Below are 57,671 nucleotides of genomic sequence, written 5' to 3'. Positions count from 1 at the left end.
ACCGTCGACGGCCATGCCCGGTATGCCGATGAGTCGGCGTGAACGCGTTGGCTGCGCAGTGCTCCCTGGCGAAACCTAAGTATGGCGGCGCGATACCCATGGACGATGGTGAGCCACCCTGCCCGACGAATAGGGTTTGCCTACCGGCAATCCGGCCTTCCTGGCGATCAGAAAGGTCGCTTCGAACCCGGATCGGACCGGTCCCCATTCGCCGCGCAAGCGGTCCCCTGACGAGAGCTTTCACCATGACCGACGAGACCCAAGGAACCACCCGCCGCGCCCTGATGAGCGCAGGCGTAGCCGCCGCCACCCTGGCGGTGGCCGTCCCCCTGCTGGCGGGCCAGGCGAGCGCTGCCCAGGCCCTGGCCGCCACGGGTTCGCGGCGCAAGGAGCAAGGGTCGGGCTACCTCACCCTGCGCGACGGCACCGAGCTGTTCTACAAGGACTGGGGCAGCGGGCAGCCCATCGTGTTCCACCACGGCTGGCCGCTCTCGGGGGATGACTGGGACAACCAGATGCTGTTCTTCCTCGCCAAAGGCTACCGCGTGATCGCCCATGACCGCCGTGGTCACGGTCGCTCCACGCAGACCGACAAAGGCAACGACATGGACACCTACGCCGCGGACCTGGCGGAACTGGCGGCGCACCTGGACCTGAAGAACGCCGTGCACATCGGCCACTCCACCGGCGGTGGCGAGGTTGCCCGCTACGTCGCGCGGCATGGCTCCGGCCGTGTCGCCAAGGCGGTGCTGATCGGCGCCGTACCGCCGCTCATGCTGCAAACCGCGAAGAACCCCGGCGGCCTGCCGCTGAAGGTGTTCGACGGCTTCCGCGACGCGCTCGCCGCCAGCCGTGCGAACTTCTACCGCGATGTCGCGGCGGGCCCCTTCTACGGCTTCAACCGGCCGGGCGCGAAGGTCTCCGCCGCGGTGATCGACAACTGGTGGCGCCAGGGCATGAACGGCGGCGCCAAGGCCCACTACGACTGCATTGCGGCCTTCTCGGAAACCGATTTCAGCGAAGACCTGAAGCAGATCGCCGTGCCGACCCTGGTGCTGCATGGGGAGGACGACCAGATTGTCCCCATCGACGACTCCGCGCGCCTGTCGATCAAGCTGCTACGCCACGGCACCCTGAAGACCTATCCCGGCCTGCCCCACGGCATGTGCACCACCCACGCCGAGACCATCAACGCGGACCTGCTGGCCTTTATCAAGGGCTGAAATCGCTGGAATGCAAAGGCCCGGAGCGACTCGCTCCGGGCCTTTTTCCGTTCAGAGCTGCGACAGCCCGCCGTCAACGCACAGGTCGACACCGGTGATGAAGCTGCTGTCGTCCGACGCGAGGAACAGCGCGGCGTTCGCCAACTCTTCCGGGCGACCGAGGCGGCCCAGCGGAATCAGCCCCGCCAGCTGCTTCTCGAACGCGCCGAACTGCGCCTCGCCGATGCCCATCTTGCCAATGATCGGCGTCAGCACCGGGCCGGGGCTCAGGCAGTTGACGCGAATGTTGCGGCCCTTGAGTTCTGCCGCCCAGCTGCGGGCGAAGGAGCGCACCGCGGCCTTGGTCGCCGCATAGACCACGTGGGCCTCCAGCGCCTTCAGGTGGGCGATGGACGACACCAGCACGATGGAGCCGCCATCACGCAGCAGCGGCAGCGCTTTCTGGATGGTGTAGAAGACGCCCTTGACGTTGATATCGAACTGCTCGTCGAACTGCTGTTCATCGACCTGATCGCCCGCAGCCGGGCGGATGACGCCGGCGTTGGCGACCAGCACGTCGAGCCGGGCGAAGCGTTCGCCGATCTGCCGGTACATCGCATCCAGGTCCTCCAGCCGGCTGGCATCGGCGCAGATGCCCACGGCGTTTTCACCGATGAGCCCGACCGCCTCGTCCAGCACGTCCCGACGGCGCCCGGTGATGACCACCTCGGCACCTTCCAGGGCGAATCGTTGCGCGGTGGCCAGGCCGATACCGCTGTTGCCGCCCGTGACCAGGGCGACCTTGTTGCTTAGCTTTCCCATCATCTCTCCAACGTGGCTTGTGCATGAGCTCGTTCGGGAGGTCGCAAATCGGGAACACGCAGCAGGCCCTCGTGCAGCGGCAGGTAGCGCTCGATCTTTTCCGCCAGGCGTTCGCGACGTTCGGCCAGCTGGGCCTGCAGTGCATCCAGGGCCACCAGCTTTTCCAGGTGTTGCTGCAGGCAGGCGAGGAAGCCTTCGCTGTCCTCTTCTTCCTCCAGGTACTGCAGCAGGCCGTGGATCTGCCGGGTGCTGAAGCCGCATTCGAGCAGCTCGCGCACCCAGAGCACGCGCTGCACCATGGCCGCGGCGTAGTCGCGGTAGCCGTTGTCCAGCCGCGCCGACTCGATCAGCTGCTTCGACTCGTAATGGCGAAGCGCACGTGTACTGACGCCGGCGCGCAGGGCCAGCTCTCCGATTTGCATATCGACCTCCGATGGGGAGCACTCTGGGGGCTTGACGCTAGTGTCAAGGTCAAGCCCCTTTCGCTTCTTCAGGTGTCCGTCGCTGGATGCGCCGGCAAAGTGAACTGCACCACCGCGCCACGGGGCTGGTTGGCGCTGGCCCAGAGACGGCCGCCATGGCTGTCGATGATCGAGCGGCAGATCGACAGCCCCATGCCCATGCCGGTGGCCTTGGTGGTGTAGAACGGCGCGAAGAGCAGGTCGGCATTGCCCTCGGCGAAGCCCGGCCCGTTGTCGCACACCCTCACCCATACGCCGCCCTCGTCGTACTCGGAGCTGACCAGCAGGTGACGCTCACCGGCAGGCACGCCGCCCATGGCTTCCAGGGCGTTGACGATCAGGTTGAGCATCACCTGCTGCAGTTCGACGCGATCGCCCTCCACTTCCGGCAAGCCGTCGGCCAGTTCGACGCGTACCACGGCGCCGGACTTGGCCGCCTCACCACGAGTGAACTCGACCATCTCGCGCAGCGCTGCACTGACGTCCACCGGCTGCCGCTGTGGCGGGGTCTTTCGGATCAGCTGGCGGATGCGCCCCAGCACCTCGGCGGCACGGTTGGCGTCCTTGATGATGCGCCCCAGCACCTGGCTGACTTCGCCCAGCTCCGGCGGCTGCGCACCCAGCCAGCGCAGGGCGGCGTTGGCATTGGTCACGGTGGCGGCAATCGGCTGGTTTACCTCGTGGGCGATGGACGCCGCCAGCTGCCCCATGGTCGCCACGCGGTTGGCGTGGGCCAGTTCCGTCTGCACCTCGCGATAGCGCCGCTCGCCCTCGCGCACCCGCTCCTCGGCCTGCTTGCGCTCGGTAAGGTCGAGCACGAAGGCCACCCCTTCCTGCAGGCTGGCCTCGAAGGCCGCCAGGCCGACGATCACCGGCACGCGGCTGCCGTCCTTGCGGATGTATTCCTTCTCGAAGGGCTGCGCATGCCCGGTCCGAATGGCCGTCGCAAGATGCGCCTGACTCATGGCCAGGGATTCCGGCGGCGTCATGTCGTGCCAGCGCACGCGGCCGGAAAGCAGGTCGTCGCGCTCGTAGCCGACCATGCGCAGGAAGGCGTCGTTGGCTTCGGCTATTTCGCCGCCCGCACTCCAGACGATGATGCCGATGATGTTGGCGTCCACCAGCCGGCGAATCTTCGCCTCGCGCTCGGCGGCATCGCGGTACAGTCGCGCGTTCTCCAGCGAGATCGCCGCCTGCGAGGCCAGCAGCCGCAGCACGGCAATCCGCGCCGGGCTGAACACGCCGGCCGAGAGGTTGTTCTCCAGGTACAGCGCGCCGGTGAGCTTGGCCTGGTTCAGCAGCGGCAGGCAGAGAATCGAACGCGCGCCGTGCTGGCGGACATAGGGATCGGTGGTGAAGGCCGGATCGACCATGGCGTCGTCCAGGCACAGGTTTTCGCCGGTGCGCAGCACCTGGTAGAGCACCGTTTCGGCCAGCGCGGCCGCGCTGATCGGCTCGTTGCACAACAGCATCGTGCCGTCGCCGACAGTCGCCTGCGCCGCTATACGCGGCTCGCCCGCATCGGCAAGGACCAGCACGCCGCGCTCCGCACCGGCCTGTTCGATGGCGGTGCGCATCACCATGTCAATCAGCTTCTCCAGGACGATCTCCCCCGAGGCGGCCTGGGACACCTTGAGCACCGTGGCCAGGTCCAGGTGTTCCACCGGGGTGGCGATGGTCGCGGTAGGGCCCGGCGCGGGCTCCTCGTTGCGCAGGTAGCGATGCCGCCCCTCAAGCTGCCGCACCTTGCCGTCGGCGCCCCAACGCAGGTAGCCGTAACGCGCGTCCTGCAGGTAGACGCGGGCGATTTTGGCCAGGCCGCGCGCGCCATAGAAACGCCCCGCCAGCTCGTTGGCCAGCGCCTCGACCTGCACGAAGCCGTTGTCCTGCGCCTGGCGGATGGCCTCTTCGTAAAGCAGTTCCGCGTCGACCAGCCGCCCTTCGATCCGGGCGATTTCCGCCCCCACCAGAGCCACCCGGCAGGCGAAGGATTCCGCGCACTGCTGCGCCCACTCCTGCAGCTGCGCGTGATGCACGGCCAGCTCCCGCAGGCGCTCAGGCTGTTCATCGGCCGCCACGGAATCGACAGTGGCGGCCAGGGTCAGCGCAGCGTGGAAGTGATATTCGGACTCTTCGGTAAAGGTCTCCACCACCCACAGCAGCGCCTTCGCCCGCGCCACGCAGCGCAGGGCCGCAGCGTAATCGCCGACCATGCAGCGCGCCTGCAGCTTGCGTATCCAGTACTTGGCCGCCGCCAGTGCCAGGCCCGGCGTGCTGTCCAGGTGCGCTTCGAAGCGCGCCTCGTCGAACAGCTCATCGTCGAAACAGCCGAAGGTCGGGGTCTGCCCGCGCAGCGTGCGGATCAGCGCCAGCTGCGTGCTGATGAAATCCACCACCAGGCCGAAGCGCACCTTCTGCGCATAGGCCAGGCCCTGCTCGGCCTCCTCGTGCACCTGCGCCAGCGGCTCGCCGAGGAACAGCACATCGGCGATGTGGCCGTTGCCGGCATAGGCGGCATAGGCCAGGTCGCCGACGCGGTTGGCCGCGACGAAGGCCCGGCGCAGCAATTCCCGGCACTCGCGCACCGGGCGCATCCAGCGCGCGACGAACATCGAGAAGCACAGGTAGGTGCGCGCTTCATGGCGATTCAGCCCGCGCCGGTCGACCAGGTCGCAGCCCAGGCGGCCGAAGCGATAGCCGGCTTCGTAGTCACCAAAGCGGCGACCGGCGATCCTTCCCACGTTCGCATAGAGCATGCACGAGGCGTCACAGTTGCCCCACTCCAGGCTCAGGCTGACCGCCTTGCAGATGGTCAGGCTGGCGAGGTTGGCGTCGCTCTGCAGGGCCGGGGCGAACAGCTTACCGAGAGCATCGAGGGTCGCCAGGGAAGCGGCATCCTCCATCAGCGGCAGGTCGATCAGCTGCTCGATGCTGCGCTCGCCCAGCTGCGCCCAGATCTGCTGGTATTCCTCGCGCACCTGCTCATCTCCGGGGTGCGCCGACCACTGGATACCGACCGCCTGCAGGTACGCCAGGCACACGGCGACGGCCCGGTCGCTGCGGTCCTGCAACAGGCACACGTCCATCTGCAGGCAGGCCACCGCCGCCTGCTCGACCGTAGTGGCCGCGCGCGGCGTCAGCGCGGTCAGGCGCGCGTCGGCCTGCACCAGCTGGCCGGTGAGGAATTCGCACTCGGCGCGGTCGAGTTCCAGGGCGAAGCACAGGTCGTGGCGACGCTCCCAGCAATCGCCGTCGAGCAGCTCCATCCCGGCGCGCAGATAGGCCAGCGCCGAGCTGTAGGCACTGGACGCCTTGGCGCGCTGACCGGCCAGCAGGTTGTACTCGGCCAGCTGTTCCCGCTCGGCGCGGGTCTCGATCAGCCGGGCGCCGCGGTTGAGCTGGCCGACGATCTCGAAGATCGCCTCTTCGCGCCGCTCTGCCGGCGTCTGCTCGGCCAGCAGGCGACCGATGCGCAGGTGCGCCTCGGCACGAGCGGTTTCGGCGATCAGCGAATAGGCCGCCTCGTGGATACGGTCGTGGGCGAAAGCGCAGGCGCCCTCCAGGCGCTCCACCAGTTCCTGGCGCACCGCCGGCCAGAGAATCGAGTGGACCCTCGCCGGCGGCAGGTCGAGCACGGTCGCCAGGGTATCGATCTGCGCCACGTTGCCCAGGCAGGCGAGCTGCTGCAGGGCCTGGCGGGTTTCCAGCGGCAGGCGCGCGAGCTTGCCGAGCATGAGGTCGACGACGTTGTCGGTATAGCCCTTGGCGTGGATGCGCTCCGGTTCCCAGCGCCAGCGCCGGGCCTCGTGGTCGTAGGTCAGCAGTTCCTCCTCGGCCAGCGCCTGGAGGAACTGGATGACGAAGAACGGGTTGCCGGCGGTCTTGTCCTGCACCAGCCGGGCCAGCGCGACGATGCTCGGCGGCGGGCAGCGCAGGGCCTCGGCGATCAACTGTTCGATATGCGCGCGGGCCAGCGGCGCCAGGCGGATCTCGTCGATGCGCACGCCGGCCTGGCGGATGGCCTGCAGCTTGCGCGTCAGCGCATGGCTGGCATCCACCTCGTTGTCGCGGTAGGCGCCCACCAGCATCAGGTGGCGCAGCTCCGAATGGGTGAGCAGGTCTTCCAGCAGGTCGAGGGTCGCCGCATCCAGCCATTGCAGGTCGTCGAGGAACAGCGCCAGCGGGTGATCGGCACTGGCGAACACGCCGATGAAGCGGCGGAACACCAGCAGGAAGCGGCGCTGCGCCTGCTGCGGCTCCAGCTCCGGCACCGGCGGCTGCTCGCCGATGATCAGGCGCAGCTCGGGAATCAGGTCGGTGATCAGCCGGGCATTGGGCTGCAGCGCCTCCAGCAGTGCGCTGCGCCAGCCCTCCAGTACTTCGCCGCTCTTGCCCAGCAGCGTGCGCACCAGCCCCTGGAACGCTTGCACCAGCGTCGAGTAGGGAATGTCGCGCTTGTACTGGTCGAACTTGCCGGAAGCGAACAACCCACGCGGTGGCACCAGCACCTTGTGCAGCTCGTTGACCACCGAGGACTTGCCGATCCCCGAATAGCCCGACACCAGCACCAGCTCGGGCTTGCTGCTGGCGACGATGCGCGCGAAGGCCTCGACCAGCACCTCCACCTCACGCTCGCGGCCGTAGAGTTTCTCGGGGACCAGCAGGCGGTCGGGCGTGCCCTGCTCGTCCAGGCTGAAAGGTTCGATGTGCCCTGCCCTCTGCCAGTCGTCCAGGCAGCGGCGCAGGTCGTGCTCGACGCCGGCGGCGCTCTGGTAGCGCTCCTCGGCGGTCTTGGCGAGCAGCTTGAGGACGATCTGCGAGAGCATCGGCGGCACGCCGGCGACCCGTTCGCCGGGCGGCAGCGGCTTGCGCGCGATGTGGCAGTGCACCCATTCCATCGGGTCGCTGGCGGTGAATGGCAGCGTGCCGGTGAGCATCTGGTAGAGCACCACGCCGAACGCATAGAGGTCGCTGCGCGAGTCGATGGAGCGGTTCATCCGCCCGGTCTGTTCCGGCGCCATGTAGGCCAGGGTGCCGGCGATGGTCTCCGGCGGTTCGGGCGCCTGGCGTTCGCGCGGCAACCGCGAGGCCAGGCCGAAGCCGGTCAGGCGCGCCTGGCCGTCGCTGCAGTTGACCTGGATGTGGTTGGGCTTGAGGTCCTTGTGTACCAGGCCGCGCTGGTGCAGGTGGCGCAGCGCCACGGCGATGTCCACGCCCAGGCGCAGGCAGGTTGCGGTTTCCAGCGGCTGGCGCAGCAGGCGGGACAACGGCTCGCCGCCGGGGTCATCGAGCAGCAGGCGGGTCTTGCCGCCCTCGCGGTGCAGCGCCTGCGGGCGCAGCGCCCAGGCGCTGTGCAGTTCGTCGCGCAGACTGAATTCGTGGGCCAGCCGCTCCAGCGTGGCGGGCAACGGATGCTCGGCGGCCGGGCGCACCAGCAACACGCTGGCGCCGTCGTCACCGCCGCCGGATGGGCGGGAGCGGCAGAACACCCGCTCGCCGTCGTCCCACAGGATCTTCTGTTTGCTGGCCATCGGCTCGGCAACCTCTGAAGGGGTTTCTGCTGCCCCCGAGTGGTGGCCAGCGACTGTCTTGCAAACGGCCCTCAGGTCGTCCGCTGCAACGGCTCGACGCCCAGGGCCTCGGCCATGCGCACCAGATCGGCGACCGAGCGCGCAGCCAGCTTCTTCATCACCTGGCCACGGTGCACCTTCACGGTCACTTCGCTGAGGTTGAGCTCGGCGGCAATCTGCTTGTTCATCAAGCCCGCCACGACGAAGCGCAGCACTTCGCGTTCACGTGCGGTCAGCGCCTCGAAGGCCTGGCGCAGCGCCGCGCCGGAATGCTCGGCCTGCAACCGTTCACCATCGCGGGCCAGGGCGCTGGCCACTGCGTCGAGCATGTCCTGGTCGCGGAAGGGCTTGGCGAGGAAGTCCACGGCGCCGGCCTTCATGGCCTTGACCGTCATGGCGATATCGCCGTGGCCGGTCATGAACACGATGGGCATGCGCACCCCGCTCTTCTCCATCTGCTCCTGGAAGGCCAGACCGCTCTCGCCGCGCAGGCGCACGTCGAGCACCAGGCAGCTAGGCACCTCTCGTCGGGCAAAGGACAGAAAAGCCTGGGTGGAATCGAAGGTCTGCACCTGCAGGCCGATGGAGCGCAACAGGCCGTCGAGGGCGAGGCGCATGGACTCGTCGTCATCGACCACATAGACCACCGGTTCCTTCGGGCCTTGCGGCTGATTGCTATGCGCCGACGAGCTCATCTTGCCTCCTGGGGGGACCGCCACACTCGCGGTGTGCAGGTCAAAAAATCTAGTCCATGATGGGGCCCGCGGCAAAGCGCCAGCCCAGTAGTCATGGGGGGCCGGGATCATGGGGGCCGGACCAGTGCCTTCGGGATTTTGGCCATAATGCGCGCCATGACACTGCTGCGAGCAAGGCTAGCCTGGCGCAGCGAAGCGCCGCCAGGCCAGAAACCCCTGAATATCGGCCACACCTGCGGCCCACTTTCGACCGGCCACCCGAACAGGCAGAACCCCGATGGCAAGCGCCTTGGCTCCCCCTTACCCACTCCCCGCGACGACACCGATCAGCGTCGTCTTCGTCGCCTACCCGCAGATGGGCCTGCTCGACCTGAGCGGCGCCCAGACCGTGTTCTGGGCCGCCAGCAAGGCCCTGGCCCAGCGCGGCCTGCCCGGCTACCGGCTGCTGACGGCGAGCCTGCGCGGCGGGCTGGTGAGCACCGTGGAGGGACTGTCGGTGGACACCAGCGTGCTGGATGAACTGGACCTCGTCGCAGTCGACACCCTGGTCGTGCCCGGCGCCCCGGACATCGGCGAAACCCTCGACAGCCACGGCGAGCTGGCGACCTGGCTGAACCATGCGGCGCCCAAGGTGCGCCGGGTGGCCTCGGTGTGCAGCGGCGCCTTCCTGCTGGCCAAGGCCGGGCTGCTCGACGGTTGCCGTGCCGCGACCCACTGGGCCCTGTGCGACACCCTGCAACAGCGCTTCCCGGCCCTGGAGGTGGACGCCGACGCGATCTTCATCCAGCAGGGTGCGGTGTGGACTTCGGCGGGGGTCACCGCCGGCATCGATCTCGCGCTAGCGCTGGTGGAAGCCGACTGCGGCCGCGAGGTCAGCATGCAGGCGGCGCGCGAACTGGTGGTCTACCTCAAGCGCCCCGGCGGGCAGGCGCAGTACAGCACCCTGCTGCAGCTGCAGACCCAGGACAGCCCGGCCTTCGACGAGCTGCACCTGTGGCTGGCGGAGAACCTGGGCGACGCGGACCTGACCGTGGAGCGCCTGGCCGAACAGGCCAGGATGAGCCTGCGCAACTTCTCCCGCGTGTACAAGGAACGCACCGGACGCACGCCGGCCAAGGCCATCGAACTGTTCCGCCTGGAAGCGGCGAAACGCCTGCTGGAAAACTCCTCGCGCAACATCGAGCAGATCGCCCGCGCCTGCGGCTTCGCCGACGAGGAAAGGCTGCGCAGCACCTTCCAGCGCCACCTGTCGATCTCCCCGCGCGACTACCGCAGCCGCTTCAGCCGCTGAGTCTGCTCCGCTCAGGCCACGGCCAGCGCCAGCGTACGCTCCGGCTGCTGCTCCAGGTGGCGGGCAAAGAACGTGCGCAGCCAGCGCTCGCGCGGGTCGGCATGGCTGGTGCCGCGCCAGGCCAGGGACAGGTCCGGGCTGGACAGCGGCAGCGGTGCGTATTCGGCACGCAGGCCTTCCACCCGCGCCATCGCCTGGGCCACGTAGTCGGGCACGATGGCGAGCATGTCGCTGCCGGCCAGCAGCGCCGGCAAGGCGCTGAACTGCGGCACCGCCAGCACCACCCGGCGCTGCCGGTCATGGCGCGCCAGGGCGCGGTCGACGTCGTCGGTCACCTTGCCCAGGGCGGACACCGCCACATGGGGCCGCCGGCAGAATTCGTCGAGGCTCACCGGCGCCGCCGCCGAATCGGCGCGCAGCAGCATCGGCTGCACCGGGCGCAGGCTGCGGCAGTGGGCGCTGGCCGGCAGCTCCTGCGCGTGGCCGATGCCCAGGGAGATATCCCCGGCAACCAGCAGCTGCGGCAGTTGCAGCGCATCGATCCGCCGTACGACGAGCGTGATGTTCGGCGCCTCGGCACGCAGCTGCTGCATCAACCGAGGCAGCAGCGCGTACTCGACTTCGTCGCACAGCCCAACGTGGAAGGTCTCCTCGCTGGTGCGCGGGTCGAACTCCCTTGCGCAGCTCAGCGCCAGGGCGATGCCTTCCAGGGCTGGCCCCAGGCGCACGTGGATTTCCTCGGCCCGCGCGGTGGGCTCCATCGCCCGCCCGCTGCGGATGAACAGCGGGTCGTCGAACATCGTCCGCAAACGGTTAAGCGCGCTGCTGACGGTGGTCTGGCAGAGGAACAGGCGTTCGCCTGCCCGGGTCACGTTGCGCTCGCGCATCATGGTTTCGAAAACAACAAGCAAGTTGATGTCGGCATGTCGCAGGTCATTTCTGTTCATGGTTTCGCCCGCCTGGTGAAAGTTGCATCCGAACTGCCTTTCGCTAGGCCCGTTCACGTCTCCAGGCTTGCGATGTAGTTTCAGATTATTCAGGCGTAATCACTGCGTCAGTTGTACATGGGTGCAATATCGCCACCCGTTGGTTATCCGAACTAATACCTGGGTATTGTTCCGCTCAACTTCCTGCCGCGAATATCACTCACCTCAGACTGCCAGCCGGAATATCCATACCCAGGTGTTGCCCGACTATACCTAGGTATACTTCTCCGACTGGTTCGACGGCGTATCTTGCAAGTACGGCAGGCGCCGCCACGAGCGCCGCAGAGGATGCAAAAGACGCAAATGCGCAACAAGGCTGTCATTGCAGTAGTCGACGACGACGAGTCCCTGCGCACCGCGCTGGAAGGCCTGCTGCGCGCCACCGGCTACCTGGCGCGCACCTACGACGGGGCCCGCGCGTTCCTCGACTCGGATGGCCCGGAACTGGCCAGCTGCCTGATCTCCGATATCCAGATGCCGGGCATGTGCGGCGTGGAGCTCTATGAAGCGCTGCGCAGCCGTGGCCTGGACCTTCCGGTGATTTTCATGACCGCCTACCCCGGCGAAAAACCGCGTATCAACACAGCCATGCCCGGTGTCATCGCCTGCCTGCCCAAGCCGTTCGAGGCCGAACAACTGCTCGACTGCATCGAGACCGCCCTGCTTCCGAAAGCCTGAACACCAAATCCCCGCCAGGTTATTCCCCACTTCAGCTTGCGCACGGAAAAGCACGGCGCACGGTTCCCCTTCGATACCTTCGTATAGTTCTCCTCGACACATGCGTAATTCCCGCACACCGATGTAGAAGTGCGCTCGGAAGTTCTCCTCCCTAGCATGGATTCACAGCGGACGACTGCAGACAGAACAACGCGAACCGCGGTTTGCAACTACCCGTCAGCGTCACGCCGAACTTGAAGCAATTACTTCAAGGCAATTCATCCATTCGAGTCAGGAGCACATGATGAAACAGCAACTTCTGGTTATTGGCGCGGGCTTCGGTGGACTGTGGAGCGCACTGAGCGCCGCCCGCCTGCTGGACATGCACGGCAACAACGATGTGGAGATCACCCTGCTGGCGCCGCAGGCCGAACTGCGCATCCGCCCGCGCTTCTATGAACCCGATGTGCACAGCATGTTTGCTCCGCTGACCGAGCTGTTCGAGGCCGTGGGCGTGCGCTTCGTCAAGGGCACCGCCGAGAGCATCGACGAGCAGGCCCGCAAGGTCGGCTACCGCGACGAAACCGGCCGCACCGGCGAGCTGAGCTACGACCGCCTGGTCCTGGCCAGCGGCAGCCAGCTGTCCCGTCCGCCGGTGCCGGGCCTGAAGGAACATGCCTTCGACGTCGACCAGATCGAATCGGCGGCGCACCTGGAAAGCCACCTGATGTCGCTGCGCAACCAGCCCGCCAGCCGTGCACGCAACACCGTGGTGATCGCCGGCGGCGGCTTCACCGGCATCGAGACCGGCACCGAAATGCCGGCCCGACTGCGCGCCGTGCTGGGCGAGGACCAGGACGTACGGGTGGTCATCGTCGACCGCGGCGAGCGCATCGGCGCGGTGATGGGCGATGGCATCCGCCCGTCGATCATCGAGGCCTCCGACAGCCTGGGCATCGAATGGATCACCGGCGCCACGGTCGCCGCCGTGGACGCCAACGGTGTGACCCTCGCCGATGGCCGCCACATCGAGAGCCAGACGGTGATCTGGACCGTGGGCTTCCGCGCCAGCGCGCTGACCGAGCAGCTCACCGCCCAGCGCGATGGCCAGGGCCGCCTGCACGTGGACGGCAACCTCAAGGTGCAAGGCCTGCAGAACGTCTTCGCCGCCGGCGACGTGGCCTACGCCGCCACTGACGACATCGGCAACTTCGCGGTGATGTCCTGCCAGCACGCCATCAGCCTCGGCCGCCATGCCGGCAACAACGCCGCCGCCGACCTGCTGGGCGTCGCCCCGACCCAGTACCGCCAGCCCAAGTACGTCACCTGCCTCGACCTGGGCGCCTGGGGCGCCGTGTACACCGAAGGCTGGGACCGCCAGCTGAAGCTGGTGAAGGCCGAGGCCAAGGAGCTCAAGACGCAGATCAACACCGTGTGGATCTACCCGCCGGCCGCCGACCGTCGTGCCGCCCTGGCCGCCGCCGACCCGCTGATCCCGGTGGCCTGACCGCCCTATCCACTTTATCCGTACCGCCCGCACTCCCTCGTCCCGAGGGAGTGCCACTCGCCTGATGGACTCGACCCAACAAGCAACAGGAGAACCACCATGACCATGCACCTGAATACCTTCGCCCAGCCCGATGCCAGCACCCCGGCCCAGGAACTGGTGCCGTCGCGCTATGCCCTGCGCGTGGGCGAGATCAATGTGCTGGTGGTCAGCGACGGCGTGCTGCCGCTGCCGACCGAAACCATGTCGACCAACGCCACCCCGGAAGAACGCACGGCCTGGTTCAAGGAGATGTACCTGGGCCCGGACATGTTCGACTGGGCGCTGAACGTACTGGTGGTGCGCAGCGGCGAGCAGACCATCCTGGTCGACGCCGGCCTGGGCAACCAGTTCCCCGGCTTCCCCCGCGCCGGGCAGTTCCCCAAGCGTCTGAAGGATGCCGGCATCGAGCTGTCGTCGATCACCGATATCGTGATCACCCACATGCACATGGACCACATCGGCGGCCTGCTCACCGACACCGTGAAGAACGGTCTGAGCCCCGAGGTGCGCATCCACGTCACGGCCACCGAAGTCGACTTCTGGAAGATCCCCGACTTCAGCCTGACCGAGATGCCGCAGCCGGTGCCGGACGTCCTGCGGCGCACCGCCAACGAGTTCATGGCCCACTATGAGAGCCGCCTGCACATCTTCGAGGACGAGCTCCAGGTAGCGCCGGGCGTGGTAGCGAAACTCACCGGCGGCCACACCCCCGGTCACTGCATCGTCTACGTCGATTCCGCCGGCGAGCGCCTGACCTTTGCCGGCGACGCGCTGTTCCCGGTGGCCTTCGACCATCCGGAATGGCACAACGGCTTCGAGCACGACCCGGAAGAATCGGTCCACGTGCGGGTGCGCCTGCTGCGCGAGGCGGCGGCCAGCGGTGAGTTGTTCGTCGCCACCCACCTGCCCTTCCCCTCGGTCGGCCGCGTGGCCATCGACGGCGATGCCTTCCGCTGGATCGCCGGCTTCTGGGATTACTGATACGCCAAGTGCTGCCCGCCCCTGTGCCGTCGGCTGCGCCTTGCGCGCACCTGCCGGGACAGGGGCTTTTCATTTCCAGCGCGGCGCGGGCAGTCGCTGCGCCCGGTTTGCCAGGCCTTGCAGACAAACACCCGAGCGCCTGAGCACCTCGACACCTGACTAGCCCGATGCCGGCCCGGCCTGTACCAGCTTGGCCAGCAGGCTGTCCTGCGGTGGCCGCTGCCGGAAGTAGCCATGCAGGCCGCCGAAGATGGCTTCGGCCAGTTGCTTCTGGTGGCGGCTGTCATGCAGGCGACGGCAGTCGGCATCGTTGGAGATGAAGCCGGTCTCCACCAGGATCGACGGGATGTCCGGCGACTTCAGCACCGCAAAGCCGGCCTGGTCGACGCGCTGCTGGTGCAGTTGGGTGATGCCGCCCAGGCTGCGCAGCACGCTGTGGCCCAGGTCGAGGCTGGAGGCGATGGTGGCGTTGATCGACATGTCGAGGATCACCCCGGCCAGCGCCGGGTCCTTGCCCTTGAGCGGCAGGTTGCTGGAGGCGCCGATCAGGTCGGCGCCGTTCTCGCGCTCGGCCATGAAGCGCGCCAGGGTCGAACTGGCGCCATGCTCGGACAGCGTATAGACCGAAGCCCCGGAAGCCGAGCGCCGCGGCGCCGCATCCGCGTGTACCGAGACGAACATGTCGGCATTGCAGCGCCGCGCCACTTCCACGCGCTGGCGCAGCGGAATGAACACATCGACGTTGCGCACCAGCCGCGACCTGAAGCCCGGCTGGCGGTCGATGCGCCGCGCCAGGTTCTGCGCGATCAGCAGCGCGACGTCCTTCTCCCGCTCGCCCTTCGAACCGAGGGCGCCGGGGTCCTTGCCGCCGTGGCCGGCATCGACCACCACGACAATGTCGCGCCCGCCGTGCGCGGCTTTCTGCGCAGGAGTGCCCGCTGCCAGCGGCGTCGCCTTCGCGCGCAGATCGAGCACCAGCCGGTGCCCCTTGCCGCCTTCCGGGGCCAGGGCGAAGGCATTGACGTCCACTGGCTCGGCGACGTCGAGCACCAGGCGCAGCCCGGTGCCCTGGTTGCCGCTGCGCAGGTCCTTGAGCAAGCCGCTCGGCAGCTTCAGGTGACTGAGGTCGGCGCCGGGATGCGCACCTTCCAGGTCGACCACCAGGCGTTCCGGCGCCGACAGCGCGAAGGTGCGGAAGTGGAACGGACCGTCCAGGTCGAGCACCAGGCGCATACCGCCGCTGGATTGGAAAACCCGTGCATCCAACACGCGGGTACCGGCAAAGGCCGCCAGGGAAGGAAACCAGGCAGCGCTGGCGAGCAGGCTCTGAAGCAATCGACGTCTGTTCATCTGGGAGTGCTTGCAACGTAAGGCAGGAAATTTTATGTTACTTTATAACATCTCAAATCTTCAATGAGATCGTACTGTCAGCGCAGCCGAGCCTGCCTGCCTCTCTACCCCCTCCCATACGCTGGAAATCCACATGATCCATTGCCAATCCCTGCAGTGGGGCCCTCCCCGGCTGCCACTGACGCCGCCGTTGCAGCTGAAGCTGGCCACCGGCAGCCTGACCGCGCTGATCGGCGCCAACGGCTGCGGCAAGAGCAGCCTGCTGAAGGTGCTCGCCGGCCTGCAGAAGCCCCTGGCAGGCAAGCTCAAGCTCGACGTGCGCCCGCGGGAGATTGGCTACCTGGTACAGCAGCAGGCACTCGACCGGCAGTTCCCGATCAGCCTCAGCGAACTGGTCGGCGCCGGCTTCTGGAACAGCTCGCTGGACGCCGCCGGGCGCCGGGAAAAGTTGCGTGCCGTGCTGGCCCTCTGGCGCCTGGAGGGGCTGGAGCAGCACCCCCTGGCCGCCCTCTCCGGCGGCCAGTTGCAACGCGCGCTGCTGGCTCGCCTGAGCCTGCTGGAAGCGCCCTTGTTGTTGCTCGACGAACCCGACGCCTGCCTCGATGAGACCAGCCAGGAACTGCTCTGGCAGCAGGTACACCACTGGCATCGCGAGGGCCGCACCCTGGTGCTGGTCTGCCATGACCTGGCGACGGTGCGCGAGAGAGTGCCGGATTGCCTGCGCATCGCCGCCGAGGGTTGTCGCTACGGCACCAGCAGCGAATTGATCGTCCCGCGCCAACGGCTGCAGGAGGCATGATGTTCCTGCACGCCCTGTGGCAACCCTTCATCGAATTCGCCTTCATGCGCCGCGCCCTGCTGGGCGGCATCGCGCTGGCCCTGAGCGCCGCGCCGCTGGGCGTGTTCCTGATCCTGCGGCGCATGAGCCTGATCGGCGACGCCATCGCCCACGGCATTCTTCCCGGCGCCGCCATCGGTTTCTGGCTGGCCGGGCTGTCGCTGCCGGCGCTCACCTTCGGTGGCCTTGGCGCCGGGCTCGCCGTCGCTGGCCTGGCTGCCTGGGTGACACGCCATACCGGGTTGCGGGAAGACGCCAGCCTCGCCGCGGTCTACCCCATCTCGCTGGCCAGCGGCGTGCTGCTGCTCGGCCTCGCCGGCAAGCGCCTGAACCTGCTGGAGTTGCTGTTCGGCTCGGCGCTGGCGGTGGATCGCACCACCCTGCTGGGCATGCTCGGCGTCGCCGCGCTGAGCCTGGGCGTGCTCGCGCTGATCTACCGCAGCCTGCTGCTGGACAGCCTCGATCCGCTGTTCCTGCGCAGCGTCAGCCGGCTCGGCCCCTTCGCCCACGGCATCTTCCTCGGCGTGGTGGTGCTCAACCTGGTGATCGGCTTCCAGGCCATCGGCGCGCTGATGATGGTCGGCCTGATGATGCTGCCGGCCGCTGCCGCACGCTTCTGGAGCCGCCGCCTGCCGGTCCTGCTGCCGCTGGCTGCCGGCATTGGAGCGCTGGCGGTGTGGCTGGGGCTGGCGGCGTCCTACGCCTGGTCGTTGCCCAGCGGCCCGGCCATCGTCGTGCTCGCCGGGCTGTTCTATCTGCTCTCCGTCCTGTTCGGCCCGGTGCACGGCCTGCTGCGCCGGGGGCTGCTGCCGGTCCCGCAATGAACCATTCCACCCCGCAATCCCCCATCCCCCACCCAAGGAACGAAGTCCCATGCGCATCCTGATCCTGCTGTGTGCGTTCTGTTTCTCCCTGCCGCTGGCCGCCGCTGAAAAGCTCAAGGTGGTCACCAGCTTCAGCATCCTCGCCGACATCACCCGCCAGATCGGCGGCGAGCACATCCAGCTGACCAACATGGTCGGCCCGGACAGCGATGCGCACACCTACGAGACCACCCCGGACGACGCCCGCGCGGTGCGCTCCGCGCAGCTGATAGTCGAGAACGGCCTGGGCTTCGAGCCCTGGCTCGACCGCCTGGTGAAGAGCACCGAGAGCCGCGCGCTGGTGGTGCAGGCGAGCACCGGGGTAATCCCGCGCAGCCTCGAAGAGGACGGCCAGACCATTCCCGACCCGCACGCCTGGAACAACCTGGCGAACGCCGACCTCTACGTGCGCAACATCACCACCGCGCTGAAGAAGCTCGACCCGGCCAACGCCGCCGAGTACCAGCAGAACGCCGCGGCCTACCTCGCCCAGGCCCATGAGCTGCTGGATTACGCCAAGGCAAAGCTCGGCAAGCTGCCCGCCGACCGCCGCAGCCTGGTGACCTCCCACGATGCCTTCGGCTATCTCGGCCAGGCCTATGGCCTTGAGCTGCTGGCACCGCAGGGGCTGTCCACCGAGCGTGAGCCATCGGCCACCGAGGTCGCCGCGCTGATCCGGCAGATTCGCCAGCAACACATCCGCGCGGTGTTCGTGGAGAACATCAAGGACCCGCGCCTGATGAAGCAGATCGCCGAGGAAAGCGGCGCGCAGATTGGCGGCACCCTGCATTCAGACGCGCTGGCCAGCGAAGGCCCGGCCAGCACCTACCTGGGGCTGTACCGCGACAACGTCGACACCCTTTACAAAGCCCTGACCGGCACGCCGTGAGCCATCGTTGCAACCGTTGAAACAAGGCCCCTTTGAAGGGGCCTTGTTTCAGGCGTCCAGCCCCCGCATCACTTCGACGAAGCGTCGCGCCATCTCCCCACATCCACGTGCGCACGCCAGCGCCACGCTGGTGCTGCAGCCCTCGTCCGCCAGCGGCACGAACACCACCGACTCATGGGCCAGGGCACGCATGCTCTCGGGCAACAGCGCCACCCCGAAACCAGCCTGGATCAGCTGCAGCTGGGTGGTCTTGCGCGATACCACCTGGGCCGCGCGGGGAAAGAAACCGGCCTGCATGCACAGCGCCGCAGACTGATAGCTGAGCCCGCCGCGATGGCCATGGGGGATCGAGATGAAACGCTCCTCGCTCAGCTCGGCCAGCTCCACGCTGGCCGCCCTGGCACGCGGGTGCTGCGCGGCAACGGCGAGGTACAGCGGCTCGTCGAACAGCGGGTGGATTTCCACCTCGTCGTGCTGGCGCAGCACCGGCAGGCGCAGCAGGCCGATATCCAGATTGCCTTCGGCGATGTCCTGCAGCTGGGCCTCGGAGGATTGCTGGGCGATTTCCAGCGAGACCTCGGCGTTATCGCGCAGGTAGGCCCCCATGCGCTCCAGCAGCAGGCCGGTAATGGGCACGGTGCTGGAGTGATTCAGGCGCAGGCTGCCGCGTAGGCCCTGGCCGATTTCACGCGTCAGGCGCTCGGCCTTGTCCAGTTCGACCAGCAGCCGGCGTGCGCGCTCGTAGAAGGCCTGGCCAGCAGGAGTCAGCCGTGGCTGGCGCGCGGTGCGCTCGAACAATGGCGTGCCGAGGTGCTGCTCCAACTCCTTGATCTGCCGGCTGAGGGCGGACTGGGCAATGAACAGGTTCTCAGCGGCGCCGGTGAAACTCCCGCACTCGGCAATGTCGACGAAGTAGCGCAACTGGCGAATGGAGGTCATATCTGCGATCTCTTTTTGCGATGGCTCCTGGCGGTTTTCCATATTAGTCAGCATGGCTCGCTCTTGGCTAACCTCTGCCTCATCCCCTTCGCCACGGATTTCCCATGCTGGATTCGGCTCTCGCCCTGCTGCCCTTCTCCGCCCTCGACTGGTTGCTGGTGGTGGCGGGCATTGCGGCGGCCTATGTGGTGTTCGGCATCGCCGGCTTCGGCACGGCGCTGGTGGCCGGGCCGGTGCTGATCCACTTCATGCCGCTATCGCGGATCATCCCGCTGCTGGTGCTGCTGGATTTCGTCGCCGCCTTCGGCAACTGGCTGCCGGCGCGCAAGGCTGTTGCGCGCCATGAGCTGCTGCGGCTGCTGCCTTGCATGGCCGTTGGTTGCACCATGGGAGTGGTGTTCCTGTTGCAGCTCAAGTCCGCTGTACTGCTGTTGCTGATGGGGCTCTTCGTCAGCGGTTACGCGCTCTACAGCCTGGCCGTAAAGGCGCGCCCGCAACGGCTGAATGCCTGGTGGGGGCTGCCGGCAGGCACGGTGGGCGGGTTGTTCGGCGCCCTGTTCGGCAGCGGCGGCTTCCTCTATGCGCTGTACCTGAATGCCCGGTTGACCTCCACCGAACAGGCCCGCGCCACCCAGAGCGCACTGATCAGTTGCAGCACCGTGGTGCGGCTGGGGCTGTTCCTGCTGGCGGGAGTCTATGCCGACCGCGCGCTGCTGATGCTTGCGCTGCTGCTGTTGCCGGTGATGGCTGCGGGCCTTTGGGTCGGGCGCAAGTTGACCCGGCGACTGTCCCGCGAGGCCTTCATCCGCCTGGTGACCTGGCTGGTGCTGGCCAGCGGGCTGGCGTTGCTGGGGCGCTATTTCAGCTCGTAGAACAAGCCCGCACGCAACATGCAGTGACCGGGCTAGGTTGGCACGACGCCGGTCAGCAGCTGGGCCGTCTGCAGGCAGCACTTCTCCGCCTTGCGGGCGCTGAATGCCTTGTGGTCCAGCGCCCATTCCAGCCAGAAGCCGTCGATCAGCGCGGTGATGATCAGTGCACTGCCCTTGGCGTCCAGCGCCAGTTCGCGTTCGGCAGCGATGGCCTTGAACACCGCCTCCAGCTCCTTGCGATAGTCGGCGTAGAGCTTGCGATTGAGCTCGCGCAGCTGCTCGGAAGACACCGCAGCACCCCAGAAGCCGAGCCAGGTGGTGAGGATGAATTCGTTGAAGATGCTGCCGCGGAACGAGGAGCGGATGATTGCGGTGAGGCGCTCCAGCGGCGTGCTGCCCTTGGTCTCCAGATAGCGACGGGTCTCCTCGCGCAACTGGATGGTCAGCTCCATGTAGGTGGCGAGCATCAGCTCGTCCTTGCTGGAGAAGTGGTGGCCGATCAGCCCGACCGAAACCTCGGCCTCGTCGCAGATGCGCTCGATGGTGGTGCCGGCATGGCCGAAGCGGGTGATGCAACGCATGGTGGCTTCGACGATGGCCTTGCGCCGGGTTTCCGCGTCTACCCGGGTCCTGCGCTTGCGGGGCTTGTCGCCCGGACTGTCCACACTCATAGCTGAATCCGCTTCCCTCACTGGAATGGCAAGCCCGCCCGGTGCGGGAGCACCGGGCGGGGACGCCAATCTAGCAAGATTTGCCGGAGTACGCAGGTGCCATGGCGCGGTCTCAGGCCATGGCGCCGCTTTCCAGGCCCTGGTCGAGGCGACGGATCTGGCCGACCTCCTGCTGGATATCCTGCGAACGGCACAACCACCAGTAGGCCAGCGCCGACACCGCCAGGCCGATCGGCATGCTGACGTCGGCGCCGTCGAGCTGGCGTGCCACGTAGCCGGTGTACAGTCCGGTCGCGGAGAACGGCAGCATGACCACGAAGCCAACCAGGTAGGCACCGATGCCACGCCAGTTCCAGCGCCCGTAGAGACCGTCCGGCTTGAAGATCTCGCGGATCGAGAACTGGCCGTGGCGCACCACGTAGAAGTCCACCAGGTTGATCGCCGTCCAGGGCGTGAACAGGTACAGCAGGATGGCCAGGAAGTCGCCGAAATCCCTGACGAAGTTGTCCGAGGCAGTCATCGCGATGAAGATCGCCGCGCCGCCCACCGCCAGCATCGACAACACGCGCTTGAGCAGGGTCGAGGTCTGGCTCTTCACCGTGTCGACGATGCTCAGCAGGGTGATCGAGGCGCCGTAGAAGTTCTGCGCAGCACTGGTCACCAGGCTGATCACCGCGAGGATCAGGATGAATTCGCCGAATCCGTGGAAGACCATGTCGCCCAGCAGCACCAGGCCCTTGGCAAGGTTCTGCCCCGGGCTCAGGGCGGCGGCCAGGGCACCTATCAGCATCATCCACACACCACCGATCATGGCGCCCAGGTAGGTCCACCAGAACGACGAGCGCACGCTGATATTCGGCGGCAGGTAGCGCGAGTAGTCGGACACGTAGATCGCCCAGCTCAGCTGGTACGCGGCGGCAACGAAGAACTGCGCGAGGAACGGCGTGGCCTTGAAGCCATCGAGGCTCAGTTGCTCCTGCGGCAGTTTTACGTAGACGCACAGGCCGACGGTGAATACCGCCATCACCCCGATCAGCAGGAACGCCAGCCAGCGCTGCACCTTGTGGAAGGTGTTGTAGCCGGCAATCGCCATGGCGATTGCCAGCAGCGTGAAGAGGATCGCCGACGGCTCCTGCGGGGCGTCGAACAGCTCGTGCAGGGTCTGCCCCACCAGCAGCTGATTGAAGGCGTTGTAGCCGACGTAGGTGACGATGGCCACCACATACACCAGCAGCGCCCCAAGATAGCCGAACTGCGGCCGCGACTGGATCAGCTGCGGCAGCCCCATCTGCGGCCCCTGGGTGGAGTGCCCGGCCATGAACAGGGTGCCGAAGGCGCACCCGAGGAAGATGGCGATGGCCGACCACATCAGGTTGGCACCCATGCCAATGCCGATGATGCCCACCGCCAGGGTGGTCAGGTGCGCCTCGCCGCAGAACCAGATGGGCCAGAGGTGCCAAGCCTTGCCATGGCGCTCGGCGAGGGGCACGTAGTCGATGGAACGGGTTTCCAGATTCAGCCGTCCGTTGGCGGAGGCAGTCTTGGGAGCTGACATGGGATTCGTACCTTTATTGATATTGTTGTGAGCACAGCAAGGTCGTCGCTTCCCGCGACTAGGCCCGTTCCTCTTCCAGGGCCTGGTGCAGCAGGGATTCCAGGTCTTCGAGACTGCTCGGGCGCGGGTTGCTCTGCCGCGCCGGGTCGCCCATGGCCTTGCGCGCGATGGCGGCAATGTCTTCACGGCGCAGGCCCAGCGAGGCCAGGGAAACCGGAATGGCCAGGCTGTCCAGGCGCGCGCAGATCGCCTGCTGGAAGCTCTCGAAGTCTTCGCCCGCCAGGCCCATGGCACGACACACCGGGCCCAGGCGCGGTTCGATGGCCGCGCGGTTGAAGCGCAGCACCCTGGGCAGGATCATCGCGTTGGTCAGGCCATGGTGGCTGTTGTAGGTGGCGCCGACCATGTGGCTGAGCGCGTGGACCAGGCCAAGCCCCTTGAGGAAGGCCACTCCCGCCAGGCACGAACCGATCAGCATGCGGCCGCGCGCTTCGAGGTCGTCGCCCTGCTCCACCGCTCGCTCCAGCGAGCCCCAGAGCAGCTCCAGCGCCTGCAGCGCGGCGCCGTCGCAGAGCGGATTGAAGGTCGGCACGAAGTAGGCTTCCAGGGCATGGATGACCGCATCCAGGCCGGTCCAGGCCGTCAGGTGCGCCGGCAGGCTGAGGGTCAGCTCGGGGTCGAGGATCACCGCTTGCGGGCGCGCCAGCGGGTGCCAGACACAACCTTTGATGGCGCGTTCACTGTCGGTGAGCATGGCCGTGCTCTCGGTCTCGGCACCGGTGCCGGCGGTGGTCGGGATGCAGATCACCGGCGGGAAGTCGCTGGCGACCAGGCCTTCGGGCACCGGCTTGTCGAAATCGAACGCCCACAGCGGCAGGCGCGTCTGCCGGGCCACCAGGGCCACGGCCTTGCCGCCGTCCAGGCCGCTGCCGCCACCCAGGGCGATGATGCCGTCGGCACGCAACTCACGGAACGCCGCGGCACCTTCGAGCACGGCGCGGTCACTGGGGTTGGGCTCGATCTCGCCGAACAGCCCGCAGGCCAGGCCGGCATCGTTCAGCAGGTCCTGCAGCTCGGCCACGAAGGGCAGGCGCAGCGAGCCCTGGTCGGTCACGATCAATGGCCGGGAAATGCCGTACCGACGGCACAGCTCGACCAGCGCGGAGCGCGCGCCGGGGCCGTACTCGATGGGCAGTGGCAGGCTCCAGCTCTGCCGCGACAGGGGGGAAAGGTTGTCAATCACGGTAATGCACCTTCAGCAGCGGATGATGGTCGACTTGAGTTCGCTGTACTTGTCCAGCGCATGCACGGAGTTGTCGCGGCCATTGCCGGACTCCTTGAAGCCGCCGAACGGGAAGTTCATGTCGAGCAGCTCGTCGTAGCAGTTCACCCACACGGTGCCGGCGCGCAGGCGCCGCGAGGCACGGCGGATGGCGCCGAGGTCGGCCGACCAGAAGGCCGCCGCCAGGCCGTATTCGCTGGCATTGGCGAGAGCGATGGCATCGTCCAGTTCTTCGAATTCGATGACGCTCAGCACCGGCCCGAAGATCTCTTCGCGGGCGATGCGCGAGGTGGCGTCGGTGGCGAAGACGGTCGGTTGCACATAGTGGCCGCCGGGGATCGTCGCGCAGTCCTCGCCGCCCAGCAGCAGGCGGGCTTCACGCTTGCCCAGCTCGATGTACTGGCGCACCCGCTGGTACTGGGCGGCATCGATCAGGCTGCCGGTGACGCTGGCCGGGTCCAGCGGGTCGCCGGGCATATAGGCACGGGCGGCCTCCAGCAACTCGGCGATGAAGGGCTCGGCGATGGCGCGCTGCACCAGCAGGCGCGAACCTGCGCTGCAGACCTGGCCCATGTTGCTGAACACCGCAGCCGCCGCAGCCTGGGCCGCCCGGCGCAGGTCCGGGCAGTCGGCCATGACGATGTTCGCCGACTTGCCACCCAGCTCCAGCCAGACGCGCTTGAGATTGCTGTCCGCCGCGTTGCGGCTGATCTGCCGGCCGACAGCGCCGGAGCCGGTGAAGGCCAGGCAGTCGATCTGCGGGTGCAGGCTGAGCAGGCGACCGGTTTCGCCATCGCCCGGCACCACGTTGAACACGCCCTCGGGAATCCCCGCCTCGCGGGCCAGGCCGGCAATGCGCAGGACGCTCAGCGGGCTCTTCTCCGACGGCTTGAGGATCAGGCTGTTGTCGGCGGCAAGGGCCGGGGCGAACTTCCAGGTCGCCATCAGCAGCGGGTAGTTCCACGGCACTATCGCCGCCACCACGCCGACCGGCTCGCGCGTCACGGTGCCGAGGAACTGCGGATCGCAGGCGGGCACCTCGCCGGTGACCTTGTCGACCAGCTCGGCGAACCATTCCAGGCAGTAGATGGAACTGGGAATGTCCACCGCCGTGGTATCGGCGATGGGCTTGCCGGTGTCCAGGGTCTCCAGCAGCGCCAGTTCCTCGGCGTGTTCCTTCATCAATGCGGCCCAGCGCAACAGAGCGGCCTTGCGCTCGCGCGGCACCCGGTCGGCCCAGCCACCGCCCTCGAATGCCCCACGGGCGGCAGCCACCGCGCGCTCCACGTCAGCCTCACGGCACAACGCGACCTGCGCCAGTTCGCGGCCATCGATCGGGCTGCGCACGGCAAATGTCTCGCCATCGCTAGCCCCCACATAGGCGCCGGCGATGAACGCACGCGCCTCCACCACCAGGTCGGTGCTTCGTCCACGCCAATAGACGGCATCTCTGAGTTGCGGCATGCGCATCCCCTCATGTTGTTCTTGTTCAGGCTGGGCGATCCTAGGCAATACTGAAAATTCATTCAATAGCGAATCGCTCACCTACTGAATATTTTTTCAATAGAGAATCGACCGAGAGGAGCCTGCGGCAAGGCAGGATGCGCTATGGAGCCCATCGCCCAGGCGGCGAGAAGGCGACTGATGGCGGGGCCGGAAGGTTCTTCGGCAACAGCAGAACGGCCCTGCCGGGCGCGGGAGTTCTGGTGGGGAGTCAGCCTACGAAAGTCAGAGGATGGCGGCGGCAGGCCAGGGGAAATCCGCCGGCGCCGCAGGCAGCGGCATGGGCAGACTGCTGCAAGGGATACACAAACGAGTGAACAAGTCGGCTAACCGGGTATCTGACACTCGGTAGACTCCACGCCATGCCACCCGCGCAACCACCACTGACGAAGGACCGTTCATGTCTGCAAAATCGCTTCTGCTCACCGGTACGCTCAGCCTTGGCCTCACCCTGCTCTCGGGCTGCTCCCATTACTTCCAGGGCATCCCTGACCTGATGGACGCGAAGGACTGGGAAGGTCGCCCCCTGCAGGAAGCCGTCGACCAGTTCGGCGAGCCCAGCGACGTGGTCAGGGACGAGCAGAACAACTCGGTCGCCCGCTGGATCTACACCACGCAGTACACCCGCACCCAGGGCTACAACGAACTGTCGGCCGGGCCTGGCGGCAGCACCATGGTGACCCCGCGCTCCTACGAGGAAAGCTACGGCAAGGAGTGCCGCCTGGAGCTGACCTTCAACGCGCAGAACGTCATTACCGACTTCAAGACCTGGAAAAGCGTGGGGGATGCGTGCAACTCGTACTCCTTCTCCTATCCGAAGAAGTAGCCAGCGCGAAGGCTCGCCGAGGCCCCGAAGCCGATTCAGGACGCGACTGTCGCCACCATGAAAAAGCCCAGGTGCAAACCTGGGCTTTTTTTCGTTCCGGTGTTGGCAATCAGCTGTCCAGCCGCTGCACCGCGCCCGGGTCGATATCGGCATTGCCGTTACGGGCGCGCTCCTCGGCCAAGCGTGCGCCCTCGGCGGCGGTGAGGGTGAACAGCCGCTCGGGATCGGCACTGCGCAGATGCAGGGCGATCTTCTCAGTGCCCTCCACCACTTCGATGCTGCGCTGCCCGGCCACCAGGCCCTCGACGATGATTCGTGCGGCTTCATCGGCGGGCATGCCGTTGTCGATGTTCACATCGGAGCGGCCGCGGCGCACGCCGTCACCGCCCAGCGCGTTCACCGCCACGCCGGTGCGCACCGAGCCGGGCAGGATCACGCTGACGCGGATGCCATGGGCCTGTTCGACCTCCGCGCGCAAGGCTTCGAAGTAGCCGACCACGGCGTGCTTGGCGCCGCAGTAGCCGGTGCGCAACGGGACGCCGACCTTGCCGGCCACCGAGCTGACCACCGCCAACTGGCCACTGCCCTGGGCGACCAGGCGCGGCAGCAACAGCTGGGTCAGGGCCACCGGTGCCAGGTAGTCGACCTCCATCAGCTCGCGGTAGACCTCGAAGCGGGTATCCACGGCCAGGCTGCGCTGGCTGATGCCGGCATTGTTGATCAGGCAGTCGACACGACCCTGCCAGGCCCAGGCCTGCTCGACCACCTGCGGCAGCGCGGCGTAGTCGGTGGTTTCGAACGGCAGCACCAGGGCGTTCTGTGGCGCCTGCTCGGCAACCGCCTGCAGCGCGGCTTCACGCCGGCCTGAAAGAATGACCCGCGCCCCCTGTTGCAGCAGCAGGCGAGCCAGGGCCTCGCCAATACCGGAGGATGCCCCGGTGATCCAGACCACTTGGTTGTCGAAAGCCATGTGCTGCTCCTTCTGTCAGGTGTTAGGTGTTGAGTAGCCGCAGTCTAGTAGCCAGCGCTTCGCTCACCCGATGGCCGTGGCGGCCAAAGCACTGGCCCTGCGGCCATGACAGCGCCCGCGAGGTGGTGGCGGATTTCCGCGACAGCGGCAACTGAACTGTCGGCCAATGGCGCACGCTGATCTATGCTCGATGCCAGGCCCACCGCTCAAGGATGAACAAGGATGCCTGCCGCACACTCGTTCGCGCCCCGTCTCCTGACTGCTGCTACCACTCTCGCGGTGGCGGCTCGCCGGATTCCTCTGCTCCTGCTCGCCACGCTGCCGCTTTACTCGACAGCGGAGCCGGCAATGGTTGAGTACGCCAATACAAGCTACCCAGCCTGGAAAAAAGCCAATGAGGATATGGAGAAGAGATACGGGCAACTCCTGAAAGAAGCCGAACAGGAGCCCAGGAAAGACTCCGCCAGCCGACTTGCATCGGCGAAAGACCATTGGGAGAAGTTCCGCGCCGATTTCTGCAGCTCCATGAGCGACACCTACGGCGGGGCGTGGTCCAGTGTCCACGAGTCGGAATGTCGAGTGAAGCTGGCAAATCAGTTCAAGCACATCATGGAAGACTATGGCTGGTAGCCGCCGCAGACTCTGCCAGGTTCACGGCGGCAGGACCAACCAGCCGATTGGATTGCGGCTGCTTACGGCCAAGAGCGGACAGTCATGCTGCGGCTCAATGGACATCTATTTGAGCTTTGAAAGTGACTAGGACGGCCGGGGCGATTCACTTCGTGCTTATCGGCGTAGCGCTGCCGCCGGCGCGCTGATCGCCTGCCAAAGATTCGGCAGTCGTTTCAGGCCGCGACCAGTTGCAAGACGAAATCGAGAAAAGCCCGCACCTTGGCCGGCGGGTTATGCCTCGACGGATACAGGGCGTATAGCGGGAAACGCTCGTCCGGCCAGTCCGCGAACAATTCCACCAGCCTCCCATCCGTCAGCAGCAAGTCACTGCCCAGCGCCATGATCTGGGCAATGCCGTATCCCGCCAGGCAGGTGCTGTGCAGACTGCCGACATCGTTGACCAGTAACTGTCCACGGGTATCCACCACCTGGCGCTCACTGCCACGATGGAACTCCCAGTCGAACGGCCGCCCGGTTTCAGGATCGCGAAACTGGATGCAGCGATGTCCGTTCAAGTCCTGCGGCTGCAGTGGGCGACCATGACGTTTCAGATAGGAAGGCGCCGCGACTGTAAGGATGCGCGTGTCCAGCAACTTGCGCGCGACCAGGCTGGAAGTACGCGGCTCACCGAAACGAAGCGCCAGGTCGAAGCCATCGGCGACCATGTCACCCAGTCGGTCGCGAGTGATCAGTTCCAGTTCCAACTGCGAATGGGCATCGAGAAACGCCCCCAATCGCGGGCCAAGGATCAGGCGGGCGAAGAAAGGATCGACATTGACCCTCAAGCGCCCACGCACCACCCGAGCACCAGCAGTGACCGAGCTGGCCGCCTCCTCCAATGCAGTCAGCAAAGGCAGTACCTGCTCATGCAGGCGCCGACCGTCGTCGGTCAGGGTTACCGAGCGCGTAGTGCGATCAAACAGGCGAATGCCGAGGCGTTTCTCCAACCGCGCCAACGCCCGGCTGACGCCAGGTTGGGACATGTCCAGCACCTCACCTGCACCCGCGAAGCTGCCGGTGTCGACGATGGCGGCGAACACACTCATGCCATTCAGGGTGCGCTCATCGAAGCTCATATTTAATGCCGTTATGTCATCAATAAAATGCCTTCCATGTTATCGATTGATCAATCGACTGAGGAGAGACTGCTTGCGAACCCGGCAACCGCCGGTCGCAATAGGGATTATCCCCATGTATGTGATCACTGGAATCACCGGCCAGGTAGGCGGCACCGTGGCCCGCAACCTCCTCGCTGCCGGCAAGAACGTACGCGCGGTAGTGCGCGATGCCTCCAAGGGCGGCGAATGGCTGCGCCAAGGCTGTGAGCTGGCCCTGGCGGATATGCGTGACGCTGCCGCGTTGACCCGCGCTTTCAAAGGTGCCGAGGCGGTGTTCGTGCTGCTGCCACCGAACTTCGACCCGAGCCCAGACTTCCTCGAATCACGCTATATCGTCTCGACCCTTCGCTCGGCGCTGGAGACAGCTCAGCCGGCCAAAGTCGTATGCCTGTCGACCATCGGCGCCCAGGCCAGCCAGTCCAACCTGCTCAGCCAACTCAGTGACATGGAACAACAACTCGGCCAGTTGCCGATGCCGGTCGCTTTCCTACGCGCCGCATGGTTCATGGAAAACAGCCTGTGGGACATCGCTCCGGCGCGCGACGAGGGCGTGCTGCACAGCTTCCTGCAGCCACTGGACAAAGCCGTGCCAATGGTCGCCACTGCCGATGTCGGCTGCACTGCCTCCATGCTTTTGCAAGAGTCCTGGCAGGGCGTACGCATCGTCGAGCTGGAAGGGCCGCGGCGCATCTCGCCACAACGTCTGGCCGCCACGCTCGGGCGACTGCTGGGTCGTGACGTGCAGGCACGCAGCGTACCGCGTGACACCTGGGAGCAGCTTTTCCACAGCCAGGGCATGCACAACCCATTGCCGCGCATGCAGATGCTCGATGGATTCAATCAAGGCTGGATCAACTTCGCAGGCACGGCGATATGCGGCACCACCGAATTGGAAACGGTACTCGCCGACCTGATCCAACGGCAGGCCTGAGGGAGTTCGCATGAGAACTGGCAGCATTGCGCTGACCGGTAGCGGCCGTTCATCGACGGCACTGCTGGCAGTGGCCTGTGGCACATTTGCCGCGGGCAGCTATCTGGCCCAACCAATACTTTCGGTGATCGCCACTGATCTGGGGATCGTCTCCTGGCAGGCGGGGCTAGCCGTAAGCGCCAGCCAGCTGGGTTTCTGCCTGGGCCTGTTGCTGGTGGTGCCGCTGGGCGATCTGCTGGAGAACCGTCGTTTAGTCCTGGCCCTGGCGTTCGTGCAAGTGTTGGCACTGCTGGTGATGGCCAGCGCCAGCAATGTCGGCGTTCTGCTGCTGGCGGCACTCGTTGTCGGCCTGGGCTCCTGCGCCGTGCAATTGCTGGTACCCCTGGCAGCGCACATGAGTAGCGACAGCACCCGGGGGCGCACCGTCGGTAGCGTCACCGCCGGCTTGCTGTTGGGCATTCTGCTGGCCCGCCCCCTGGCCAGCCTGATCACCGATGCATTTGGCTGGCGCGCCCTGTTTGCGACAGACGCGCTGCTGGTCAGTCTGCTCGGTGCATTACTGGCCTGGCGCCTGACACATCATCGAGCCAACTCGACGCTTAGCTATCCAGCCCTGCTCGCGTCCCTGGCACAACTGCTGGGCAGGCACGCCGAACTACGCCGACGCAGCGCGGCACAGGCCTGCTTGTTCGCCGCATTCAGTCTGTTCTGGGTTGGTGCACCTGTGCTGCTGGCCGAACGCTTCGGCCTGCATGCACAGGATATAGCACTGTTCGCCCTGGCCGGCGCCGCCGGAGCCTTGGTCGCACCGCTGGCCGGCCGCCTCGCCGACAGCGGCCATTCCAGCGCATTGCGAGGCTGGGGTGCAGTGCTGGTAGCGAGCGGCTTTCTGCTGAGCATTGCCCTGCCCACGTTGCCCTGTTGGTTACTGGCGGCCCTGCTGATCGATGCCGGCGTGCAGATTAGTCACGTGGCCGCACAACGCCAGGTGCTGGCGCTTGATGTCAGGGCCCGTAGCCGACTGAACGGCCTGTATATCGCCGTTTTTTTCCTTGGCGGTGCCCTCGGCTCGGCACTGGCGATGCCCTTGTTGCAACTCGGCTGGCACTGGCTTGCCGGTATAGCCGCCCTTCTGGCGCTCATTGCCTTGGCTCTCGGCCAGATACGCAGCAACTAACCGCGGAGATACAAACATGTCTACCCAGCTTCCCGCATTGCGTGACAAGCACATCGTCATCCTTGGCGGCTCATCCGGCATCGGCCTAGAAGTGGCCCGGCAGGCTCTGACCGAGGGTGCCAGCGTGACCATCGCTTCAAGCAACCCATTGCGCCTTGAAAGTGCCCTGGCCCAACTTGGCAAAGGTGCCTGTGGCCGCTTGCTTGATCTCGCCGATCATCAAGCCATTGCGGCTTTCTTCACGGAAGTCGGGGCAATCGACCATCTGGTCTACAGTGCCGGCGACCGCTTGCTGTTGAGCCCGCTGGCCGAACTGGATTCAGTGAATGCCCGGCACGCCTTCGAACTGCGTTTCTGGTCGGCGCTCGTGGCAATACGTCATGCCGTGAGGTGGATTCGTCCTAATGGGTCAATCGTGCTTTCGGGCGGTATCGCCGGCATCCGACCCAGTTCAGGTTGGAGCCTGGCCGCCAGCGTTTGCGGCGCCATCGACTCGCTCGTGAGGGCCCTGGCCTTAGAGCTGGCACCGTTACGCATCAACGCCGTGGCGCCCGGTCTGGTGCGTACCGAGTTGTGGCGCGACATGGGAGAGAGCGAACGGCAGGCGCTTTACCAAAGCGTTGCCGCTCGCCTGCCGGTCGGGCGAATAGGCGAAGTGGAGGACGTCGCCGCTGCCTACCTGTTCCTCATGCGCAGTGGCTTCGCCAATGGCCAATCGCTGGTGGTGGATGGCGGCAATGTACTGGTGTGATGGCTCAGGCTTGTAGCGCCTCACCAATCGCGTGGTAATGCCCGCCCGCCACGTGATGCAGGCTGCGCAGGTTCGGGTCGAGCTGCGGTTGAGCAGACAGTGTTCCTTGAACTCCCAGCCAGCGCCGTCGAAACCAAGTAGGGCGGAAGTGTCTGCTTTTGGGGATGGGCAGTCGTTGTCGGTGGCTTGATTCTGTTCGCCCCGTTCGTAGCATTCATTACCTGGCTGATTCATCGCAGCGCCCATTGAGCGAGCGTCCGCTATGGGTCGGTAGCGGCCACCCCCGCCTGCCAACTCCATACCTCGAAGTCATGCAAAGGCAGCCCCCGGCGGTCTGCCTTCTCAACTGCCCGCCCATGCAGGTTGGAGCATGCGCTGAGCGTCTGCTCCGCCGGCCGATGCTCGCTGGCCAAACTGGCCGTGGCGACGGCTCTGCTCGGCAGCCAGCTTCGTCGTAACGGCACCGGCGGACTGAGGGCCCTGGAGAGAGGCCCCTGGGCCTTGCTAGGACGTTCTGCTGGCTTGCGCCCCCCGGAAGACAGCTTGTCAGCGTGAGAGCGTTGCCCCCAGAAATCCGAAAAGGAAGGTCACTGCAAACACGTAGATCGCCCCGAGGATTATCAGCGCAGGAATCGAAGCGATACCCCACTTGATCATGAAGATAACCATTGAGCCAAAGCTCATGTTCACATCCATGACCACTACAGGATGCGCCCCTGGATACTTGCTGGTGACTGCCTGCACATTGCGTTGCTGCTGCGCAGCTGTCGGAGTGGCAACTCGGACGGAGCTGCTCGCCGCCTGGAGTTTTTCCTGCTCCAGCTGCTGCACTCTCGCCTGGAGAGCCTTGTGGTAGTAGATCCCGCACTCAGGGCAACGAGTAGGATCGGTTTGTTCGCCTGCAGCTGGTGTATGTCCGCATTCAGGGCATTGCATAGAGGATTCCCTCCCTTCGATGAAGGGGGGAAATGTATCCAGATTGGCATTTCGCGTCACGCTACGGCCAATTCCTTCCTGATTGTCTGGGCAGCCGGAACTCTCCAAGCGCCCTGCTCAAGGTGACGCCTGGCCATCACCTGAGCAAGACCGGGTCGACGCTTCAGCAGAACAAGCCGCGGGACGTCGAGCAGCGCATGCAGCCGAATATCGACGACAGCTACCGATCGGGGCAGGTATTGGTGAAATTCGCAGCAATCCATCCAGATTCAGATGCTCTCCGGCGCCATATGAAATAACCTTGCACCACGCAATCAACCGGAAGCTGTGAATCGAACAATGGGTTTTGAACAACTAGCCGAGCTACGTGACCGCCTGCGGGCTGACAAAGAGCAGGCAAACAGCGAGCGCGCGGCGCGCCCCAAGCGCAAGCCTTCTGCACAGAACAAGCCTTCTTCACAGAGCAAGCCGCGTGAGCAGGATCCCGCGGTGGAAGCGATCTGGCGTTTGCAGAAGCACTTCCCGTTGGCCTTCCCGGTCAATCCGGCGCCCAAGGTTCCGCTCAAGGAGGGGATCCTCAAGGATGCCGAGCAACACCTGCAGCTGCTCGGGGTGAACAGCGAACAGCTGAAGCTGGGCATCGCCGCCTGGTGCAAGGGTGTTCGCTACTGGGCCTGCATGACCGAGAATGCGCCACGCCTGGACCTCAATGGCCAGGTGGCTGGCACGGTGACCGCCGCTCAAGCGCAATACGCCAAGCAGCAGGCTTCGCGGCAGCGCAGCCAGGACCGGAAAAACCGCGCGAAGGCCAAATCGCAAGCCACGCCCGCCGCCGAAGGCCCCGCAGCGGAACCCACTTCGGACTGATCCGCACGGCACCACGCACGCAGCGTGAAGCTGGCGGAGCCTGCGCGGCATAGGGAATGGCTGGGAAAACACAGGGCGCGCTGCCCGGCGCCGCCTGCCCTGTGAGTTCTTTCCTCCTTCCGGCTCTGGAAAGATGCCGGCGCGGAACAGCGCATGAAGTGAGCGAGCGCTGGTCAGTCATCGCAAGCGGACGCAGGCCTGCGAGCTGACTGGTTCAGAACCGTGCCTCACTCGTCCGGTGCATTGCGCTCATACCGCGCATTGAAGGCCTGGATGAAGGCGTTGCGCAGGATCCCGAGGAATGCCTGGAAGGCGCTGATATCCTGGCGATGGACGTTACCGCTGAGATCGACGCGGGTGGCGAACTGGTCCTTGCCCTGGTTCTTCAGCACTGTTTCGCCGCCACCGACCAGGGCTTCCCAGATGGAACGGAACAGGCTCTTGTCCTTCTCTTCCACGTCCTGCTGCCAGTTGAACACGTCGACGTCGCGCAACAGCGGCTTTATGTAACCACTGAGCTGACCCTTGTCCGCGCGCGCTTCGATCACCAGCGTGCCGTGACCACGGTTGAAGTCGAACTTGCCGTAGGCCGAGGCGAAGTCATTCACCCGCCGCAACTCGATATCGCTGGCACGCAGGCGCAGCTCGAAATCCTCGAAGTTATCGAACGGGTCGAACGCCGCCTGCACTTCCACCGGTGCCTGGCCGAACAGCTGCGCACGGCCTTCGAAGCGCGCCACTCGCTCGCCCTTGTCATCCGCCACATTGGTGAGATTGTACAGGCTCGCCTGCACCGTGCTGGCGGTCAGGTGTACCGGCGGCCTGGACTGGTAGTTGCGGAAATGAATGCGGCCGTCGGCGATGCGCACTTCATCCAGGGTGATCGGCAGCAGCTTGTTCAACTGTTCCCGCCAGTCGGTACCGGCACCGCTCTGGGAGTTCTGCTTGTCGCCACCATCGACGAAATTCAGCTCCGGACGCTGGAATACCACCCGCGCCACGATGCCATGGTCGTACCACAGCGCGTGCCAGCTGACCGACAGGTCGATCACCGGCGCGTCGAGGAGCGGCACAGGCACCTTGCCGTTGACCTTGACGATCTTCAGGCCGTTGATCCGATAGGCACCCCGCCACAGGGCCAAGTCCACGTCGGCGATCTGCCCATGGTAATCGCCCATGCGCTCCAGCTTGCCGTTGAGGTAATCACGGATCACATAGGGCAAGGCGATGTGCGCGATCAACAGCACCAGCAGGATCGCCAGGATGCTCAGCATGGGCACGCTGTAGCGTCGTTTCATCCCCGCCTCCGCAGATTCTTTGCCAGTGGACTGGCCCGCTGGCGGCGGAGTTCAGCCCAAGTTCGCCGGCATCTGCGGGCAGACTTCCGAGACGAAAGCTCCCCGGCAACTCCCCTGCTCGACAGGTACCTGATCCCTTGATGAGCCAGGCGGCCTGTGGTCCCGTAGAATCGAAGGGCGACGTTCTCCGCCACTGGCCGGCTGCATTGCCTGTCGATGCAGCTGCCCGCCCCCCTGGAAACTCTTCCCACCGAGAGCCACATGCCTGACCGTCAACCCGTAATTCCAGAATCCATGCAAGCCCTGGTCGAGCGGGCCGGGTACCTGCCTGCCGTGAAAGTCGGAGCGACGCTGTATTGCGCTGGGCAGGTTGGCCGCACAGCCGACCTGGAGGTGATCCTCGATCCCCAGCAGCAGTTTCTGGCGGCGTGGGAGAATCTGCGGCTGGTTCTGGCAGCCGGTGGCTGTGGGTTCGAGGATATCGTCGACCTGACCACCTACCATGTCGGCCTGCAACAACACATGCCGCTATTCCGTCAGGTGAAGGACCGCCTGTTCCCCCGTGCAACCTGCGCCTGGACCTGCATCGGTGTTGTAGAACTGGCCCATCCCGGGCTCCTGGTCGAGATCAAGTGCACCGCCATTGCGCCGCTCCCACAGTGAACGAAGGCTCCCCTCTTCGAAGGTCGAAGCGGCACAACATGCAGCCCCCGAACGAGGACTACGCCACATCATCCAGTTCAGCCAGCAGCTCAGCCGGGATCACCAGCTCGCTGGCACTGAGGTTCTCGCGCAGGTGCTCGACTGACGACGTGCCTGGAATCAACAGGATGTTCGGTGAGCGCTGCAGCAACCACGCCAGGGCCACGCGCAGCGGCGATGTGCTCAGGCGCGCAGCGACACCCGTCAGGGCTTCCGACTGCAATGGCGTGAAGCCGCCCAGCGGGAAGAACGGCACATAGGCGATGCCTTGCCGCGCCAGTTCGGCAATCAGCGACTCGTCTGCGCGGTGCGCCAGGTTGTAGTGATTCTGTACGCAGACCAGCGGAGCGATCTGCTGGGCCTGTTTCACCTGCACCGCCGATACGTTGCTCAGCCCGAGGTGGCGGATCAGACCCTGGCGTTGCAGCTCGGCCAGGGTGCTGAAACCTTCTTCGATGGAGGCCTCGTCAGGCGCGTGCATGTTGCCCCAGGCGCGGTAGTTGACGACATCCAGCGCCTCCACGCCCAGGTTGCGCAGGTTGTCATGCACCGCGCTGACCAGCGCCTGGGGCGTATGCGCGGGGTTCCAGGAGGCATCCGCACCGCGTATGGCGCCGACCTTGGTGACGATCACCAGGTCTTCGTCGTAGGGATGCAAGGCCTCGCGGATCAACTGATTGGTCACGTGGGGACCGTAGAAGTCCGCGGTGTCGATGTGATTCACCCCGGCCTCGCGCGCTGCGCGCAACACCGCGATGGCCGCCGCCCGATCCCGTGGCGGGCCGAACACCTGCGGACCGGCGAGTTGCATGGCGCCGTAGCCCATGCGATTGACGCTGCCTTTACCCAGGGAAAAGGTCCCCGCCTGCCTGGCGTTGCTCATGTCGTCTGCCTCGTTGAATGACTGTGTGAGACCACTATAGGCATTGACCACTGCGCCGATAATCAGCTGCAATCGGCACGGGTTGTACGGGAGAGCGAACAATGACAAGCGACATTCAGGACTTGCTGGCCTTCGTCGCCGTAGTGAACGCGGGGGGCTTTCGCGAAGGTGCGCGGCTCAGCGGCAAATCCGCCTCCAGTCTCAGCGATGCCGTGCGGCGCCTGGAAACCGGGCTGGGAGTTCGCCTGCTGAACCGCACCACCCGCAGCATCCTGCCCACCGAAGCCGGCAGGCTGTTGATGGAGCGCATCGTGCCAGCACTGGACGAGGTTTCCTCGGCGCTGGATGTCGTCAATGATTTCCGCGACCGCCCAAAGGGCACCCTGAAACTGAATGTGCCGCTCAGCGCGGCACGGCTGGTCCTGCCGGCCATCATCACGCCCTTCCTGAAAGCCTATCCGGACATTCGCCTGGAGGTGATCGCCGAGGAGAGCTTCGTCGACGTGCTGGCCGCCGGTTGCGATGCCGGCATTCGCTACGATGAACGCCTGGAGCAGGACATGATCGCCGTGCCCATCGGCCCGCGCCTGCAACGCTGCGCCACGGCGGCCTCGCCGGCCTACCTCGACGCCCATGGCCGCCCCGAGCATCCCCGTGACCTGCTGCAGCACGCCTGCCTGCGGGGGAAATTTCCCAGCGGAGCGATGCCGCTCTGGGACTACGAAAAAGACGGAGAGACCTTCAGCCTCGACCCCGGAGGGCCATTGATCGTGCGCATCGGCGGCGCCGTCGACCTGGCCGTGCAGGCGGCTGTCGATGGGCTGGGGGTCATCTATCTGTTCGAGGACTGGTTGCGCCCGCATTTCGAAAGCGGCGCGCTGGAACCGGTACTGGAGCCCTGGTGGCAGAGTTTTTCCGGCCCATTCCTGTACTACCCCGGACGTCGCCATCTGCCATCGCCCCTGCGAGCCTTCATCGACTTCGTCAAAAGCTCCCCTGCCGTGGCCGGATAAGCCCTCGCAACAAAGGATGCCGCCGCCACGAGCATCTCGGGCGACGGCCAGGTGTGAGAGCCCGCGTTATTGCAGCGGGATATAGATATCCGTCTGCCACTCCTCCAGGGGCGTCTCCGGGAAGATGCTCAAGTAGTGGAAGAACAGCGGATGGTCGCGCAGTTCCTCGTTGCTGCCGGGCAGCCAGTCACGATAGATCGGGTAGATGCTTTCGCCGATGTGATCGGGCGAGCCGACGTGGCGCACCACCACACAGCGGCCAGCGGGGATGACCAGTTCACGGACGCCATAATCGTTCGGCGCCACGGCTTCGCCGATCTCGCCGCAGATGTCGAAACGAAATTCCTCCGCCGGCGTGGTATCCGGGTTGCCGTAGGGAATGCCGAAGGTGCGGCTCGCGCCTACCGGCGACTGCCCGCTGCCCATGCGCCACTGAATGAACTGGCGCACGCTGGCGTCGAGCTGTGCGGGAGGGCCGCAGTGTTCGAGGGCGGCGACCCGGACCTCGGGGAAATCGACGATACGTACCTGCATGGTGATGCTCCTGGAAAAATGGGGAATGGCGAACACCGCATGCCAGGTCTGCCAGTTCGGCTGCCGCCGGAAGGCACTGGGCGCCATGCCGAAGTCCCGTCGAAAGGCTCGGCTGAAGGCCTCGGGGCTGTCGAAGCCGGCATCCAGCGAGGCGTCCAGCACCGAATACTGCGTACCAGCCACCAGGCGATGCGCCGCGCGCCGCAAGCGCATCAGTTGCACATAACGTGCAACCGGCACACCCACATAGGCAGTGAATTGCCGGTGGAAGTGGAACGCCGAGAAGTGCGCCACCTCGCTCAAGGCCTTCAGCGAAAGGTCACCCTCCAGGTGGCCTTCGATGTAGGCGAGCACGGCGTCGAAACGCTTGGCGTAGGCAGTCGGAATATCGGGCACCGGGTGAAAGCTCCTGGTCATGTGGTCGGCAACAGAATCCCCCAACCTGCCGTGGGCGCGCCTAGCCGGACTTGCTCAGGTTACGCCCGTGGCGGGCAGCCGCCCCTGCCGGTCGGCTGCGACTGTCCATTATCACGGCAACGGCGGCCATGAGGATGGCAAGTGTGTAGGCGAACAATCCCAGATTGACGCCGAGGATCATTTTCTCCGTGCTGTCGCTGAGCACAATCGAGCCGCCGTAGCTTGCGCGCAACCCGTAGCTCAGCAGGAAGTCACCAGTGACGAAGATTGGCAGCCGCAGCTCGTGGCGGAACCAGACCAGCCACAGGCTGAACACGCCCAGCGCGGTGTTGGTGCCCAGCTGCCACACCTCATGCAGCCGTGCATGCGGCGCCCAGGCAGGGTTGAAGACGGCGCGGGCGCTACTCAGGCCGCGATAATCCACTCTGCAGCCCGCTCCGCGATCATGATCGACGGGGCGTTGGTGTTGCCGCCGATCAAGGTGGGCATGATCGAGGCATCGACGACCCGCAAGCCCTCAATGCCGTGCACGCGCAGCTGCCCGTCCACTACCGCCATCTCGTCGCTGCCCATCTTGCAGGTGCCGACCGGGTGGTAGACGGTATCGGTGCGCTTGCGCAGCAGGTCGATCAGCTGCTCGTCGCTGGAGAGGTTCCGGCCGTACATATCCTTCAGGCCGTACCTGGCGAGCGGCGCCTGGCCGGCGATGTCCTGCACCATACGGTAGCCCTTGAGCAGCGTGCTGACGTCGTCGTCATGGCCGAGGAAGTTCGGGTCAATGCGCGGCGCGGCGAAGGGGTCTGCCGAGTTCAGGCCGACGCTGCCGATGCTTTTCGGCCGCAGCACGCAGACATGGCAGCTGAATCCATGCCCCCAGTGCAGCTTGCGACCGTGATCGTCGATCGGGCCGATCACCGCGTGCAACTGGATATCCGGGCGCGACAGATCCGCAGAGGTTTTCAGGAAGCCACCGCTTTCGGCGCAGTTGCTGGCGAAGGGGCCGGTGCGCTGGCGGGTGTAATCGAAGAAGGCCTTGCCCATGCGCACCGTGCCCCTGGCGGAGATGCCCAGCAGGCTGGTGTCATGGCTCTTGTAGCAGGCGACGAAGTCCGGGTGGTCCTGGAGGTTCTTGCCCACGCCGGGCAGCTCATGCTGCAGAGCAATGCCGTGAGGTTTCAGCTCGGCCTCGGCACCGATGCCGGACAGCATCAGCAACTGCGGGCTGCCGAACGCCCCCGCGCTGATCAGGACTTCCTTGCGTGCCTTGAGCTCCAGGCGTTCACCCTTGACCGACACCTGCATGCCCACCGCGCGCTTGCCTTGCAGCAGGATGCGCTGGGCGGTGGCTCCGGTAATTACCGTGAGGTTGCCGCGCAGTTCGCGGATGGGCTTGAGGAAGGCCGAAGCGGTGCTCCAGCGCCGGCCCTCGCGGATGGTCACGTCGTAGTGCCCTACCCCTTCCTGCTCGGCACCATTGAAGTCGGCGTTGCGCGCGTGCCCGGCCTGTTGGGCCGCATCGAGGAAGGCATTGGTGACCGCGTGCGGCTGCACCCGGCCGACGTACAACTCGCCCTCGCCACCGTGGTAGTCACAGCCGCCCAGGTGATGGCCTTCGCTCTTGCGGAAGTACGGCAGCACGTCGTCATAGCCCCAACCCGGATTGCCCAGGGCCTGCCAGTCGTCGTAGTCGCTGCGATGCCCGCGGATGTAGATCATGCCGTTGATCGAGCTGCTGCCGCCGAGGGTCTTGCCGCGTGGCTGGTAGCCCACGCGCCCGCCCAGGCCCGGTTGCGGGACCGTCTGCAAGGCCCAGTTGACGTGGCGGGTCGGCAGGATGGCGGCGACGCCGATCGGCGTGTGGATCAGCGGCGAGGTGTCTTCCGAACCGGCCTCCAGCAGGCACACCCGGACCGAGGGGTCGGCACTCAGACGATTGGCCAGTACGCAGCCGGCCGAGCCGGCACCCACGATGATGTAGTCGAATTCCATACTTGTTCTTCTCGGTTTGCGGGCGATACGCACCGAGCAGCAGTTCTCGGCGCAGACCGCTGGAATTCTTCGCCGCCGAGGCGCACATTAATTGACTTTCAACGACTGCTTTTTGATTTTTGACGACTGTGACCACCCTCATCCGCACCACCTCGTTCATCGGCTTTCCGCAGCTGGTCGCCCAGTTGGGCGGGGATTGCGAGCACCTGCTACGGCGCTTCCAGATAGCCCCCGCCGCGCTCGAAGACGACGAGGCACGGGTACCGCTGCGCGCCCTGGTTGGCGTGCTCGAATGCGCCGCCAGCGAACTGGATTGCCCAGACCTCGGTCTGCGCATGGCGGAATACCAGGACCTGCACGTGCTCGGACCGGTGGCGCTGATCGCGCGGAACTCAGCCACGGTGGGCCAGGCGCTGGAGGAAATCTCGCGGTTCATCGGCTATCACAGCCCCGGCATCGATGTGCAACTCGACCGCAGTGACCACCAGGCACCACGGCTGCTGATCGAGATTCGCCTGCCCGGCCCCACGCGCCTGCGGCAGATGCAGGAACTGGCACTGGGGGTCGGCCACAACACCCTGAAGCTTCTCTGCGGCAGCCAGTTCAGCGCTCGCTCGGTGCTGCTCAGCGGCGCCAGCGCACTGCCGCTGGCGCGCTACAAGCGCTACTTCAAGGCCGCGGCGTACTTCAACCAGGACTGCAACGCCCTGGTGCTGAGCAATGAGCAACTGGGCATGCGCATCGAACAGCAGGACCCGCAGCTGCACCGGGTGATGCTGGATTACCTGCGCCCCTTCGACGCCCAGGCGGCCATCGGCCTGGTACGCCAGGTGGAAAACCTGATCCTGCGGACCCTGCCCACCCAGCGCTGCCGGATAAGCCTGATCGCCGAACAGCTCGGCCTGCATGAGCGGGTGCTGCAACGGCGCCTGGCGGAGCTCGGTACGGGATTCGAGCAGGTGCTCGAACAGGCCCGGCGCTCCTGCGCGCAACGCTACCTTGCCGAGCGCCACATGCCGATGGCGCAGGTCGCGGGGTTGTTGGGCTACAGCGAGCAGAGCGTGTTCAATCGCGCCTGCCGTCGCTGGTTCGACGACACGCCGCGCGGGGTACGCCGGCAACTGCTCGAAGGCAGCGCCACTGCCGATCCCGAAGGCCCGCCATATCGCTAGTGCGGCTCGACGCTAGCGCACCAGCCCCAGCTCCTTGGCGCGAACAATGGCCTGGGTACGCCGGGCCACTCCCAGCTTCACGTTGATCTTCTGCGCATGGCTCTTGACGGTGTGCAGGGAGATGAACAGCTGCTCGGCGATGTCCTGGTTGGACAGCCCCTGGGCAATCATCTTCAGCACCGACAGCTCGCGCGGGCTGAGCAACACGGCAGTGGCCTGCTGGTCCTTGGGTCTGAGCGAGTCCTTGCCCCAGCGAATCAGGCCGGGGTTGCGCAGGCTGCATTGGTACTCGGCGCTGAGCATGCCAGTCTGCCGGGACAGCGCCATCGCATCGAGCAGCGCCCGCTGCGCGCCGCCCTGCTGGCCCTTGGCATAGAGGGCTTCGGCCATGCCGAACCACAACTCGATGGCCAGGCTGCGGCGCTCCTGCCGCAGGGCCGCCTTGAGCATGCCCTCGAAGGCTTCGCTGACGTCTTCACCCATCGCCTGGCGTGCATGCAGCAACGCTACCTGCAGGTGCTGAACCAGCTCGGGATTGCCGTACGGTGGCCGGCAGCACTCTGCGCCGCTGTACTGCCGCAGCCCCTCCTCCAGCGCGCTACGAGCGCGGCCAGCATGGCCTTCCTGAATCCACAGGCGGGCGTAGCCGAGCAGCAGCAGGTTCTGGTACAGCGGCTCAGTGATGTTGCGGAACTGCAGTAGGCGCTCCGCATCGGCCAGGCGCTGGTGCGCCTGGCCGAGCGACTTGTGCAGCGCATCGAGTTCGGCCAGGCCGATGTAGCCCCAGGAGGCAGCCGGGTCTTCGCAGTCCAGGCACTCCTGCAGCCCGGCTTCATAGTGCCCACGGGCCGCTGCGTAATCTCCCCGGCGCGCCAGCAAGGCACCCAGGCGCAGCCGCGTGCGGCCGCGCAGCGGGTTGGCCTCGCCCTTGCCCTCGGCGCACAACTCCCGGTGCAACTGCTCGGTCAGGTGCAGCGCCTGACTGAGCTCGCCGCGCATTTCCAGCAGATGCACCTGCTGCAACAGCAGCACCGCTTCCAGCATGCGGCTTCCATGGCGGCGCGCCATCTTGATGGCATCGCGATGGAACTGCTCGGCCGTCTCCATTCGCCCGTCGACGATTTCCACTTCGATCAGCGCGGTAAGCACGATCACATGCTGCGCCCAGGCAGACTCCGGCAGATGCTCCAGCGCCTCGCGCATGTGCCGTGCGTCGGCCTTGCCCCGGTGGTATTCGAGCTTGCCGGTCAGCGCCTGGCACTGCGCGAGCAGCTCGCGCTGGCGTTGCGCCGTCGGCTGCGGCAGGAAGCGTTGCAGCTGCGCCGCGCAGACTTCCGCCTCATCGAGACGGCCGCTGATCAGCAGTGCCCAGGAATTCAGGATCAACAGGCGTGGCGTACTGGAGATCAGCTCGCCCGGCAGCAGGTTGCGCCACCTGAGCACGCGCGCCATCTGGCTGCCGTGCAGCAGGCGGTCGCGGGTGAAGTGCTGCAGCAGGCTGGCAGCGATTTCGGGTTGCTCGGCGAGCAGCGCGTAATCGATAGCCTGGCGAACCTGATTGCGCCCGGCGGACCACTGGCAGGCGTGGCGATACAGGGCGCGCTTCAGGCCCTGGGCCACTTCCGCCGCGAGAATGCTGCCCACCGCCGGCCGCACGCGATACAGCCCCAGGTCAGCATCGAGCGTTTCGATAAACACGCCAGCGTCGAGCAACTGTTGCAGCAGTTGCTTGCCTTCGCCGGCGCCCAGCACGTGATCGCACAGCGAATCATCGAAGTCCTGCAGACAGGACAGCTTGCACAGCGCGTCACGCAGCTCGCCCGAAAGCTCCGCCAGCACCTCCTGCTCCAGATAACGCCGTACCAGCGCGTTGCCCTGCATCGCCTCGGGCAGCTGTCCGGGGTCTCGGCCATGCAGGCGCAGACGGATGCCGGCAAACCAGCCATCGGTCTGCAGCATCAGGGTCTGCACGCTGGTCACCGGCACCTCGCCATACAGGCTGCCCAACAGCTCGCCCAGCTCGGCGGCCGTCATGGCCAGGTCTTCTGCACCGAGCTCCAGCAGCTCGCCGTCCAGCAGCAGGCGCTCCAGCTTGCAGGCGGGCCGGCGGCGACTGGCGATCCACCAGGTGACGGTCGGCGCGGATGCTCGCAGCAACAGTTCGAGCAGACGGTCGATACGCTCGTCCGTCGCCCGCGGCAGGTCATCGAGCATGATCCACAGCGCACTTTCGCGTTGCGCCAGACTGTTGAGTACGCCGATGGGGTCGCTGTCGGCGAGCTCCAGCGCCGAGGCCAGCAGGCGCAGCAAGGCCGCGTCATCCAGCACCAGGCCCTTGAGGTCGAGCCACAGCACCTGGGTCTGCTCGGGGCGGGCCAGTGCGCACTCGCGCAGCAGCACGCTCTTGCCGCTACCAGCCGGGGCGCAGATCAGCCGCAAGCGGCAGCGCGCAGCCAGCAGGGTCTTGCTCAGACGGGGGCGTGGCAGAAAACCGGTGGGCAACGAGGGAACGCGGCACGGGTCTGAGTAGATGTTGGCCGTGGGCATGGCGTTACTCGCTGATACAAAGTCCGCCATGGTACGGCTTGCCCCCTTGACTGTATTGGGCTTGCCGACGATCAGGCATAAAAAAGGGCGGCCGTTCGGCCGCCCAACACGGAGTTGCTCGGTGAAACGGCTGAGGTCAGCGAACACCCGTCTGGCGCAATGCTGCCGGGGTGTAGTCCGCGGCAAGCGCCTTGGCGCCGAACACGATGCTCTGCCTCTCTTCGTTCTTCAGGCCCATGACCGAGTAGCGGCCGGAGATGACATCGTAGAGAGTCTCGGCGGTGTAGCCCGGCACTTTCTGGTTGTAATACTGCTGGGCATGGCCTTCGCCGACGCGCCAGAGCTGGCCACGACCGTCGTAGTGGTCGACCTCGGCCAGTTGCCAGGTGTCCTCGTCGAAGAACATGTGGCGCTTGGCGTAGATGTGCCGCTCACCGTCCCTGAGCGTGCCCACCACTTCCCACACCCGGTGCAGCTCGTAGCGGGTCAGGTCCTGGTTGATATGCCCCGGCTTGATGATGTCGTCGTACTTGAGCGACGGCGAATCGAGCTTGTAGCTGTTGTAGGGGATGTACAGTTCCTTCTTGCCGACCAGCTTCCAGTCGTAGCGATCCGGCGAGCCGTTGTACATGTCGTAGTTGTCGGAGGTGGCCAGGCCGTCGGCGGCGGTTGCCGGGCCGTCGTAGGCGACCTGCGGGGCACGCCGCACGCGGCGCTGCCCGGCGTTGTAGAGCCACGCCTGGCGCGGTTCCTTCACCTGATCGATGGTCTCGTGGACAAGCAGCACGTTGCCCGCCAGGCGCGCCGGCGCAGTCACCCGCTGGATGAAATAGAAGAGGATGTTGTCGCCCTTGGCCTTGTCGAAGTCCGGCAGGTTGGCGGGATAAGACACTTCGTCCTCGAAGTGCACCATCGAGAACGAGCCATCCACCTGCGGCTGTACGCGGGTGATGTAGCGATGGATGTTACCGCCGCGGTAACGGGTTTCGTGGTTCCACACCAGTTCCACGCCAGTCTTCGGAATCGGGAAGGCGTAGTAGTGGCTGTCGAAGTTCTGCAGGCCGTTTCCGCCGCCGACCAGCTCGGTGTGCTGGGCGCTGCTCTTGATCGCGGCGTAGATGTCGTCGGGCAGCGCCGCGGTGCGGTGCGTCGGGTACACCGGGATCCTGTAGCTGTCCGGATAGCGCTTGAACATCGCCATCTGGCCTTCGGTGAGCTTGTCCTTGTACTGCGCCGCGTTGGCCGCGGTGATGACGAACAGCGGCTTCTCGCTGGCGAACGGATCGGCCAGGAAGCCCTTGCCGTCCACCGCACCGGCATTCGTCGGCAGGCCGCCGGTCCAGGCCGGGATGCTGCCGTCGGCGTTACCGGCCTTCTCCGCACCCATGGGCGTGAGGGTTGCCCCCAGCTGCGCCACTTCGGCCGCCGGGGCGCCAGCCATGACGCTGCTGGCCAGCAGGGAGAGGGCCAGCACGCCGGATTTCAACAAGGTTTTCTGAGTCTGCATGGCAGGGTCCCCTGGGTTAGAAGTTCACGCCGAAACTGAGCGCGACGAAGTCCCTGTCGACCGACGTGTTGTAGTCGCCGCCAAAGAAGTCGGTGTAGGAAAGGCTGGTGGTGTAGGTGTTGGCGTAGTCCGCATCGATGCCGAAGCTGACCGCCTTGCTGCCTTCGTTGAACAGCCCGTTGGGGCCGTAGCCGTGGACGTCCTGCGACCAACTGATGTTCGGCCGCAGGTTGACCCCGGCGAAGACGCTGTTGTAGTCCCAGATCGCGCGGGCGCGGTAGCCCCAGGAGGTGGCGGTGACGTAGCCGTCATCGGTGCAGTTGCTGGTCAGGTTGGTGAAGTCGTTGTTGCCTACTGCGCCGGCGATGGTGGTTTGGTTCAGCGCGCGGCAGGTGTCGACCGAGCCGGTGGCCGGCAGCGGTCCCGGCCCGTAGACCGGATCGCGGCCGTAACGCGCATCACGGGTCGAGTCGAGCCCGCCGACATGCACCACGCCCACCTCGCCCACCAGGGTCAGGCGCTCGGCGCCCATGACCTGGTCGAAGAAGTGCGTCAGGGTGGTCTGGAACTGGGTGATCTCCTTGCGGCGGTAGCCGTGCAGGTCGCCACCCGGCGTGGCCTGGAGTACCGAGGCATTGCCGTAGGCCGCATAGGCCACCGGGTTGATCGCCGCCAGCGGGCCGACGCCGGAGAACAGCAGGTCGGTGGTGTTGAGCTGCACCGGGGCGTTGGGCCGGTAGCTGATCTCGCCGCTCCAGGCGGTGCCGGTGGGCAACGTGGTGGAGAAGCTCAGGCCGTACAGGTGGATGTCTTCCGGGTACTCCATGAAGTAGCTGGAGTTGCCCGCCACCACCAGCGGCGCGGCCGCGCCGGTGCGACCGGCCACGTTGTACAGCCCCTGCGAAGGGGCGGTCACGCTGAGGAACGGCGCGCGGCTGTGGTAGTTCATGAAGTACGCGCCGAACTCGGTGTTCAGCGGGTCGAACATGTAGCGCAGCGCCAGGCCCCACTGGCCGCCGTCACGGGCGTCACGGTCGGGACCACGGCGGACCAGGGTGCCCTCGCCGTTCTGGTCGATGTCCATGCTGGTGCCCGGCAGCGCGGCGTTGATGGCATTGCCGGCGGCCAGGTTGTTGGTGAGCAGGCGCAGGTTGTTGCTGCAGCCGTCGGCCACCACGTCCGCCTGGGAGAAGAAGGTGCCGCAGTTGTCGACGACCGTCTGGTCCCATTCCAGCTGGTAGAAGGCTTCCGCCGAGAGGCTGTCGGTCAGGCTCTGCGACACGTAGAACATGTTCACCGGGATCAGGCCTTCCTTGATCTCGGCGCCGGGACGGCGGAAGGCGGCAACGTCGAGCGGGTTGATCGAGTTGATGCTGTTGAGGATGAAGGTGCTCTCCCCCCAGCTCACCACCTGTTTGCCCAGGCGCACCGAGCCCGGCTGATCGGCGATGGTGTAGTTGTGGTAGACGAAGGCATCGAGCATCTGCGCACCGGCGGATTTCGCGCCCTCCTTGCGACCGCTGTCATCGATGTCCTTGAACGGCCGGCTCTCGTCCTTGAGCTCGAAGTCGTACCAGTACTTGCCGCGCAGGAACACGCCGGTGTCTTCGTACTTCAGTTCGAGGTCGTGGATACCCTTGAAGATCTTCGAGAAGGTCTTGCCCTTCTTGAAGTTCAGGTGGCCGTCGTCGGTGGTCTGCGACAGGCCCTTGCCGCCGTTGTTGACGCCGATGAGGTCCGGATCGCCACCGCGTAGCGCCCAGCTGGCCCCCACGGACAGGGACGAGTCGAAGGTGCCCTCGATCTCGCCGATATTGAACGTGACGGCCTGGGCCTGTGCGGCACAGCCCAGTGCAACGGCAAGCGCCAGGGCATTCGGGGCGAATCCGGCGCGCGCTCTTGTTGTTGTCATGCGGCTTTCCCGTGGTTGGTGTTGGCCCGGGAAAACTAATCAGTACGAGAGAGCGGCGTAAGCGACGAAGTAGCGATTCAGAAACTCATACTTAGGTATGAGTGCGCCGTGAGTTACCCGAAAGAAACACGCGTTGCCGGATAGGGCTGCGAGGAAAGCTCGGCAAAGACCCTCACCCGAGTTCTCGGCTGATGCAGGCACTGTCGTGAAATGCTCATGGCCTGGGCTGATGGGCGGGCAGATCCGCCGGGTGCCGGCCCCACACACGTCTAAGCTCTAGCGACAGACAGGGCCTGGGGCGATCCCATGGAGTCGGGCCGCAAAGTCAAGGAGACTGCGCATGTTCCGCTTCATCAAGACCACCATCGCCGGCGGGCTGCTGTTCATCCTCCCGCTCGTGCTGCTGTTCATCCTCATCGAAAAGGCCATCCACCTGCTCAGCGGCCCCTTGCAGAAGGTGCTGCCGATCTTCGAAGGCTTCTCCATCGCGGGGGCCACCTCCGTTACGGTGGCAGCCGTCTTCCTGCTGCTGCTCTTCTGCTTCCTGGCGGGCCTGCTGGCCAGGACCGCCGTGGCATCACGAGCTCTGCAGGCGCTGGAAGACAAACTGCTCGGCAACCTGCCCGGCTACCAGTTGCTCAAGGACGCAACCGCCCGCTTCACCGGCATGGAGAATATCGAAGGGGCCAGGGTGGTGATGGTCATCCAGGAGAGCGGCTACCGCTTTGGCCTGTCGCTGGAGGCCCGCGGGGATTGGCTGCTGGTCTACATGCCTGACGGCGGCCCGGCAGGCGGCACCGCCGGAGAGGTGCAGACATTGACTGCGGATGCCGTGGTCATGACCGACATCCCCTGGCTGTCCCTGCTGGCCTGCCTGCGTCGGGGTGGGCGTGGCGCCCTGGAGCTTGCAGCTCCCTATCTTGACGGTAAGCTCCTGCCCGAGCGCGAGTGAGACCTTCCCGGCGGCACCGAATCATTCAGCGGGTCGTCGCCTGCACTTCACCCTGCACGTCCTTCTGGGTGCGCCCGCTCTTGCCCTGCGCCAGTTTGTAAGCCACGTAGTACTTGTAGATGTTGCCCACGTAGTCGACCGTCTCGCGGCCGACGATGCGGGCAGCGGCATGCTCGACGTTGCCGAACCAGATGTTCGGGTCCAGCTGTGACTTCTCCGCCAGACGGCGGAATTTCATCAGGTTGCCCGGCCCGGCGTTGTAGGCGGCGAAGGTCATGAGCGTGCGGTTGAGCGGTGTCAGTGCCGGGTCGTCCAGGTACTTGTCCGACAGCAGGCGCATGTACTTGGCCGCTGCCTCGACGTTCTTGTCGGTGCTCTTGTCGATACCGACGATCCCGACCGACTTGTCCGCGGCCGTGGCCGGCAGCAACTGCATCACCCCGACCGCTCCCCGCGCGCTGCGGGCCTTCTGATTGAGCTGTGATTCCTGATAGCCCTGGGCCAACAGCATCAGGTAGTCGAAGGAATAGGTGCCGGCGTGCTTCTTGAATACGCCGACCATCTGCTGGAAGTTCTTCATGTCCTCTTCCGAGGTCGCATCCAGCAGCGGCTTGCTGGTCTTCACGTATTTGTTGCGCAGCGAGTTGCCGAAGGTGGTACCGACCTTGTGGGTCTTCACGAAGCCGGCCAGTTCGTCCTTCAGCTTCGGGCTGTCCTTGCGGATGGCCCAGGCGAACTCGGAGCCCTCGTGCAGGACGATGTCCTCATGGATCTGCATGTCCTTGTAGAGCTTGCTCCAGGCCTTGGCCAGGTAGAGGTCGACGACGATGGTGTTGATCAGCTTGCTGTTGACCATCTCCAGCAGGTCTTCCGACTCCAGGTTCTCGTCGGCGAGGACGATATCGACCGGCGCCAGCCCCTTGTCCTTGAAGGTGCGATTAAGCTCGACCAGGTGCTCGTAATAGCTGCTCGACTGACGAACCATCACCTGCTGGCCCGACAAGTCCTCAAGGGAGCTCAGCGGCTTGCTGCCCGGCGCACTGACCACGACCTCGTTGATGGTGCTGGCGAATGGCGCGGCGAAATCCACGCTCTGCAAGCGCCCCTCGGTGATGGTCAGCCCGCCCGCGGCGATATCGCCAACGCCTGCATTGAGCTTGGGCATCAGCTCGTTGCGGGCAACCGGTATGAACATCACCCGCCACTGCAGGGACTTGCGCTCATACGGATGGCGTTTGTTGAGCCAGACCTCCAGGGCCTTGCCCAACTCGTAGCTGATGCCTTGCTCACGGCCGCGGTCGACCACGAAGAAAGTACGACTGTAGGGCACCAGAATTCGCACCAGCCGACGTTTCTGCATGCCGTCCAGATCGCCTTTCCAGGCCTCGGGAACGGGCAGCACCATGGCATCGACTTCAGCCTGCTCCTTGGCCGACAAACTGGCATCCGGCAGTTTGGCCTCGGCTGCCCGGGCTCCCGCGCACAACGACAGCAGCAACACCACAGACACCGACAGGGTGCTGACGAGGCCTCTGATCTGCATGATGATTCACCTGCTGTGGAGACACGTCTGACTTACAGGAACCCGCTGGGCACCGCGCCGCAGTGAAGCAATCTGTGACCGCCGGCGCAGGCTCAGGGCCCGCCGAGGAACCAGCGGTAATAGGGGTTATCCCCGTCGTCCAGAGCGACCTGGCGCGCGTCTCGCGCCCAGGCCTGGCGGTCGCCGCGATAGGCATGCAGGCTCAGGTCGTAGAAACGCCGCAGTCGCAGCCAGTAATCATTGACCGAGGCCTGCACCGGAGGCAGCGCGTTCTCCAGCGGCGGCGCGGAACGCAGCGCTAGCAGCGTCGGCAGCACGCGGGCGATCTCCTTCGAGCGGACCCAGGGCGCGTACTCGATGCGCGGCTGGTCGTCGGTCACCGGCAGCGCGTCACCGGCATATTTCTCCAGCCCGGCGCGGTCGGTAACCCAGGTGGCGAGCAGGGCTTCGACCGAGTCGACGCCCACCTCACCCAGGGCAGCGGCGACTTCCGGTTGCTCGAAGCGCTTGCGGATGCTCGTCACATCCAGGTGCAGCGGCTGCAGCGAGCCCACCAGCAGCATCTCGTGGAACTCGGTGGTCCACAGCGTAGCGTAGGGGAAAACGTCGATGAAGCTGCGCACCAGCGAGCGGCTTTCCTCGTCGTTCTGGGTTGGCAGCGGCAGCCACTGGGCGACGACACCGCCCTCCTCCAACCGGGAGGCGGCGAGCTGGTAGAAGTCGCGGGAATACAGGTTGACCACGCCAGCCGCCGAGGGCGGCGGCGGTTCCAGGGTGATCATGTCGTAGCGCTCGTCGCTGCGCAGCAGCTCGCGGCGACCATCGCGCAGGCGGATGTCCAGGCGCGGGTCGTGGATGGCGTCGAAGTTGCCCTTGAAGCTCGGCGCCGCAGCCAGCACTTCGGGCAGCAGCTCGGCCACCACCGGGTGTTGCAGGTCGCGGTAGCGCAGCATGGCGCCGGCGGTGATGCCGGTGCCGAAGCCGATCACCAGCGCCGAGCGCGGCTCGCCGTTGTGGATCAGCAGCGGCAGCAACGCCTGCAGGCGCATGTAGCGCAGCGAAGGCATGGCGTCGCCGGTATTGGAGACGCCCTGGATGTACAGCCGGCTGAAGCGGTTGTCGCCCCTGCCCTGCTCGATCACCGCCACCGTACCGCCGCGGCCTTCGGCATAGAAACCGATCCGCCCGTTGCGCGCGCCCGGCATCAGCTCGGCCAGGTGCTGCGGCGGCGTCAGCGCGCCGATGCCCACGGTCAGCAGCGCCACGGCGACCACGGCGAAACGCAGCACCCGGCCCACGCCTTCCCCGCGCCAGACCGCGAGCAGACCGACCACTGCGGCCAGCGCCCCGAGTACAGCCAACGTACGCACCAGCCCCAGGCCCGGCACCAATACGAAGCCGGTGAGCATCACCCCGACAATGCCGCCCAGGGTATTGAGCGCCACCACCACACCGACATCGCGGCCCACATGCTGGCGATCCACCGACAGCCGCAAGGCAATCGGGAAAGCCGCGCCGAGCAGGGTCGTCGGCAGGAACACCACGCACAGCGCCGCCACCGCGAAACGTGCGCACATGCCCGTCAGCTCGCTGCCGCCGGCTTGCAGCACCAGCCATTCGGCGCGGGTCTGCAGGCCGATCAGCCAGGTGCCGAGGCCGGCGATCTGCGCAATCGCCAGCAGCCCGGCGGCGGCGATGAGCAGGCCGAACAGGCCCCAGGGGTCGCGGAGGCGATCAGCGCGCCGGGCATACAGGGCGCTACCCAGCACCAGCCCGCAAAGGTAGGTGGCCAGCACCACGGCAAAGGCGAAGGTGCGGGTGCTCATGAACTGGACGATGGACTGGGTCCAGACCACCTCGTAACCCAGCGCCACGCCACCGGCGATGCAGTACAAGGCAATCGCCAGGCGTGCGCCACGGCTGCGCGGTTCGGCGGCTTGCGCTGCCGGAGCGGCAGGCGCGGCGCTCTCGCGGCGGATCAGCAACGCACCGGCCGCAGCGATCAGGTTGAATGCGGCGGCGGCAATGGCACTGCCCTGCACGCCCAGCAGGGGCAGCAGCACGAAGGCAGCGACCAGCGTGCCGGCAATGGCGCCCGCGGTATTGGCGGCATAAAGGCCGCCGCCGGCGCGGCCCATCTGGCCATCAGCGGGCTCCAGGGCGCGCACCAGCACCGGCAGCGTACCGCCCATGAAGAAGGCCGGCACGCCCACCAGCACGAAGGGCAATGCCCAGGCCAGGGCGCCGAAAGCCTCGTCGAGAAACGCGAAGGTGCCGGCGGCATTGGCCAGCGCCACGGTGCTGGCGACACCCAGCAGCGCCACCAGCAATTCCAGCCCGGCATACAGCCGCAGCGGGCGCTGCAGGCGGTCCGCCAGACGACCGAAGGCCAGCCCACCCAGGGCCAACCCGGCGAAGAAGGCGCTGATCGCCGTGGTGACGGCATACACCTCCACCCCCACCACCAGCGATAGCTGCTTGACCCACAGCACCTGGAACACCAGGGCCGAGCCCCCCGAAGCGAACAGCAACAACGCTGGCAGCCACAGGGCCAGCGCAGGTTGCGGGCGTGCCTGCGAGGAGGCAGCGCGGGGGCTGTTCATGGGCGAGGAACTGACCGCTGTGGGCATCGAATCGACCTTGTCAGAACGTGAGAACCCCGCGATGGCCGAGCCATCGCGGGGACTGGATGGGGCGCGTGAAGCCCGGCGCCCCGCTTGCCGATCACTACTTGGCGCCCTGCTTCATCTTCGCTTCGATCTTCGCGTCCACTTCCTTGCGCACCGACTCGATGCTGAAGCTCGCCGGTTTCTGGCTCGGCGGATAATCGACGAAGGTCTGCAGGAAGGCGGCCGCCTTGCGCTCGCCCTGGAACAGCAGGTAGTCGTTCTTCGTCAGCCAGTCGTAGTACTGGTCGGAGACCGTGTCAGCCCGCTCGTATGGGTCCATGCGCAGGTTGAACAGTTTCGGCACCCGCAGGCAGGTGAACGGTTCGCTCCACACCTTGAAGCCGCCCGGCGCGCGTTGCTCGCAGAACACCAGCTTCCAGTCGCCGAAGCGCATGCCCACCAGGTCGCCGTCATCGCTGAAGTAGTAGAACTCGTTGCGGGCGCTCTTGTCGGCCTTGCCGGTCAGGTAGTCGAGCTGGTTGTAGCCGTCCAGGTGCACCTTGAAGCTCTTGCCGCCGACATCCGCGCCCTTGAGCAGGCGTTCCTTGATGTCGGTGTCACCCACGGCGGCGAGCAGGGTCGGGAACCAGTCCAGGCCGGAGAACATCTGCGTGGAGACAGTGCCCGGCTTCACATGGTTCGGCCAGCGGATGATCGCCGGCACCCGGTAGGCGCCCTCCCAGTTGGAGTTCTTCTCGTTGCGGAACGGGGTGGTCGCCGCATCCGGCCACGACCACTGGTTCGGCCCGTTATCGGTGGTGTAGATGACGATGGTGTTGTCGGTGATCTTCAGATCATCCACCGCCTTGAGCAGTTTGCCGACGTCGCCGTCGTGCTCGATCATGCCGTCGGCGTACTCGTTGCCGAGCATGCCGCTCTGCCCTTGCATGGCCTCACGCACGTGGGTGAAGGCGTGCATGCGCGTGGTGTTCATCCAGACGAAGAACGGCTTGTCCGCCTTCACCTGCTTGTCCATGAAGTTGATCGCGGCCTGGGTGGTGTCGTCGTCGATGGTCTCCATGCGCTTCTTGGTCAGCGGGCCGGTGTCCTCGATCTTGCCGTCGGCGGTGGCCTTCAGCACACCACGGGGAGAGGCGGCCTTGACGAAGTCCTGGTCATCCTTGGGCCAGTAGGGGCGTTCCGGCTCTTCCTCGGCGTTGAGGTGATACAGGTTGCCGAAGAACTCGTCGAAGCCGTGCTTGGTCGGCAAGTACTCGTCCTTGTCGCCCAGGTGGTTCTTGCCGAACTGGCCGGTGGCATAGCCGTGGGCCTTGAGTGCCTGGGCGATGGTCACGTCGCGGTCCTGCAGGCCCACCGGCACGCCGGGCATGCCGACCTTGGACAGGCCGGTACGCAGCGCCGCCTGGCCGGTGATGAAGGTCGAGCGGCCGGCGGTGCAGCTGTTCTCCGCGTAGTAGTCGGTGAACATCATGCCTTCCTTGGCGATGCGGTCGATGTTCGGCGTCTGGTAGCCGACCACGCCGAAAGCGTAGGCGCTGATGTTGGTCTGGCCGATATCGTCGCCGAATATCACCAGGATGTTCGGCTTGTCCGCCGCGCTGGCGATTGAACACCCCACTATCGCTGTCGCCGCGAGGGCGAACTGCGATATCCATCTTCCCGTGCGCTTCATTGGTGTCTCTCCATTCCAGTTACTGGTCGTTTTGCCACGACTGCGTTCACTGGAGATGCCGACTGCCCGACTGGAAATCCCCGTGTCCCTGCGGTGTTGCCTGTTGGCTTGCTATTGGTCGAACGGATAGATCCGCTTCCACTCCCTGGCCATGTCCACTACCACCCATCCCTTGCTTCCTGCGATATCGAGCGCCTTGTCCAGGCGCCCCACCTTGCTCTGCCGGTCATAGGCCCACTCGCGCTTTTCATCGGTGTGGTGCACCAGGCCGGCAAAGCGCAGGCCCTGGCCGGCGACGGTCCACTGCAGCATCTGCAGGTCGCCGTCGGAGTTGCCGAAGGCCAGGATCGGCCGGCGGCCGATGATGCTGTCGATGCTCTCCGGCTTGCCGGGGCCATCGTCGTTGTGCACCAGCTTGGGCAGGCGCTGGATCGACAACTGGCCGTTGCGGTCCTCGAAGCGGCTGCCCAGGGTGGTGCCGATCACCTGTTCGGGCGGGATGCCGTAGACCTCCTCGGCGAAGGCACGCATGAAGGCCACTTCGCCGCCGGAAACGATGTAGGTCTTGAAGCCGTTGGCGCGCAGGTAACCCAGCAACTCCAGCATCGGCTGGAACACCATCTCGGTGTAGGGCTTTTGACTGCGCGGGTGGCGCGCGCGGGCCAGCCAGCGGCGGGCGTTGGCGATGAATTCGTCGGTGCTGACGCCCGAATGGGTGACGGCGACAATCCGCAGGATGCCGTCCATGCCGCTGGCCGCCAGGGCTTTCTGGTCCCCTTCGAGCACCGCCTTGAACGGCTGCATGTCCTTCCACTCGGGGTGCTGCGGCGCCTGCCGCTTCACCTCGTCGAGGGCGAACAGCACCTGGAAGTACATCGGCTGCTCGCTCCACAGCGTGCCGTCGTTGTCGAACACGGCGATGCGCTCGGCCGGCGGCACGAAGTCCTTGCCGCCCTCCTTCGTCACCGCCTCGACGAAGGCGACTATGGCTTGCCGCGACGGCCCGTCGTTCCAGGACGGCAGCTCGTCTGCCGCCTGGGCCAGCATGGGCAGGCCGATGAGCAGCAGGAGCATCCAGCGGAACATCGGTCGAGTATGGTTCGAATGCATGTCACATCCCTGGATCACGGATTCAGTGGTTTGAGGGCATGGGCCGGCGGGCGGGTCGGCTCGCTCCGGCCCAGCTCACGGTGCAGCGCCGGCAGCGCCCGGAGCAGCTGCGCGGACGGGTCTCCCGACGAAGCCTGCGCTCGCCCGTAGCGCGCCTTGAGAAACGCTAGCAAAGGTTTGCCGGCTTGGACGGCCGTACTGGAAATAGCCGTACTCATTTCGCGACAACCTGATGTCCGGCGAAGCCACAGGTACAGCGCGCCCACTTGCGGCGGCTGGCTCTTGAGCTGACGGTGCACCTGGCGCCAGGCGTACCGCGGGGATTCCTGCCAGGCCTGGCGCCAGCGCTGCAAGGCGCCTTGCACCGCAACACGTATTGCATGGCCCCAGGCATGCACGGCGTAACCGAGGCCTGCCAGCACCAGCAGCGCGGCTGCCAGCGCCAGCCAGTGGCCGGCGATGCGCACCTGGGCCTTGCGCCCCAGTTCGCGCAGATCGTCGCTGATGGAGAACGGCGCCTGGTACGCCGCAGCAGCCTGGGCCGAGAGTTTCAGAGCGGGAATGACAGCCGAACGCTGCTCGCCGCTATCGGCCGCCCACCAGCGCAGCTCGATGGCCGGGAGCTGGAAGTCGCCGGCGCGGTCGATCACGTAGCTCACCGCGTCGATCCGCTCGCCGCCGAGTACACCGCCACGCCCATCGCTCAGCGGCTGCACGGTCGGCGCCTGCACATAGCGCCGCAGCCCGTCCACGTCGACGAATGCAGGCGCGGGGATCAGCATGGCCTGGGCGCCCTCGGCGCGGACATGCACCCTGCGCGTCACGCTATCGCCCACCCGCAGCGGCTCGTGGGAGGCCACGAGTTCCTGGCTGATGCTTACCGCGCTCGCCACCAGGCGCTGACCGGCGCCTTCGACCGCGCCGGCAGGCTGGCGAGCGGTGAAATACAGCGCCTGGCTGCGCACCTGCAGCGGGCCGCTGCCCTGCCCCGGCTGCACCTGGATGTCCAGCGCGGGAATGTCGAAGCGGCGGGCCTCCTGGGCGGTGATCCGGTAGTGGTAGCGCAGGCCGAAGAAGGTCTTGCCGTCGATCTTCTCGGTGAGGTGCGTAGCCTCGCTGTTCGGCTCGGAGACCAGCGCGCCCGCCAGCTTCAGCGCCGGCAACTGAGGCGGCTGGCTGAACCAGGTGTCCACCAGCAGGTCGACCTGCAGGTCCAGTGTGCCGTCGATCATCACGCTGTCACCCGGCAACAGCTGGGTGCGCACCTTCACCTCGGGTTCGGCGGCCAGCCCGAGCAGCGGCAGGCACAGCAGCAGGAGCAGCAATGCGCGCTTCATGATCCGGCTCCCGCTGCGGCATCCTGCAGGTTGAACTTGCGACGCAGGAACTGCGCCGGCGAGGTGCTGAGATTGTTCAGCCACTGCTCGTCCGACTGCCTTTCGGCGCCCTGGCGCTGCACGTCGTGGCCCTTGCCGGCGGTATTGTCGAAGACCTCCTGGTCGGGCTTGTCGCCGGGTGGGCCGGCTTCCTGCTGGTCCTCGCGATCCTTCTCCAGCGCCTGGGCCAGCGCCAGGTTCGCCGTCGCCTCGGGGAAATCCTTCTGGCGCGCCAACGCCTGCTGATAAGCGCCGATGGCCTCAGCGAATTTCGACAGGCGCACATAGGTGTTGCCCAGGTAGAAATACGCCTGCGCCGAGTCCAGCCGGGCGAAGCTGGCCAGGGCCAGCGGGTAGTCCGCTGCGTGATAGGCGGCCACGCCCTTCCAGAACGGATCGCGGAAGTGCGCCGCGGCCTGCGGATAATGTTCGTGTTCGAAGGCCCAGCGCCCCTGCTGATCGGCGGTGAAGAAGGCATCGGCGAGCGCGCCGGCACGCGCCGGCTGCGGCGCGCCGCTCAAGCCGACGGCCAGCAGCAGCGCGCTGAGCCAGTGCACCTTCCAGCCCTTGCGCAGGCTCAGCAGCGCGAGCAGCAGCAAGGGCCAGCACAGCCAGTAGCCGGCATCCTTCCAGTGCAGTTGCTGCTCGTCGCCCTGGGCGGCCTGGAAGTGCTGCTGGGCATGCAGCTCGATCCAGTCCAGGTCATCGTCGTTCAGGGTCAGGCTGCCCAGCGGCGCGTCGGCAGCGTTCGCCAGCCCCTTCAAGCCCTGGGCATCGAAGCTGGCGAGCAGCGGGCGGCCGGCGGAGTCCTGCTGGCTACCGGCGAGCAAACCGCCGTCCTGGCTGCCGACCGCCAGCACCAGCACCTGCAGATCGCTGCCACTCAATGCCTTGTCGATGGCGTCGAACTGCTGCGGGTCGGCGCCATCGCTGAGCAACACCAGGGTGCCCGGCGCCTGCTCGGCGGCCAGCAGGCGCTTGGCGATCTCGATGGCGCCCAGCGCATCCTTGCCGCTGCGCTGGATCAGCCCCGGCGCCAGCGCCTGGAGGAAGCTGTCGAGCAAGGCGGCATCCTGGGTGGCCGGCAACACCAGGTGCGCGCTGCCGGCATAGGCGATCAGCGCCGTGGGGCTGCCCGCCCGCCGCGCGATGAGGTCGTGCAGCTTGTGCCGGGCGGCCTCGATGCGTGA

The 57,671-nt window shown here is 66.0% G+C and carries 47 protein-coding genes; 19 read left to right on the top strand and 28 right to left on the bottom strand.

Features of this window, described 5'->3' with window-relative positions; all coding sequences use genetic code 11:
- The first annotated feature begins 245 nt into the window (after nt 1-245).
- Nucleotides 246-1,223, top strand: coding sequence for an alpha/beta fold hydrolase (locus tag QO207_RS22685; RefSeq protein WP_301534547.1), 978 nt, complete (start codon nt 246-248; stop codon nt 1,221-1,223).
- Between the two features lie 51 nt (nt 1,224-1,274).
- On the opposite strand, the gene QO207_RS22680 is transcribed toward QO207_RS22685, so the two are convergent.
- The 4 genes from QO207_RS22680 to QO207_RS22665 form a co-directional block, all read right to left on the bottom strand.
- On the bottom strand, nt 1,275-2,024 hold the full coding sequence (locus tag QO207_RS22680) for an SDR family NAD(P)-dependent oxidoreductase (protein ID WP_301534546.1): 750 nt from the start codon (nt 2,022-2,024) through the stop codon (nt 1,275-1,277).
- Nucleotides 2,024-2,446 (bottom strand): MerR family transcriptional regulator, encoded by a 423-nt coding sequence (locus tag QO207_RS22675; protein ID WP_301534545.1) that lies wholly within the window; start codon nt 2,444-2,446, stop codon nt 2,024-2,026. The genes QO207_RS22680 and QO207_RS22675 overlap by 1 nt, the downstream gene beginning before the upstream one ends.
- Before the next feature lie 68 nt (nt 2,447-2,514).
- Nucleotides 2,515-8,016, bottom strand: a complete 5,502-nt coding sequence (locus tag QO207_RS22670; protein ID WP_301534544.1) for an AAA family ATPase — start codon at nt 8,014-8,016, stop codon at nt 2,515-2,517.
- Between the two features lie 71 nt (nt 8,017-8,087).
- Nucleotides 8,088-8,750 carry a response regulator transcription factor gene (locus tag QO207_RS22665; RefSeq protein WP_301534543.1) on the bottom strand — a complete coding sequence of 221 codons (663 nt, stop codon included), beginning with the start codon at nt 8,748-8,750 and terminating at the stop codon, nt 8,088-8,090.
- A 277-nt stretch (nt 8,751-9,027) separates the two neighbouring features.
- Between QO207_RS22665 and QO207_RS22660 the strand changes: the two genes are divergently transcribed.
- The gene (locus tag QO207_RS22660; RefSeq protein WP_301534542.1) at nt 9,028-10,041 is read left to right on the top strand and encodes a GlxA family transcriptional regulator; all 1,014 of its coding nucleotides are present in this window, start codon (nt 9,028-9,030) and stop codon (nt 10,039-10,041) included.
- Nucleotides 10,042-10,052: 11 nt separating this feature from the next.
- Here the strand turns inward: QO207_RS22660 and QO207_RS22655 are convergent, their stop codons facing one another.
- A complete protein-coding gene (locus tag QO207_RS22655) occupies nt 10,053-10,988 on the bottom strand; it encodes a LysR family transcriptional regulator (RefSeq protein ID WP_301534541.1) in 936 nt (311 codons plus the stop codon).
- A gap of 327 nt (nt 10,989-11,315) precedes the next feature.
- Here QO207_RS22655 and QO207_RS22650 point away from each other — a divergent pair, with 327 nt between their 5' ends.
- The 3 genes from QO207_RS22650 (at nt 11,316) to QO207_RS22640 (ending at nt 14,214) form a co-directional block, all read left to right on the top strand.
- Nucleotides 11,316-11,705, top strand: a complete 390-nt coding sequence (locus tag QO207_RS22650) for a response regulator transcription factor (protein WP_301534540.1) — start codon at nt 11,316-11,318, stop codon at nt 11,703-11,705.
- A gap of 283 nt (nt 11,706-11,988) precedes the next feature.
- Nucleotides 11,989-13,191, top strand: coding sequence for an NAD(P)/FAD-dependent oxidoreductase (locus tag QO207_RS22645; protein ID WP_301534539.1), 1,203 nt, complete (start codon nt 11,989-11,991; stop codon nt 13,189-13,191).
- A gap of 99 nt (nt 13,192-13,290) precedes the next feature.
- Complete coding sequence (locus QO207_RS22640; protein ID WP_301534538.1) at nt 13,291-14,214, top strand: MBL fold metallo-hydrolase; 924 nt, start codon at nt 13,291-13,293, stop codon at nt 14,212-14,214.
- 159 nt (nt 14,215-14,373) lie between these two features.
- Here QO207_RS22640 and QO207_RS22635 read toward each other — a convergent pair whose 3' ends face one another.
- Nucleotides 14,374-15,564, bottom strand: coding sequence for an N-acetylmuramoyl-L-alanine amidase (locus QO207_RS22635; protein ID WP_301534537.1), 1,191 nt, complete (start codon nt 15,562-15,564; stop codon nt 14,374-14,376).
- 133 nt (nt 15,565-15,697) lie between these two features.
- Between QO207_RS22635 and QO207_RS22630 the strand changes: the two genes are divergently transcribed.
- The 3 genes from QO207_RS22630 to QO207_RS22620 are packed head-to-tail and all read left to right on the top strand — an operon-like array spanning nt 15,698 to nt 18,154.
- Entirely contained in the window at nt 15,698-16,363 is a 666-nt protein-coding gene (locus QO207_RS22630; protein WP_301534536.1) for an ATP-binding cassette domain-containing protein, read from the top strand.
- Entirely contained in the window at nt 16,363-17,226 is an 864-nt protein-coding gene (locus QO207_RS22625; RefSeq protein WP_301534535.1) for a metal ABC transporter permease, read from the top strand. Before QO207_RS22630 ends, QO207_RS22625 begins: the two co-directional genes overlap by 1 nt.
- A 49-nt stretch (nt 17,227-17,275) precedes the next feature.
- The gene (locus QO207_RS22620) at nt 17,276-18,154 is read left to right on the top strand and encodes a metal ABC transporter substrate-binding protein (RefSeq protein ID WP_301534534.1); all 879 of its coding nucleotides are present in this window, start codon (nt 17,276-17,278) and stop codon (nt 18,152-18,154) included.
- A gap of 48 nt (nt 18,155-18,202) precedes the next feature.
- On the opposite strand, the gene QO207_RS22615 is transcribed toward QO207_RS22620, so the two are convergent.
- Complete coding sequence (locus tag QO207_RS22615; RefSeq protein WP_301534533.1) at nt 18,203-19,093, bottom strand: LysR family transcriptional regulator; 891 nt, start codon at nt 19,091-19,093, stop codon at nt 18,203-18,205.
- 104 nt (nt 19,094-19,197) lie between these two features.
- On the opposite strand from QO207_RS22615, the gene QO207_RS22610 reads away from it, so the two are divergent.
- A complete protein-coding gene (locus QO207_RS22610) occupies nt 19,198-19,965 on the top strand; it encodes a sulfite exporter TauE/SafE family protein (protein ID WP_301534532.1) in 768 nt (255 codons plus the stop codon).
- A 32-nt stretch (nt 19,966-19,997) separates the two neighbouring features.
- On the opposite strand, the gene betI is transcribed toward QO207_RS22610, so the two are convergent.
- The 4 genes from betI to QO207_RS22590 form a co-directional block, all read right to left on the bottom strand.
- Nucleotides 19,998-20,636: a transcriptional regulator BetI gene (gene betI, locus QO207_RS22605; RefSeq protein ID WP_301534531.1), complete on the bottom strand. Its 639-nt coding sequence runs from the start codon at nt 20,634-20,636 to the stop codon at nt 19,998-20,000.
- Nucleotides 20,637-20,748: 112 nt separating this feature from the next.
- Nucleotides 20,749-22,191 (bottom strand): cytosine permease, encoded by a 1,443-nt coding sequence (locus tag QO207_RS22600; protein ID WP_301534530.1) that lies wholly within the window; start codon nt 22,189-22,191, stop codon nt 20,749-20,751.
- 58 nt (nt 22,192-22,249) lie between these two features.
- Nucleotides 22,250-23,434 carry an iron-containing alcohol dehydrogenase gene (locus QO207_RS22595; RefSeq protein WP_301534529.1) on the bottom strand — a complete coding sequence of 395 codons (1,185 nt, stop codon included), beginning with the start codon at nt 23,432-23,434 and terminating at the stop codon, nt 22,250-22,252.
- 12 nt (nt 23,435-23,446) lie between these two features.
- On the bottom strand, nt 23,447-24,937 hold the full coding sequence (locus QO207_RS22590) for an aldehyde dehydrogenase (RefSeq protein ID WP_301534528.1): 1,491 nt from the start codon (nt 24,935-24,937) through the stop codon (nt 23,447-23,449).
- A 439-nt stretch (nt 24,938-25,376) separates the two neighbouring features.
- Between QO207_RS22590 and QO207_RS22585 the strand changes: the two genes are divergently transcribed.
- Nucleotides 25,377-25,802, top strand: a complete 426-nt coding sequence (locus QO207_RS22585) for a hypothetical protein (RefSeq protein ID WP_301534527.1) — start codon at nt 25,377-25,379, stop codon at nt 25,800-25,802.
- 109 nt (nt 25,803-25,911) lie between these two features.
- On the opposite strand, the gene QO207_RS22580 is transcribed toward QO207_RS22585, so the two are convergent.
- On the bottom strand, nt 25,912-26,772 hold the full coding sequence (locus QO207_RS22580; RefSeq protein ID WP_301534526.1) for an SDR family NAD(P)-dependent oxidoreductase: 861 nt from the start codon (nt 26,770-26,772) through the stop codon (nt 25,912-25,914).
- Between the two features lie 222 nt (nt 26,773-26,994).
- Between QO207_RS22580 and QO207_RS22575 the strand changes: the two genes are divergently transcribed.
- Complete coding sequence (locus QO207_RS22575; protein ID WP_301534525.1) at nt 26,995-27,402, top strand: lysozyme inhibitor LprI family protein; 408 nt, start codon at nt 26,995-26,997, stop codon at nt 27,400-27,402.
- A gap of 215 nt (nt 27,403-27,617) precedes the next feature.
- Here the strand turns inward: QO207_RS22575 and QO207_RS22570 are convergent, their stop codons facing one another.
- Nucleotides 27,618-28,520: a LysR family transcriptional regulator gene (locus tag QO207_RS22570; RefSeq protein ID WP_253450086.1), complete on the bottom strand. Its 903-nt coding sequence runs from the start codon at nt 28,518-28,520 to the stop codon at nt 27,618-27,620.
- A 73-nt stretch (nt 28,521-28,593) separates the two neighbouring features.
- Between QO207_RS22570 and QO207_RS22565 the strand changes: the two genes are divergently transcribed.
- From QO207_RS22565 to QO207_RS22555, 3 genes are read left to right on the top strand one after another with little or no spacing between them, the layout of a single operon-like run.
- Nucleotides 28,594-29,493, top strand: coding sequence for an NmrA family NAD(P)-binding protein (locus tag QO207_RS22565; protein ID WP_367620483.1), 900 nt, complete (start codon nt 28,594-28,596; stop codon nt 29,491-29,493).
- 10 nt (nt 29,494-29,503) lie between these two features.
- Nucleotides 29,504-30,670 carry an MFS transporter gene (locus QO207_RS22560; protein ID WP_301534524.1) on the top strand — a complete coding sequence of 389 codons (1,167 nt, stop codon included), beginning with the start codon at nt 29,504-29,506 and terminating at the stop codon, nt 30,668-30,670.
- Nucleotides 30,671-30,686: 16 nt separating this feature from the next.
- Nucleotides 30,687-31,421, top strand: a complete 735-nt coding sequence (locus QO207_RS22555; protein WP_253450092.1) for an SDR family oxidoreductase — start codon at nt 30,687-30,689, stop codon at nt 31,419-31,421.
- Between the two features lie 546 nt (nt 31,422-31,967).
- On the opposite strand, the gene QO207_RS22550 is transcribed toward QO207_RS22555, so the two are convergent.
- On the bottom strand, nt 31,968-32,417 hold the full coding sequence (locus QO207_RS22550; protein ID WP_301534523.1) for a hypothetical protein: 450 nt from the start codon (nt 32,415-32,417) through the stop codon (nt 31,968-31,970).
- A gap of 279 nt (nt 32,418-32,696) precedes the next feature.
- Here QO207_RS22550 and QO207_RS22545 point away from each other — a divergent pair, with 279 nt between their 5' ends.
- Nucleotides 32,697-33,224: a ProQ/FINO family protein gene (locus QO207_RS22545; RefSeq protein WP_301534522.1), complete on the top strand. Its 528-nt coding sequence runs from the start codon at nt 32,697-32,699 to the stop codon at nt 33,222-33,224.
- Between the two features lie 227 nt (nt 33,225-33,451).
- Here the strand turns inward: QO207_RS22545 and QO207_RS22540 are convergent, their stop codons facing one another.
- The gene (locus tag QO207_RS22540) at nt 33,452-34,522 is read right to left on the bottom strand and encodes a DUF748 domain-containing protein (RefSeq protein ID WP_301534521.1); all 1,071 of its coding nucleotides are present in this window, start codon (nt 34,520-34,522) and stop codon (nt 33,452-33,454) included.
- 261 nt (nt 34,523-34,783) lie between these two features.
- Here QO207_RS22540 and QO207_RS22535 point away from each other — a divergent pair, with 261 nt between their 5' ends.
- Nucleotides 34,784-35,185 (top strand): RidA family protein, encoded by a 402-nt coding sequence (locus QO207_RS22535; protein ID WP_301534520.1) that lies wholly within the window; start codon nt 34,784-34,786, stop codon nt 35,183-35,185.
- A gap of 58 nt (nt 35,186-35,243) precedes the next feature.
- Here QO207_RS22535 and QO207_RS22530 read toward each other — a convergent pair whose 3' ends face one another.
- Entirely contained in the window at nt 35,244-36,107 is an 864-nt protein-coding gene (locus QO207_RS22530) for an aldo/keto reductase family oxidoreductase (protein WP_301534519.1), read from the bottom strand.
- A 101-nt stretch (nt 36,108-36,208) separates the two neighbouring features.
- On the opposite strand from QO207_RS22530, the gene QO207_RS22525 reads away from it, so the two are divergent.
- On the top strand, nt 36,209-37,120 hold the full coding sequence (locus QO207_RS22525; RefSeq protein ID WP_301534518.1) for a LysR family transcriptional regulator: 912 nt from the start codon (nt 36,209-36,211) through the stop codon (nt 37,118-37,120).
- 66 nt (nt 37,121-37,186) lie between these two features.
- Here the strand turns inward: QO207_RS22525 and QO207_RS22520 are convergent, their stop codons facing one another.
- The 3 genes from QO207_RS22520 to QO207_RS22510 form a co-directional block, all read right to left on the bottom strand.
- Entirely contained in the window at nt 37,187-38,050 is an 864-nt protein-coding gene (locus QO207_RS22520; protein ID WP_301534517.1) for a GyrI-like domain-containing protein, read from the bottom strand.
- A 61-nt stretch (nt 38,051-38,111) separates the two neighbouring features.
- Nucleotides 38,112-38,495 carry a hypothetical protein gene (locus tag QO207_RS22515; protein ID WP_301534516.1) on the bottom strand — a complete coding sequence of 128 codons (384 nt, stop codon included), beginning with the start codon at nt 38,493-38,495 and terminating at the stop codon, nt 38,112-38,114.
- A complete protein-coding gene (locus tag QO207_RS22510) occupies nt 38,477-40,060 on the bottom strand; it encodes a GMC family oxidoreductase (protein ID WP_301534515.1) in 1,584 nt (527 codons plus the stop codon). Before QO207_RS22510 ends, QO207_RS22515 begins: the two co-directional genes overlap by 19 nt.
- Nucleotides 40,061-40,188: 128 nt before the next feature.
- On the opposite strand from QO207_RS22510, the gene QO207_RS22505 reads away from it, so the two are divergent.
- Nucleotides 40,189-41,232, top strand: a complete 1,044-nt coding sequence (locus QO207_RS22505; RefSeq protein ID WP_301534514.1) for an AraC family transcriptional regulator — start codon at nt 40,189-40,191, stop codon at nt 41,230-41,232.
- Between the two features lie 12 nt (nt 41,233-41,244).
- Here the strand turns inward: QO207_RS22505 and QO207_RS22500 are convergent, their stop codons facing one another.
- The 3 genes from QO207_RS22500 to QO207_RS22490 form a co-directional block, all read right to left on the bottom strand.
- Nucleotides 41,245-43,779, bottom strand: coding sequence for a LuxR C-terminal-related transcriptional regulator (locus QO207_RS22500; protein WP_301534513.1), 2,535 nt, complete (start codon nt 43,777-43,779; stop codon nt 41,245-41,247).
- Between the two features lie 136 nt (nt 43,780-43,915).
- A complete protein-coding gene (locus tag QO207_RS22495; protein ID WP_301534512.1) occupies nt 43,916-45,286 on the bottom strand; it encodes a DUF1329 domain-containing protein in 1,371 nt (456 codons plus the stop codon).
- Between the two features lie 16 nt (nt 45,287-45,302).
- A complete protein-coding gene (locus tag QO207_RS22490) occupies nt 45,303-47,198 on the bottom strand; it encodes a DUF1302 domain-containing protein (RefSeq protein ID WP_301534511.1) in 1,896 nt (631 codons plus the stop codon).
- Nucleotides 47,199-47,538: 340 nt separating this feature from the next.
- On the opposite strand from QO207_RS22490, the gene QO207_RS22485 reads away from it, so the two are divergent.
- Nucleotides 47,539-48,150 carry a hypothetical protein gene (locus QO207_RS22485; RefSeq protein WP_301534510.1) on the top strand — a complete coding sequence of 204 codons (612 nt, stop codon included), beginning with the start codon at nt 47,539-47,541 and terminating at the stop codon, nt 48,148-48,150.
- Nucleotides 48,151-48,175: 25 nt separating this feature from the next.
- Here QO207_RS22485 and QO207_RS22480 read toward each other — a convergent pair whose 3' ends face one another.
- From QO207_RS22480 to QO207_RS22455, 6 genes are all read right to left on the bottom strand, one after another.
- On the bottom strand, nt 48,176-49,693 hold the full coding sequence (locus tag QO207_RS22480; RefSeq protein ID WP_301534509.1) for a lytic transglycosylase F: 1,518 nt from the start codon (nt 49,691-49,693) through the stop codon (nt 48,176-48,178).
- A 92-nt stretch (nt 49,694-49,785) separates the two neighbouring features.
- Nucleotides 49,786-52,296, bottom strand: a complete 2,511-nt coding sequence (locus tag QO207_RS22475) for a fused MFS/spermidine synthase (protein ID WP_301534508.1) — start codon at nt 52,294-52,296, stop codon at nt 49,786-49,788.
- 124 nt (nt 52,297-52,420) lie between these two features.
- On the bottom strand, nt 52,421-53,995 hold the full coding sequence (locus QO207_RS22470; RefSeq protein ID WP_301534507.1) for an arylsulfatase: 1,575 nt from the start codon (nt 53,993-53,995) through the stop codon (nt 52,421-52,423).
- Between the two features lie 111 nt (nt 53,996-54,106).
- A complete protein-coding gene (locus tag QO207_RS22465; protein ID WP_301534506.1) occupies nt 54,107-55,105 on the bottom strand; it encodes an HAD family phosphatase in 999 nt (332 codons plus the stop codon).
- A gap of 14 nt (nt 55,106-55,119) precedes the next feature.
- On the bottom strand, nt 55,120-56,442 hold the full coding sequence (locus QO207_RS22460) for a hypothetical protein (protein WP_301534505.1): 1,323 nt from the start codon (nt 56,440-56,442) through the stop codon (nt 55,120-55,122).
- Nucleotides 56,439-57,671 (bottom strand): VWA domain-containing protein (locus tag QO207_RS22455; RefSeq protein WP_301534504.1); only part of this gene is annotated, 1,233 nt, incomplete at its 5' end. The genes QO207_RS22460 and QO207_RS22455, both read right to left, overlap by 4 nt.

This window comes from Pseudomonas sp. CAN1, from assembly GCF_030462585.1.
Classification (GTDB): domain Bacteria; phylum Pseudomonadota; class Gammaproteobacteria; order Pseudomonadales; family Pseudomonadaceae; genus Pseudomonas.
This window is presented reverse-complemented; position numbering and strand designations above follow the sequence as displayed.

Coding starts and splice junctions, on each gene's coding strand:
- betI (WP_301534531.1), bottom strand. CDS start 20,636: ATGAGTGTGGACAGTCCGGGCGACAAGCCCCGCAAGCGCAGGACCCGG.
- QO207_RS22570 (WP_253450086.1), bottom strand. CDS start 28,520: ATGAGCTTCGATGAGCGCACCCTGAATGGCATGAGTGTGTTCGCCGCC.
- QO207_RS22525 (WP_301534518.1), top strand. CDS start 36,209: ATGACAAGCGACATTCAGGACTTGCTGGCCTTCGTCGCCGTAGTGAAC.
- QO207_RS22655 (WP_301534541.1), bottom strand. CDS start 10,988: ATGAACAGAAATGACCTGCGACATGCCGACATCAACTTGCTTGTTGTT.
- QO207_RS22650 (WP_301534540.1), top strand. CDS start 11,316: ATGCAAAAGACGCAAATGCGCAACAAGGCTGTCATTGCAGTAGTCGAC.
- QO207_RS22540 (WP_301534521.1), bottom strand. CDS start 34,522: ATGAAACGACGCTACAGCGTGCCCATGCTGAGCATCCTGGCGATCCTG.
- QO207_RS22530 (WP_301534519.1), bottom strand. CDS start 36,107: ATGAGCAACGCCAGGCAGGCGGGGACCTTTTCCCTGGGTAAAGGCAGC.
- QO207_RS22610 (WP_301534532.1), top strand. CDS start 19,198: ATGCTGGATTCGGCTCTCGCCCTGCTGCCCTTCTCCGCCCTCGACTGG.
- QO207_RS22580 (WP_301534526.1), bottom strand. CDS start 26,772: ATGGCTTTCGACAACCAAGTGGTCTGGATCACCGGGGCATCCTCCGGT.
- QO207_RS22510 (WP_301534515.1), bottom strand. CDS start 40,060: ATGGAATTCGACTACATCATCGTGGGTGCCGGCTCGGCCGGCTGCGTA.
- QO207_RS22680 (WP_301534546.1), bottom strand. CDS start 2,024: ATGGGAAAGCTAAGCAACAAGGTCGCCCTGGTCACGGGCGGCAACAGC.
- QO207_RS22685 (WP_301534547.1), top strand. CDS start 246: ATGACCGACGAGACCCAAGGAACCACCCGCCGCGCCCTGATGAGCGCA.
- QO207_RS22480 (WP_301534509.1), bottom strand. CDS start 49,693: ATGCAGATCAGAGGCCTCGTCAGCACCCTGTCGGTGTCTGTGGTGTTG.
- QO207_RS22645 (WP_301534539.1), top strand. CDS start 11,989: ATGAAACAGCAACTTCTGGTTATTGGCGCGGGCTTCGGTGGACTGTGG.
- QO207_RS22620 (WP_301534534.1), top strand. CDS start 17,276: ATGCGCATCCTGATCCTGCTGTGTGCGTTCTGTTTCTCCCTGCCGCTG.
- QO207_RS22535 (WP_301534520.1), top strand. CDS start 34,784: ATGCCTGACCGTCAACCCGTAATTCCAGAATCCATGCAAGCCCTGGTC.
- QO207_RS22635 (WP_301534537.1), bottom strand. CDS start 15,564: ATGAACAGACGTCGATTGCTTCAGAGCCTGCTCGCCAGCGCTGCCTGG.
- QO207_RS22640 (WP_301534538.1), top strand. CDS start 13,291: ATGACCATGCACCTGAATACCTTCGCCCAGCCCGATGCCAGCACCCCG.
- QO207_RS22475 (WP_301534508.1), bottom strand. CDS start 52,296: ATGAACAGCCCCCGCGCTGCCTCCTCGCAGGCACGCCCGCAACCTGCG.
- QO207_RS22495 (WP_301534512.1), bottom strand. CDS start 45,286: ATGCAGACTCAGAAAACCTTGTTGAAATCCGGCGTGCTGGCCCTCTCC.
- QO207_RS22460 (WP_301534505.1), bottom strand. CDS start 56,442: ATGAAGCGCGCATTGCTGCTCCTGCTGCTGTGCCTGCCGCTGCTCGGG.
- QO207_RS22485 (WP_301534510.1), top strand. CDS start 47,539: ATGTTCCGCTTCATCAAGACCACCATCGCCGGCGGGCTGCTGTTCATC.
- QO207_RS22615 (WP_301534533.1), bottom strand. CDS start 19,093: ATGACCTCCATTCGCCAGTTGCGCTACTTCGTCGACATTGCCGAGTGC.
- QO207_RS22575 (WP_301534525.1), top strand. CDS start 26,995: ATGCCTGCCGCACACTCGTTCGCGCCCCGTCTCCTGACTGCTGCTACC.
- QO207_RS22630 (WP_301534536.1), top strand. CDS start 15,698: ATGATCCATTGCCAATCCCTGCAGTGGGGCCCTCCCCGGCTGCCACTG.
- QO207_RS22600 (WP_301534530.1), bottom strand. CDS start 22,191: ATGTCAGCTCCCAAGACTGCCTCCGCCAACGGACGGCTGAATCTGGAA.
- QO207_RS22500 (WP_301534513.1), bottom strand. CDS start 43,779: ATGCCCACGGCCAACATCTACTCAGACCCGTGCCGCGTTCCCTCGTTG.
- QO207_RS22675 (WP_301534545.1), bottom strand. CDS start 2,446: ATGCAAATCGGAGAGCTGGCCCTGCGCGCCGGCGTCAGTACACGTGCG.
- QO207_RS22590 (WP_301534528.1), bottom strand. CDS start 24,937: ATGCCGCAACTCAGAGATGCCGTCTATTGGCGTGGACGAAGCACCGAC.
- QO207_RS22465 (WP_301534506.1), bottom strand. CDS start 55,105: ATGCATTCGAACCATACTCGACCGATGTTCCGCTGGATGCTCCTGCTG.
- QO207_RS22660 (WP_301534542.1), top strand. CDS start 9,028: ATGGCAAGCGCCTTGGCTCCCCCTTACCCACTCCCCGCGACGACACCG.
- QO207_RS22560 (WP_301534524.1), top strand. CDS start 29,504: ATGAGAACTGGCAGCATTGCGCTGACCGGTAGCGGCCGTTCATCGACG.
- QO207_RS22545 (WP_301534522.1), top strand. CDS start 32,697: ATGGGTTTTGAACAACTAGCCGAGCTACGTGACCGCCTGCGGGCTGAC.
- QO207_RS22470 (WP_301534507.1), bottom strand. CDS start 53,995: ATGAAGCGCACGGGAAGATGGATATCGCAGTTCGCCCTCGCGGCGACA.
- QO207_RS22490 (WP_301534511.1), bottom strand. CDS start 47,198: ATGACAACAACAAGAGCGCGCGCCGGATTCGCCCCGAATGCCCTGGCG.
- QO207_RS22625 (WP_301534535.1), top strand. CDS start 16,363: ATGTTCCTGCACGCCCTGTGGCAACCCTTCATCGAATTCGCCTTCATG.
- QO207_RS22555 (WP_253450092.1), top strand. CDS start 30,687: ATGTCTACCCAGCTTCCCGCATTGCGTGACAAGCACATCGTCATCCTT.
- QO207_RS22670 (WP_301534544.1), bottom strand. CDS start 8,016: ATGGCCAGCAAACAGAAGATCCTGTGGGACGACGGCGAGCGGGTGTTC.
- QO207_RS22585 (WP_301534527.1), top strand. CDS start 25,377: ATGTCTGCAAAATCGCTTCTGCTCACCGGTACGCTCAGCCTTGGCCTC.
- QO207_RS22665 (WP_301534543.1), bottom strand. CDS start 8,750: ATGAGCTCGTCGGCGCATAGCAATCAGCCGCAAGGCCCGAAGGAACCG.